Annotated in this window: 47 protein-coding genes and 2 tRNA genes (1 of these 49 cut by a window edge); 33 read left to right on the top strand and 16 right to left on the bottom strand. The window is 57.4% G+C overall.

Features of this window, described 5'->3' with window-relative positions:
• Positions 1 to 2,001: the 3' portion of a Lon protease family protein gene (locus tag RE428_RS15650; RefSeq protein ID WP_004578744.1), read on the top strand. It extends 414 nt beyond the left edge of the window; the window shows 2,001 of its 2,415 coding nt (coding positions 415–2,415); its start codon lies beyond the left edge, outside the window; the stop codon is at positions 1,999 to 2,001.
• Here the strand turns inward: RE428_RS15650 and RE428_RS15645 are convergent, their stop codons facing one another.
• Positions 2,002 to 2,604, bottom strand: a complete 603-nt coding sequence (locus RE428_RS15645) for an alpha-ketoglutarate-dependent dioxygenase AlkB family protein (RefSeq protein WP_004578743.1) — start codon at positions 2,602 to 2,604, stop codon at positions 2,002 to 2,004.
• Between the two features lie 43 nt (positions 2,605 to 2,647).
• Here RE428_RS15645 and RE428_RS15640 point away from each other — a divergent pair, with 43 nt between their 5' ends.
• The 3 genes from RE428_RS15640 (at position 2,648) to RE428_RS15630 (ending at position 5,858) form a co-directional block, all read left to right on the top strand.
• Complete coding sequence (locus RE428_RS15640; protein WP_004578742.1) at positions 2,648 to 3,532, top strand: M23 family metallopeptidase; 885 nt, start codon at positions 2,648 to 2,650, stop codon at positions 3,530 to 3,532.
• A 72-nt stretch (positions 3,533 to 3,604) separates the two neighbouring features.
• Positions 3,605 to 4,231: a response regulator FixJ gene (fixJ, locus tag RE428_RS15635; protein WP_004578741.1), complete on the top strand. Its 627-nt coding sequence runs from the start codon at positions 3,605 to 3,607 to the stop codon at positions 4,229 to 4,231.
• Between the two features lie 64 nt (positions 4,232 to 4,295).
• Complete coding sequence (locus RE428_RS15630; protein WP_004578740.1) at positions 4,296 to 5,858, top strand: ATP-binding response regulator; 1,563 nt, start codon at positions 4,296 to 4,298, stop codon at positions 5,856 to 5,858.
• 158 nt (positions 5,859 to 6,016) lie between these two features.
• Here RE428_RS15630 and RE428_RS15625 read toward each other — a convergent pair whose 3' ends face one another.
• Together RE428_RS15625 and RE428_RS15620 are read right to left on the bottom strand one after the other, a co-directional pair.
• On the bottom strand, positions 6,017 to 7,234 hold the full coding sequence (locus RE428_RS15625; protein WP_338381144.1) for an integrase core domain-containing protein: 1,218 nt from the start codon (positions 7,232 to 7,234) through the stop codon (positions 6,017 to 6,019).
• Positions 7,235 to 7,487: 253 nt separating this feature from the next.
• A complete protein-coding gene (locus RE428_RS15620) occupies positions 7,488 to 8,363 on the bottom strand; it encodes a MaoC/PaaZ C-terminal domain-containing protein (protein ID WP_004578737.1) in 876 nt (291 codons plus the stop codon).
• Positions 8,364 to 8,789: 426 nt separating this feature from the next.
• Here RE428_RS15620 and RE428_RS15615 point away from each other — a divergent pair, with 426 nt between their 5' ends.
• Together RE428_RS15615 and RE428_RS15610 are read left to right on the top strand one after the other, a co-directional pair.
• Positions 8,790 to 9,824: an AraC family transcriptional regulator gene (locus tag RE428_RS15615; RefSeq protein ID WP_004578736.1), complete on the top strand. Its 1,035-nt coding sequence runs from the start codon at positions 8,790 to 8,792 to the stop codon at positions 9,822 to 9,824.
• Between the two features lie 171 nt (positions 9,825 to 9,995).
• Positions 9,996 to 10,072 (top strand) — tRNA-Asp (locus RE428_RS15610).
• Positions 10,073 to 10,426: 354 nt separating this feature from the next.
• Here the strand turns inward: RE428_RS15610 and RE428_RS15605 are convergent.
• The 8 genes from RE428_RS15605 to RE428_RS15570 all read right to left on the bottom strand — a co-directional run bounded on the left by RE428_RS15605 (position 10,427) and on the right by RE428_RS15570 (position 19,672).
• Positions 10,427 to 12,193, bottom strand: coding sequence for an ABC transporter ATP-binding protein (locus RE428_RS15605; RefSeq protein ID WP_004578735.1), 1,767 nt, complete (start codon positions 12,191 to 12,193; stop codon positions 10,427 to 10,429).
• A 30-nt stretch (positions 12,194 to 12,223) separates the two neighbouring features.
• Positions 12,224 to 13,171: an acetamidase/formamidase family protein gene (locus RE428_RS15600; RefSeq protein ID WP_004578734.1), complete on the bottom strand. Its 948-nt coding sequence runs from the start codon at positions 13,169 to 13,171 to the stop codon at positions 12,224 to 12,226.
• Positions 13,171 to 14,790: an ABC transporter substrate-binding protein gene (locus RE428_RS15595; protein WP_004578733.1), complete on the bottom strand. Its 1,620-nt coding sequence runs from the start codon at positions 14,788 to 14,790 to the stop codon at positions 13,171 to 13,173. Before RE428_RS15595 ends, RE428_RS15600 begins: the two co-directional genes overlap by 1 nt.
• Positions 14,791 to 14,813: 23 nt before the next feature.
• On the bottom strand, positions 14,814 to 15,740 hold the full coding sequence (locus RE428_RS15590; RefSeq protein WP_004578732.1) for an ABC transporter permease: 927 nt from the start codon (positions 15,738 to 15,740) through the stop codon (positions 14,814 to 14,816).
• The gene (locus RE428_RS15585; RefSeq protein WP_004578731.1) at positions 15,740 to 16,597 is read right to left on the bottom strand and encodes an ABC transporter permease; all 858 of its coding nucleotides are present in this window, start codon (positions 16,595 to 16,597) and stop codon (positions 15,740 to 15,742) included. Before RE428_RS15585 ends, RE428_RS15590 begins: the two co-directional genes overlap by 1 nt.
• A 2-nt stretch (positions 16,598 to 16,599) precedes the next feature.
• The gene (locus tag RE428_RS15580) at positions 16,600 to 17,181 is read right to left on the bottom strand and encodes an ANTAR domain-containing response regulator (protein ID WP_004578730.1); all 582 of its coding nucleotides are present in this window, start codon (positions 17,179 to 17,181) and stop codon (positions 16,600 to 16,602) included.
• On the bottom strand, positions 17,178 to 18,320 hold the full coding sequence (locus RE428_RS15575) for a transporter substrate-binding protein (protein ID WP_004578729.1): 1,143 nt from the start codon (positions 18,318 to 18,320) through the stop codon (positions 17,178 to 17,180). The genes RE428_RS15580 and RE428_RS15575 overlap by 4 nt, the downstream gene beginning before the upstream one ends.
• Positions 18,321 to 18,631: 311 nt before the next feature.
• On the bottom strand, positions 18,632 to 19,672 hold the full coding sequence (locus RE428_RS15570) for an AraC family transcriptional regulator (protein WP_004578728.1): 1,041 nt from the start codon (positions 19,670 to 19,672) through the stop codon (positions 18,632 to 18,634).
• Between the two features lie 136 nt (positions 19,673 to 19,808).
• Here RE428_RS15570 and RE428_RS15565 point away from each other — a divergent pair, with 136 nt between their 5' ends.
• Both RE428_RS15565 and RE428_RS15560 read left to right on the top strand, forming a co-directional pair.
• On the top strand, positions 19,809 to 21,881 hold the full coding sequence (locus tag RE428_RS15565) for an NADPH-dependent 2,4-dienoyl-CoA reductase (protein ID WP_004578727.1): 2,073 nt from the start codon (positions 19,809 to 19,811) through the stop codon (positions 21,879 to 21,881).
• Positions 21,882 to 22,097: 216 nt separating this feature from the next.
• Positions 22,098 to 23,351 (top strand): hypothetical protein, encoded by a 1,254-nt coding sequence (locus RE428_RS15560; protein ID WP_004578726.1) that lies wholly within the window; start codon positions 22,098 to 22,100, stop codon positions 23,349 to 23,351.
• Positions 23,352 to 23,359: 8 nt separating this feature from the next.
• Here the strand turns inward: RE428_RS15560 and RE428_RS15555 are convergent, their stop codons facing one another.
• Positions 23,360 to 24,214, bottom strand: coding sequence for a DUF1853 family protein (locus RE428_RS15555; RefSeq protein WP_227500168.1), 855 nt, complete (start codon positions 24,212 to 24,214; stop codon positions 23,360 to 23,362).
• A gap of 286 nt (positions 24,215 to 24,500) precedes the next feature.
• Here RE428_RS15555 and RE428_RS15550 point away from each other — a divergent pair, with 286 nt between their 5' ends.
• The 11 genes from RE428_RS15550 to RE428_RS15500 all read left to right on the top strand — a co-directional run bounded on the left by RE428_RS15550 (position 24,501) and on the right by RE428_RS15500 (position 41,303).
• Positions 24,501 to 25,385 carry an NAD(+) kinase gene (locus RE428_RS15550; RefSeq protein ID WP_004578724.1) on the top strand — a complete coding sequence of 295 codons (885 nt, stop codon included), beginning with the start codon at positions 24,501 to 24,503 and terminating at the stop codon, positions 25,383 to 25,385.
• A gap of 26 nt (positions 25,386 to 25,411) precedes the next feature.
• On the top strand, positions 25,412 to 26,416 hold the full coding sequence (locus RE428_RS15545) for a metallophosphoesterase (protein ID WP_004578723.1): 1,005 nt from the start codon (positions 25,412 to 25,414) through the stop codon (positions 26,414 to 26,416).
• Positions 26,417 to 26,420: 4 nt separating this feature from the next.
• Positions 26,421 to 27,278 carry a rhomboid family intramembrane serine protease gene (locus RE428_RS15540; RefSeq protein ID WP_004578722.1) on the top strand — a complete coding sequence of 286 codons (858 nt, stop codon included), beginning with the start codon at positions 26,421 to 26,423 and terminating at the stop codon, positions 27,276 to 27,278.
• 626 nt (positions 27,279 to 27,904) lie between these two features.
• Positions 27,905 to 28,165, top strand: a complete 261-nt coding sequence (locus RE428_RS15535; protein ID WP_004578721.1) for a YeaC family protein — start codon at positions 27,905 to 27,907, stop codon at positions 28,163 to 28,165.
• A 12-nt stretch (positions 28,166 to 28,177) separates the two neighbouring features.
• Positions 28,178 to 29,050: a DUF2797 domain-containing protein gene (locus RE428_RS15530; RefSeq protein WP_004578720.1), complete on the top strand. Its 873-nt coding sequence runs from the start codon at positions 28,178 to 28,180 to the stop codon at positions 29,048 to 29,050.
• A 149-nt stretch (positions 29,051 to 29,199) separates the two neighbouring features.
• Positions 29,200 to 31,839, top strand: a complete 2,640-nt coding sequence (pepN, locus tag RE428_RS15525) for an aminopeptidase N (protein ID WP_004578719.1) — start codon at positions 29,200 to 29,202, stop codon at positions 31,837 to 31,839.
• A gap of 365 nt (positions 31,840 to 32,204) precedes the next feature.
• Entirely contained in the window at positions 32,205 to 33,593 is a 1,389-nt protein-coding gene (locus RE428_RS15520) for a DUF1329 domain-containing protein (RefSeq protein ID WP_004578718.1), read from the top strand.
• 220 nt (positions 33,594 to 33,813) lie between these two features.
• Entirely contained in the window at positions 33,814 to 34,956 is a 1,143-nt protein-coding gene (locus tag RE428_RS15515; RefSeq protein WP_004578717.1) for a WD40/YVTN/BNR-like repeat-containing protein, read from the top strand.
• A 47-nt stretch (positions 34,957 to 35,003) separates the two neighbouring features.
• Positions 35,004 to 37,388 carry an efflux RND transporter permease subunit gene (locus tag RE428_RS15510; protein WP_004578716.1) on the top strand — a complete coding sequence of 795 codons (2,385 nt, stop codon included), beginning with the start codon at positions 35,004 to 35,006 and terminating at the stop codon, positions 37,386 to 37,388.
• Positions 37,389 to 37,570: 182 nt separating this feature from the next.
• Positions 37,571 to 38,554: a TAXI family TRAP transporter solute-binding subunit gene (locus tag RE428_RS15505; protein WP_004578715.1), complete on the top strand. Its 984-nt coding sequence runs from the start codon at positions 37,571 to 37,573 to the stop codon at positions 38,552 to 38,554.
• 139 nt (positions 38,555 to 38,693) lie between these two features.
• A complete protein-coding gene (locus tag RE428_RS15500; RefSeq protein ID WP_004578714.1) occupies positions 38,694 to 41,303 on the top strand; it encodes a TRAP transporter permease in 2,610 nt (869 codons plus the stop codon).
• A gap of 69 nt (positions 41,304 to 41,372) precedes the next feature.
• On the opposite strand, the gene RE428_RS15495 is transcribed toward RE428_RS15500, so the two are convergent.
• The gene (locus RE428_RS15495; protein ID WP_004578713.1) at positions 41,373 to 42,119 is read right to left on the bottom strand and encodes a ParA family protein; all 747 of its coding nucleotides are present in this window, start codon (positions 42,117 to 42,119) and stop codon (positions 41,373 to 41,375) included.
• Between the two features lie 233 nt (positions 42,120 to 42,352).
• On the opposite strand from RE428_RS15495, the gene thrS reads away from it, so the two are divergent.
• The 10 genes from thrS (at position 42,353) to RE428_RS15445 (ending at position 51,045) form a co-directional block, all read left to right on the top strand.
• Positions 42,353 to 44,278, top strand: coding sequence for a threonine--tRNA ligase (thrS, locus tag RE428_RS15490; protein WP_004578712.1), 1,926 nt, complete (start codon positions 42,353 to 42,355; stop codon positions 44,276 to 44,278).
• Complete coding sequence (infC, locus tag RE428_RS15485) at positions 44,275 to 44,817, top strand: translation initiation factor IF-3 (protein WP_081614516.1); 543 nt, start codon at positions 44,275 to 44,277, stop codon at positions 44,815 to 44,817. The genes thrS and infC overlap by 4 nt, the downstream gene beginning before the upstream one ends.
• Before the next feature lie 93 nt (positions 44,818 to 44,910).
• Entirely contained in the window at positions 44,911 to 45,102 is a 192-nt protein-coding gene (rpmI, locus tag RE428_RS15480) for a 50S ribosomal protein L35 (RefSeq protein ID WP_004578710.1), read from the top strand.
• 32 nt (positions 45,103 to 45,134) lie between these two features.
• Positions 45,135 to 45,491 carry a 50S ribosomal protein L20 gene (gene rplT / locus RE428_RS15475; RefSeq protein ID WP_004578709.1) on the top strand — a complete coding sequence of 119 codons (357 nt, stop codon included), beginning with the start codon at positions 45,135 to 45,137 and terminating at the stop codon, positions 45,489 to 45,491.
• Positions 45,492 to 45,711: 220 nt separating this feature from the next.
• Complete coding sequence (pheS, locus tag RE428_RS15470; protein ID WP_004578708.1) at positions 45,712 to 46,710, top strand: phenylalanine--tRNA ligase subunit alpha; 999 nt, start codon at positions 45,712 to 45,714, stop codon at positions 46,708 to 46,710.
• A gap of 57 nt (positions 46,711 to 46,767) precedes the next feature.
• On the top strand, positions 46,768 to 49,140 hold the full coding sequence (gene pheT, locus RE428_RS15465; protein ID WP_004578707.1) for a phenylalanine--tRNA ligase subunit beta: 2,373 nt from the start codon (positions 46,768 to 46,770) through the stop codon (positions 49,138 to 49,140).
• Positions 49,141 to 49,144: 4 nt separating this feature from the next.
• The gene (gene ihfA / locus RE428_RS15460) at positions 49,145 to 49,447 is read left to right on the top strand and encodes an integration host factor subunit alpha (protein ID WP_004578706.1); all 303 of its coding nucleotides are present in this window, start codon (positions 49,145 to 49,147) and stop codon (positions 49,445 to 49,447) included.
• On the top strand, positions 49,428 to 49,790 hold the full coding sequence (locus RE428_RS15455) for a MerR family transcriptional regulator (RefSeq protein ID WP_004578705.1): 363 nt from the start codon (positions 49,428 to 49,430) through the stop codon (positions 49,788 to 49,790). The genes ihfA and RE428_RS15455 overlap by 20 nt, the downstream gene beginning before the upstream one ends.
• 123 nt (positions 49,791 to 49,913) lie before the next feature.
• A tRNA-Pro gene (locus RE428_RS15450) sits at positions 49,914 to 49,990 on the top strand.
• Positions 49,991 to 50,394: 404 nt separating this feature from the next.
• On the top strand, positions 50,395 to 51,045 hold the full coding sequence (locus RE428_RS15445) for an IclR family transcriptional regulator (protein WP_004578704.1): 651 nt from the start codon (positions 50,395 to 50,397) through the stop codon (positions 51,043 to 51,045).
• Positions 51,046 to 51,120: 75 nt separating this feature from the next.
• Here RE428_RS15445 and RE428_RS15440 read toward each other — a convergent pair whose 3' ends face one another.
• Positions 51,121 to 52,155, bottom strand: a complete 1,035-nt coding sequence (locus tag RE428_RS15440; RefSeq protein ID WP_004578703.1) for a YeiH family protein — start codon at positions 52,153 to 52,155, stop codon at positions 51,121 to 51,123.
• Positions 52,156 to 52,511: 356 nt separating this feature from the next.
• Between RE428_RS15440 and RE428_RS15435 the strand changes: the two genes are divergently transcribed.
• Positions 52,512 to 53,168, top strand: coding sequence for a TetR family transcriptional regulator (locus tag RE428_RS15435; protein ID WP_004578702.1), 657 nt, complete (start codon positions 52,512 to 52,514; stop codon positions 53,166 to 53,168).
• Positions 53,169 to 53,317: 149 nt separating this feature from the next.
• Here the strand turns inward: RE428_RS15435 and RE428_RS15430 are convergent, their stop codons facing one another.
• Together RE428_RS15430 and RE428_RS15425 are read right to left on the bottom strand one after the other, a co-directional pair.
• Entirely contained in the window at positions 53,318 to 53,533 is a 216-nt protein-coding gene (locus tag RE428_RS15430; RefSeq protein WP_004578701.1) for a hypervirulence associated TUDOR domain-containing protein, read from the bottom strand.
• 1,116 nt (positions 53,534 to 54,649) lie between these two features.
• A complete protein-coding gene (locus RE428_RS15425; protein ID WP_004578700.1) occupies positions 54,650 to 54,976 on the bottom strand; it encodes a DsrE family protein in 327 nt (108 codons plus the stop codon).
• Between the two features lie 274 nt (positions 54,977 to 55,250).
• Here RE428_RS15425 and RE428_RS15420 point away from each other — a divergent pair, with 274 nt between their 5' ends.
• The 3 genes from RE428_RS15420 to rnk all read left to right on the top strand — a co-directional run bounded on the left by RE428_RS15420 (position 55,251) and on the right by rnk (position 57,662).
• Positions 55,251 to 56,102, top strand: coding sequence for a LysR family transcriptional regulator (locus RE428_RS15420; RefSeq protein WP_004578699.1), 852 nt, complete (start codon positions 55,251 to 55,253; stop codon positions 56,100 to 56,102).
• 106 nt (positions 56,103 to 56,208) lie between these two features.
• Positions 56,209 to 56,928, top strand: a complete 720-nt coding sequence (locus tag RE428_RS15415) for a Crp/Fnr family transcriptional regulator (protein WP_040882150.1) — start codon at positions 56,209 to 56,211, stop codon at positions 56,926 to 56,928.
• Between the two features lie 344 nt (positions 56,929 to 57,272).
• Positions 57,273 to 57,662: a nucleoside diphosphate kinase regulator gene (gene rnk, locus RE428_RS15410; RefSeq protein WP_004578697.1), complete on the top strand. Its 390-nt coding sequence runs from the start codon at positions 57,273 to 57,275 to the stop codon at positions 57,660 to 57,662.
• The last annotated feature ends 9 nt before the right edge of the window (positions 57,663 to 57,671 follow it).

The raw sequence follows: 57,671 nt of genomic DNA, 5'->3' as shown, positions 1-57,671 counted from the left end.
GCGGAGCAGTTGAAGAACGAATACACCCGTAAGCAGGAAGATGCCCTGGAAAAGGTGGCCCGACAGGCCAAGCGCAAGAAGGTCAGCCTGACCGTGTCGACCCCGGGCGGCTATCGGCTCGTGGCGATGAACGGAGAGGAACCTCACACGCAGGAAACCTTTGCCGCCCTCACCGAAGAACAGCGCCAGACCTTCGAGGACGAGATCAACAAGCTGGAGAAAAAGCTGCGGGCGGCGCTTCGCAAGATCGCCGAATTGGAGCAAGAGTACACCGATAAGCAACAGGCCCTGAACGAAGAGACATTGGAAAGCCTGACCGGCCACCAGTTTGACGAATTGGTGGCCAAGTACACGGTTTACCCGGAAGTCGTCGACTACCTGGAAGCTGTGCGCAAGGATCTGGGCGATAACCTGGATATCTTCCTCGAGGACGGCGACGAGCAGGCGGCTATCGCCTATGCGGCGCTGGATCGCAAGATGCCCCGGCGCTACCAGATCAACCTCCTGGTGCATCACAAGGATCAGGACGTGCCGGTGATCGTCGAAGACAACCCGACGTACCACAACCTGTTCGGGTACGTGGAAAACGTTACCTTCAAGGGTTCGGTCTTCACAGACTTCTCCCTGATCCGGCCGGGCAGCCTGCACAAGGCCAACGGCGGTTATTTGCTGATGGACGCGATCAAGGTGCTCGAGCAGCCGTTCGTCTGGGACGGCCTCAAGCGCGCTTTGCGTTCGCGGTCATTGCAGATCAACTCCCTGGAGCGGGAATTGACCCTGTCCGGCACGATTTCGCTGGAGCCGGAGCCGATCCCGCTCAATGTCAAGATCGTGCTGTTCGGCGACAGGGAAACCTGGATGCTGCTGCAGGAATATGATCCCGAATTCTCCGAGTTATTCCGGATCACCGCGGACTTCGAGAACGAAATGCACCGCACGCCAGAGAGCGAACAGCAATACGCCAAGTTCATCGCCAGCGTGGTGGTGGACAAGAACCTGCTGCATTGTGACCGCAAAGCCGTGGCGCGGGTGATCGAATACAGTTCGCGCATCGCCGACCATCAGGAGCGCCTGTCGCTGCACGCGGCTGATATCGCCAATCTGCTGCGGGAGTCGGATTACTGGGCCCGGCAGGCCGGCGCCAGGATGATCCAGGCCACCCATGTGGAGCAGGCCCTGAACAGCGCCCGCTATCGCAGCAGCCGCATCCGCGACCAGTATTTCGATTCCATCCGCGACGGCACCACGTTGGTGTCTACCACTGGCGAACGGGTCGGCCAGGTTAATGCATTGTCGGTCCTGTCGGCCGGCGGTTACGAGTTCGGCATGCCCAACCGGATCACGGCCACTTGCTACTACGGCGATGGCGACGTCATCGACATCGAGCGGGACGTGAAACTGGGCGGCAATATCCATTCGAAGGGCGTCATGATCCTCACCTCCTGGCTCGCTTCCCGGTTTGCCGTTACCGACCCGATGCATCTGTCCGCAAGCCTGACGTTCGAGCAGAACTATGGCGAGGTGGACGGTGACAGCGCCTCCCTGGCCGAGCTTTGTGCGCTGGTCTCAGCCTTGTCCGGTCGAGGGGTGCGACAGGATCTGGCCATTACGGGTTCGGTCAACCAGTTCGGTGAAGTCCAGCCGGTGGGTGGAGTCAATGAGAAGATCGAAGGATTCTTCCAGACCTGCCAGCTCAAGGGGCTGACCGGTACCCAGGGCGTGATCCTGCCCGCGTCGAACGTCCAGAACCTGATGCTCGATTCCGAGATCCTGGCGGCGGTTCGTCAGCGCAAATTTTCGGTCTACGCGGTCGACACCGCGGAAGAAGCGATCGGGCTGCTACTCGGCAAAGCCGCCGGTAAGGCATCGGCCAAGGGACGTTACCCGACGAACACTATCTTCGGTGCGATCCAGAAACGCCTGGAAAAGATGCGGGATCAGGAACGTCAGGAGCCGTCCAGCGACAAGCATCGGCAGGAGCAGCCCGGGCACGCGACCTGATCAGCGAGCAATCCTGCGGAACGTCAGGTTGAAGCGGTGGCCCGTTTGCTTTCGTGTTTTTGGCAGCTGGTGCTGGTAATGAGACTGTAATCCCTTCGGCATGATCAGCACGCTATTGTGGGGAAGGGGAATGGAGCGGTAGAGCCGGCTTTCGCCCGTGCGGCGGAACTGGAACACCCGCTCCGCCCCCAACGATAACGAAGCGATCACTGGCTCCAATCCTAATTCCGGCTCGCTGTCGCTGTGCCAGCCCATGCTGTCCTGCCCATTGCGGTACCAATTGCAGAGAACGCTGTTGAACTGTTCGTTAGCCAGGTTGTTGATCAACGGCAGCACTGGCTGAAGGACTTCTGCCCAGGGCTCGGGCGTCATATCATGGCCTGAGTACCGGTAGTGAGCGTCCGGATCTCCCATCCAACACTGTAGTCGTGGCGAGAATCGCCATTTGCCGTAGAGATGAAGGCGCGCCTGGTACCAGGGCAGGGCCTGAGGTAGCGCTTTCAACAGATTATCCGCCATCGTTTGGGGCAGGGCTTGCCTGATCACCACGGGCTGGAACGGCGGAAGATCAAAAAAGGCTTCGTTTTCAACGGTAAAGCGCATGGAATTTTCCGTTGTAATAGGGACAATCGGAGCAGGAAAGGCTATGGTTACACGATACAGGATTCATTATTGGCTCGCCGGCTTCATGCTTCTTGCCGCCGGTGTGATCGCCGGGGGTGAGGTCGCCGCTGAGCCGGCCACCCTGAAGGGTAAGCTCGTCCCGGGTAGCCTGGTCTACGGCCAGGTCGCACCCGGTAGTCGCCTCTGGCTGAATGACGCGCCGGTTCGCGTCGATCATGGCGGGCGGTTTGCGCTGGGCTTTGGGCGTGATGCCAGATCCACGCACACCTTGCGGGTGGAAGGGCCGGACGGCGTGATGACGCTGCAGACGATCGAGCTTTCGTCCCGGGCCTACAACGTCCAGCGTATTGAAGGTGTGCCGTCGCGTACGGTAACACCGTCCAAGGAGCATCTCGCCCGCATCCGGGCCGAGGCGCAGCAAGTCCGGGAAGCGCGGGCGGTGGTGTCGGACCGGGAGGATTTTGCCGGGCCCTACATCTGGCCCGCTCGCGGTCGCATCACCGGCGTCTACGGAAGCCAGCGAGTCTACAATGGCGAGCCGCGCCGCCCGCACTACGGAGTGGATATCGCGGCCCCGAGAGGCGCACCGGTGGTCGCACCGGCGGCGGGTACGGTGACGCTGGCCGAACCCGACCTGTTCTACTCCGGCGGCACCGTGATCCTCGATCACGGCTACGGCGTAAACTCAACCTTCCTGCATATGGATGCAGTGGAGGTAAAGGTAGGCCAGGCTGTGGTGCAGGGCGAGCGGATCGGCAAGGTGGGAAGCACCGGCCGGTCCACAGGTCCGCACCTGGACTGGCGCATGAACTGGTACGATGAGCGGGTGGACCCGGTGAGCGTCGCGCCGCCGCTGGTAGACGGCCATACGCCGGAGCGGGATCATCTGTCTCAGGCGGGTGATTGAGCCGCAGTGGGTTGAGAGAGCGAACGGTGGCACGCCGAGCCAATAAGAAACGACACGGGACAAGGTGGATCAATGAACGAGACTACAGAAACGGTTTTTGTCGTCGAAGACGACGAAGCAGTACGTGATTCCCTGGAGTTGCTGCTGAAATCCTCGGACAAGGGCGTCAAGACCTATCCAACGGCCAATGCGTTCCTGGAGGACTACAGCGATGACATGGCGGGCTGTATCGTACTCGACATCCGCATGCCCGGGATGGATGGCATGGAACTCCAGCGTCGCCTCAACGAGAAGAACTCGATCCTGCCGATCATCTTCGTGACAGGGCACGGTGACGTGCCCATGGCGGTAGATGCAATGAAGCAGGGTGCGGTGGATTTCATCCAGAAGCCGTATCGCGAGGAGGACCTTCTCAAGAAGATCGAGGAAGCCCTGGAGCAGGACCGCGAGCAGCGCAAGACCCTCGGTCAGAAGCAGGAGATCCTGCGTCGTATCAACATGCTTACCCCGCGTGAGACCGAGATTATGGACCGCATGATTGCTGGGCAGGCGAACAAGGTTATCGCGATCGAACTGGATATCAGTCAGCGTACGGTGGAGATCCACCGTTCCCGTGTCATGCACAAGATGGGGACCCACTCACTGGCACACCTGGTCCGTATGGTGATGTCCGTAAAGGACCGTATCGACGCTTCCTGAAACGCGCGCCACTATGAGCGTCCATTTCAATTAAGGTCGGCCCTCCTGTGCCGGCACGGACTCTATGACTGAATTTGCCAGTGAACGCGACGAGGCAACGGTACTGCTCGTCGATGACAATGCGCAGAACCTGAAAGTACTCTACGAGACACTCAAGGACCGCGGTTATCGACTGCTGATTGCCAATGAGGGTGAAAAAGCCCTGACCCTCGCCGAGCGTCACCAGCCCGAGGTCGTGCTGCTGGACATTATGATGCCGGGCATGGATGGCTACGAAGTATGCCAGAGGCTCAAGGCCAGCCCGGAGACGGCGGACGGTGCCGTCGTATTCCTTTCTGCACTCGATGACGTTGACGCCAAGGTCAAGGGCTTTTCCCTGGGTGGCGCGGATTATATCTCCAAGCCCTTCCAGGCCCAGGAAGTCATTGCCCGTGTCGCCACCCATGCGCGAGTCATCCAGCTCGAACGTCAGCTACAGGCCCGCAATCGTCAATTGGAAAGCGACCAGTCCCGTATCCTCAACGCGATCAGCGAAGGTATCTACGGGCTCGATACCGAGGGTCAAATCATCTTTGCCAACCCCGCCGCGGGCATCATGGCAGGACTGGACCCTGAGGAGCTCGTCGGCCACAACTTCTTCCAGCTGCACTTTGGTACGCCGGATGCCGAGACCGCTGGCTTGCCGGCGCTCGGCACCTGTCGGGAAGGGGTTGCGGAGCACCAGCGTGACGTCGTGATGTATCGGCCTGATGGTTCCAGCTTTCCTGCCGAGTACCGCTCCAGCCCGAAGCTTGAAGGCGGGCAGGTACTGGGTGCCGTCGTGGTGTTCCGCGATATTTCTGCCGAGCTGGAACGTGAGAAGGCCTTGGACGAAGCGCGGGACCTGGTGGAAGTACAGCGTGACCAGCTAGCCCATGCCTCAAGGCTCTCCACCATGGGTGAAATGGCCGCTGGCTTCGCCCATGAGGTGAATCAGCCACTGACGGCGATCTCCAATTATGTGCGGGTGGCTCTGCGCATGGTGGCGGCCAACGAGATCGATCGTGAGCTGGTGCGTAAGACACTTGAAAAAATAGAGGCTCAATCCCATCGCGCCAGCGAAGTGATTCGCCGTATCCGCAGCTTCGTGAAGAAGCCGGCCTCCGGTAAGGAAGTCATCGTCATCTCATCGCTACTGGAGGAGACTCGCCAGTTTGCCGAGGTGGATGCCCGCACGAATCAGGTCGCCGTCGAGCTCGATATCGCCGATGACGTTCCGGATGTGCTGGCCGACCCGATCCAGGTGCAACAGGTGGCGCTCAACCTGATTCGCAACGCGCTCGAAGCGACGCGCGCTGCCAAGGTGACCGATCCCGTTCATGTCTCCGCCCGTGTGGTCGAAGGTGGATTTGTCCGGGTGGACGTGACGGACCGCGGTATAGGTCTGCCAGAGAACGCCGAGGAAAAGCTGTTTCATCCGTTCTTTACCACCAAGCAGGAAGGCATGGGTATTGGCCTGGCGTTGTGTCGGAGCCTAATGCAGGCCCAGGGTGGAGAGATTGGCTTTGAGCGGCCAGAAAATGGCGGCGCTCGCTTATTCTTCACGCTTCCGGTTGCGGCTGAAGCCGGGGAACAGGCGCGGGCATAAGCCGTCGTTGTGCTATCGGGTTTGCCGGGTTCTGTAGGGGCGCCTGGCGGCGCCTCAGAAGCTGAAGAGGGTGTTGTAAAGGTAGCCGTATCTCAAAAGTACCGGCATTGTGCAACCGGAACATAGGTAACACTTTGAACCGGCAACATGGGTTACACCTATTCCCCCGCATGCCACTCGCATGCGGGCTCCAATCGCGCGGTTTTGAGGTTAATATGACCGAGCAGATGGGTGCTGTATCGCACCTCGACCCGGTCATTCTCCACCTCTTGCAGGCCTACGCGATGTCTGGCTAACAGCCCGCTGATGTAGATCAGATGGCCCTGCCACTTGATTTCGCCGTTGTGACGAACGTTGCGAACCGCCTGGTCCACGTTATATTCAATCGGGCGCAGCACGGGCGAGTACCGACGCCTTGAGGGCTGATACACGCTGGCCGGTGTTTGCCTGCCCAGCGCCTCATGGCTGCGTTGTTCGTTAAACTCCTCACGGAATGCCTGCAGCGTGGTCTGTTGCTGCATCAAGCTTGTCCCGCGCATCCGTCCACCCACTGCTCGATTCAGTGAACCGTGCATGCGCTCGTGACGGGCATTCTGTGTGGGCGTTCCCGGCTTGCTACGATGCACCCCAATGCCCAGCTCGACCCACCATTTCGACAGTCGCGTCAGACCTCCTGCTGAGCGACTGGCGAAGGGCGCCCCGTTGTCGGACAAGATCCCCTCCGGCAGACCGTACTCATGGAAAACCCATTCCATAATCGGCTTCGCCTGGACGTAGTCTGTTGCGCTCACGCCATGACAGCCCAAGACATAACGGCTGGCATTGTCGGTTACCGTGAGCGGATAACACCAGCGCCCGCCGGCCGTCCGGTACTGCCCCTTGTAGTCCACACTCCACAGCGCATTATTGCGATCACCCAGTTCAAACGGTTGCGGGTCGGCCGGGTACGGCCGCTTGTAGCGCCGTTTCTTGACCAGACCCGCCGCTTTGAGTATCTCACCGGCCGTGCTGTCTGCCGGCAATGCCATCGCCGGTTCTAGCTCACGCAAGCGGTCCAGAACCTTCTTGGGGCCAAAGCTGGGATGGACTTTCTTGATCGCCACAATCTGTTCAGCCACGTCCTCCGCCACTGCATGTGGGCAATAGTGCGGCGCTCGGGAGCGCTCCTGCAGCCCACCGGCACCTTCCTCCTGGTAGCGCCTGATCCACTTGTAAGCCGTCTTGCGGCTAATGCCGTAGCCGCGGGCCAGATCGCTTACACCGTGCCCGCCCTGCAGCCAGGCCGCGATCAACTGCATCTTCAGATCCATTACACAAGTCTCTTTCCAGGGCATGGGCGCGTCCTCCTTGCCCATACCGTAACTTGTGTAACCCATGTTCCCGGCTTGAGGTGTTACCTATGTTGCCGGTTTGCACACATAGACTCCCTCTCCCCTCGCGGGAGAGGGCCGGGGAGAGGGGGTAGCGCCGTCAGGCGCTCATCGTTGCCAGAGCCGACTTCTAGCGAGGCTTTGCCTCGTCCCCCTCTCTCCAAACCTCTCTCCCGCGAGGAGAGAGAGGCTTAATACCGCAAGCTTTTGCAACACCCTCTTCAGCTTCGGAGCAGCCTGAAAGGCTGCCGTCTTTCCTTCATTTCCAAACAACTTCCCCTGTCAGATGCGGCGCATCTCCTTTCTCATTCAAAAGCTGATAATTCCAGCGGTCCTCGCCTTCCTGCCAGTTCAATTGCGCCTTGCCCGGCAGGAATAGCGGCTTCTTGAATTGTGCGGTGACGGTAACCGGTCCTGACTTCCAGTCGCTTTGCTGTTCCAGCAGCGCAATACAGTGCGCCTTGCTCCACATGCCGTGGGCAATAGCCCGCGGGAAACCAAAGGCCTTGGCCGACAAGGCGTGCATGTGGATCGGGTTAAGATCGCCGGACACCCGGCCGTAGCGTCGTCCCAGTGACTCGGACGTGCTCACCGCCGCCGAGTGGGGTAACCGCACGGGCGCAGCCTTCGAAGACTTGGCCTTGTTTCCTCCTGGGCTCTTCCCCGACTGTCGGAACAGGTTGGTGCTGGTTTCTTCCCAGATCACCCGACCTGCGCTCGATGCTTCGGTCACCAGATCGAACTCGATGCCCTTGTCGTTACTCGTCTGGTTGTCCAGTCGAACACGGATGTCCAGGCATTCTCCAAATGCGACCGGGCGGTGCTGGGTGATTGTGTTGCGCAAATGCACGAGCCCCAGCAAGGGCAAAGGGAAGGCGTCTTCAGTCAGCAGTTTCAGATGAAGGGGGAAGGCCAGGATGTGAGGCCAGGTCATAGGCAGTCGCGATCCCGGGCGGAAGCCGCAAACGGCCGCATAGCGGGTGACACGATCCGGATCGCTGCTGGCTGCAATCAGTTCGGCCGTGAGCGGGGGGATCGTTGGGGACTTTTCACTAGAGCGCCGCGATTTGAGCGCCTTTCCATAGAGCGACCACATTGCCGGTGGCCGATGGTGATAGGAAATAATGTCTCGCATTGTGACTGACCTCATCCTTGTAATGAACGGAGTCTTGAGCTGAGCTTTCCAGCAGCTAATATGAGTCATATTGGGCCATGAGCGAAAGCAGTCATGGGCTTATGTGGATTTCCGGCGGTATGGTTCCGATAGGGCGAACCATCGCTACTGATGCGTCAGGAAATCTGGTACAACTGTACAGGGTCAATCGTTTGGGCCCATTGGTGAAGGTAGCGATACCAGCAAATATAGGGGGTTGGCTGTTCCCCGACAGCGGGAAAGTGTTGCAGACCCGTCGATAGACGGCATTGACCGACCTGTCCCTCGGCGCAGGCGAGCTGGCCAACGCAGTAGCACCACACAAGGAGCCTCCAGTCGGGCACGTGAGCCGTATCATGAAGTGAACGTGTTCAAATACCGGCTTCCAAAAATAATAAGCGGGATCATATGCAGGAACTTCGTGATGCAGGTGTGATGTTGCGCCTGATATATCAGGCGATGAAAAAACAGGGTGTGGATACGGATGAGATTCTCAAGCGCCTCGGCGTCGACGAGGACTACCTGAATTCTGCCCAACTGAGAACGCCGCACAATGCCCAGCTCTTTTTCTGGCAGATCGTCGAGGAGGTTTCCGGCGATCCGGATGTCGGCCTCCATCTTGGCCAAGTGCTCCCCACCTATAAGGGGCAGGTGCTCGAGTACCTTTTTCTCAGTAGTCCCACCTTTGGCGAGGGTCTTCGCCGGGCGCTCAACTACCAGCGCCTGCTGAGCGATGCCGCCAATACCGAATTCTTTATCGAAGGTGACCAGGCCTGCATGGTGCTGGATGCCGCGTCAGACGAAGTTCGGCGCCTCAAACATTTTAACGAGTGTTTCGTCCAGGGTCTGATCATCTTCTTCAAGTCGATTACCGATGGTCGCTTCGCATGTTCGAGGGTGGAATTCGAGCACGAGCGGGAAGCCGGTCAGGCGCATGTATCAGAAGTGCTTGGATGTGAAGTGATCTTCGGTGCCGAGGAAAATCGGATGTACTTCCCGGCGAGCCTGCTGGCGCACGCCTCGCCCCACGCCGAACCTGAACTGCTGGCGCTACATGAGCGCTTCGCCAGTGAGCAGGTGGCGCGCCTTGAGAAGAAGGACATTGTGGGCCAGGTTGAGCGGATCGTGGCCGAGTTACTGGATAGCGGTGAAGTAACCCTGGACTCCGTTGCCGAACGCCTCGATATCAAACCACGCACACTCCGTACCCGCCTGACCGAAGCCGAGACCAGTTTCAACCAGGTGTTGGCGGATTTCCGTTATCGCCTGGCGCGGCAGCTGCTGGCGACCACTGACGAGTCTATCGACGAAATCGTCTACCTGACCGGCTTTTCCGAACCCAGTACGTTCTATCGTGCATTCAAGCGATGGTCCGGCATGACGCCTATCGAGTATCGCAAGGCGGCCCAGGGGCGGGAAGTCCACCTGGACGTAGTCGGTTAGGCGGAGTCCTTTTTGGTATAGCTGGATCCCTGTGGCTGCGGGTGGAGAATTGGGCTTTTCATCCTAGCGACAGGGAATTTTCAGTTTTCCGGAAAAAGCCGTTGACATGCTGATGGGGGTCTTTATAATGCGCCCTCGTTGTCGCTACTGAACGGCGTCAACGCATAGCGCGGAGCGGTAGTTCAGCTGGTTAGAATACCGGCCTGTCACGCCGGGGGTCGCGGGTTCGAGTCCCGTCCGCTCCGCCATTTCCTTCCTCGCTTTTCCCGGTTTTCAGATTTCCCCACAGCTCTGTAATTTACTCGTCACTTATCGGACATAGTCTTCGTTGTAGGCTGGTTGTTAACTCAAACAAACGAACCAGTGATAGCAATGGAGGCCGTCTCATGGTCGATTACGAAGAAGAACTCCTGGATTTCTACATCGAAGAATTCGACGACGACGAAGACGTCGACGATGCGACTGAGATGTAAATAAAGACAGGCTCAAATCATGCTGGTCCGGTTTCTTAGCCGGTCTTGGCATCGTTTTTTCTGCTGCATCCCCTACGCCAGATCAGAATAGTCATCTAATCTCAAAGCTTGGTGCATACCAGGCCTGCCTCACGCTTCCAGCGCCACGAAGTGGCCTTCTTCCGGCTGCGCGTATCGGAGGGGTGGGGCGCTGTGTCCCTTTGGTTTGATCGGATCCGGTGTCTCTAGCTGCTCCAGCAGCGAAGCGAAATCGCGCTTGCTGTCCAAGGCGGGGATCGGTACGGCGGAAAGGAGGCGCTGGGTGTAAGGATGTCGGGGGTTGCCGAGGACCTGCTCGCGGCTTCCCATTTCAAGGATACGACCAGCGAACATAACGGCTACCCGATGACAGAGTCGCTCGACCACGGCCATATCGTGGGAGATGAAAATGTAGCTGAGATCGTGTTCTTGCTGAAGACTCTCCAGCAGCTCCAGAACCTGGGCCTGAACCGAGACGTCCAGTGCCGAAACCGGCTCATCTGAAACGATGATCTTGGGTTTCAGCGCAAGCGCGCGAGCGATACAGATGCGTTGACGCTGCCCTCCTGAAAACTGGTGGGGATAGCGAGTGAGTGCGTCGGCCTCTGGCAGCCCCACCTGCCTAAGAAGTTGGGCTACCATTTCCCGGCGTTGTTCGGTGTTACCGCGGCCATGGATAAGGAGCGGCTCCCCCACCAGTTCCTCAATGTTTTTCCGAGGATTGAGGGCAGCGTAAGGGTCCTGGAAGATCATCTGGATGTCCTGCCGGACCTGCCTCAGGCGCTCGCCTCGGAGTCCGTGGATATCGGTTCCCAGCACCCGAACACGGCCGTCGAAATCCAACATGTTCATCAGTGCCCGCCCGGTGGTGGATTTACCGCAGCCGCTTTCTCCCACGATGCCCAGGGTTTCTCCCTGGTGGAGCTCAAAGCTGATATTGTCGACAGCCACGACTTCACGTGGTGGTTCAAACAGCTTTTTGCGACGAACCGGATAGTGCACCCGCAGGTTTTCCACCTCAAGTACAACCGGCCTGCTACTTTTCGCCTCGATGGGCTGAGCGGTGCCGAGGCGCGGTACAGCAGCCAGCAGCTTGCGGGTATAGGCGGCATTAGGCGCTGTGAATATTTTCTCCACCGGCGCGGTTTCCTCCACAATACCCCGGTTCATGACGACGACATTGTCAGCCATTTCAGCGACCACTCCCATGTCGTGGGTGATCATCAGGACCGCGGTGCCGTATTCCCGTTGGAGTTCACGAATCAGTTCAAGAATCTGTGCCTGGATGGTCACATCCAGTGCGGTAGTGGGTTCATCGGCGATCAATACCTTGGGGCTGCATAGCATGGCCATGGCAATCATGACGCGCTGACGCAGTCCGCCGGAGAGTTCGTGGGGGTACTGGCTCAGGCGCTCGTCGACCTTGGGAATCTTAACGGCGTCCATCATCGCCTTGATGTGCCGCCAGGCTTTGTCACCCCGAGCGATGCGGTGTCGCTTGACGGTCTCCATCATCTGACTGCCGATACGCATGGTGGGGTTCAGGGAGGTCATCGGTTCCTGGAAGATCATGCCGATTTCCCGGCCGCGCAGACGCTGCATCTGCTTGTCCGGCAGGCTCAGCAAATCATTGTCGCCGTAGATGATGGCGCCGCTGGGTGTCCGGGCCAGCTTGGGAAGCAGACCCATAATCGCGAGCGCCGACAGCGATTTTCCGCTGCCGGACTCGCCGGCAATGCACAGGGTTTGCGAGCGCCCCAGGGAAAAGCTGAGATCGTCCACCACTCGCTTTCGGTTCGGCCCCTGGCCGAACTCAATGCTCAGTTTCTCAACGGAAAGCAGCGGCTTATCCCGCTCGGTCGTTACTGGGGCACTCATTGTTTCGCTCGCTGTGATCAGAAATTGCGTTCAACCAAGAACGATCTTCGGGAAGTAGAACGACACCACCCAGTTCGGCATGTCGACGATTTCGCTGATACGCAGGTCACCGCAGACCGAGCACAGCATGTACGCCTGTTCGGCGGGCATCCGGTGCTCCTTGCAGAGCCAGTCGATGGTGCCACTCACGGCGTCCCGCGCTGCCTGCATCAGGTCCGGACCGATGCCGGTGAAGGCCTCATAGCCTGCAGAATCGAGATGCCTCGTGACCGGGCCGGCCGTGGTGAAGCGGGGCATGGCCAGGGGCCTGTCCTTGATCAGGTCGAGCTTGACGACCACCTCCATGGCGCTTTCGATTGCCGTTCCGCAGACTTCGCCATCGCCTTGGGCTGCGTGGGTATCGCCGATGGAGAACAGCGCGCCCTCAACCTCGACCGGGAGATACAGCGTGGCCCCGGCATTGATGTCGCGGATATCGAGATTGCCTCCGACACGCCGTGGTGGAACGACCGAATGCAGACCGGGTTCGGCCAGCGCGAGACCGATGGTTCCGGCAAACGGCTTGAGGGGGACCTTGCCGTACTTGCCAAAGGCGGCTGGACCGAGCCCGTCGCGATCGTATTGCCAGAGCGTCAGCGCGGGGTCCTGGAATTGGTCCGCCAGTAGCCCGAAACCAGGGATATTCGCCGTCCAGCCGAATCCGGAAGGTTTGAAACTATCGATCGTGACTTTCAGGATATCGCCCGGTTGTGCGCCCTCCACATAGATGGGCCCCGTGACCGGATTAATCTTGTCGAATGGCATGGTGCTTACCGCTTCCACCGTCGAGTTGGGTGTGAAGTGGCCATTGCCTGAGTCCTTGCACTCCAGTTCCACCATGCTGCCCGGGGTGACCCGGGCCGCAGGGGCGAAGCTGTTGTCCCAGCCATGATGGTGATGGTGCCCATGGATGGTTTTAACCAGCGTGTTTTCGCACATTATTTCACCCAGATGTAGTCGTAGTTGACGGGAACATGGACCGGATCGACATAGAGAGCGTCATCACCCGCCATGCGACTGGAATGCACTGTGAAACGCTGCTCGTTGAAGATCGGTACCCAGGGTGCATCGGCCATAGCGTCAGTGAAGACTTTGCCCCAGAGTTCAGCGCGTTCTTGCTGCTCGTCTTCGGCAACCATCGCGTCTGCCTTATCGCCCATGGCATCCAAATCCTCGTTGCAGTACCAGGCCCAGTTCCAGCCTCCGGGAACCGCGCCTTCACACCCGAGTATAGGGCCCCAGAAGTTGGCCGGATCCGGGAAGTCGGCGATCCAGGCCATGCCGCCAGACCAGATCATGGGAGCCTGGTCTTTGACGCCACCGGCTGCGATCACGTTGGCCTGGGCCAGTGACTTGATGTTCGCCTTGATGCCGATATTGCTGAGATCTTGTTGCATGGCCTGGGCGATGCGAGGCTGGGGTTCAGTGTTCATCACGAAAAGTTCGGTTTCGAAACCGTCCGGATAACCGGCTTCGGCCAGCAGTGCCTTGGCCTTTTCAGGGTCGTAGGGGAAGCCTTCGTAGCTATCGTCATAGCCGGGCATCGCCGGCGGTAGCGGCTGATTGGCCGGTGTGGCGCGGCCGTTGATGATGCGCACGACCCGGTCCTTGTTGATGGCCATGTTAATGGCCTTGCGGACCTTGAGGTTATCCAGCGGCGGCATGGTGACGTTCAGGGTCAGATAGCCGGTGTGTAACTGGTCACCCGTGACCATCAGGTCCTTGTAGCGGGGATCGTTCTTGAACTGGAGGAACTTGGCCGGAGGGATGCCATCGCCAGCGATATCGACCTCGTCACGCTCAAGTCGCTGCAGTGCCACCATAGGCTCCTGCCCAACTTCAAACGTAATGGTGTCGATACGCGGGACACCGGCTTTGTAATAGTCTTCATTCCTCTCAAAAACGAGGTGTTGGCCCAGGGTCCAATCCTTGAGTTCGTAGGCACCGGTGCCGACCGGGTGCTTGCCGAAGTCCTGGCCGTATTCGTCGACGGCTTCCTTGGGAACGATAGAGGCGAAGTTGAGGCCCATCACATGCAGGAAGGTCGCATTCGGGGCCGTCAGTTCAATCGACACGGTGTAGTCGTCGATGACGCTCACGCCTTCAAGATCGGTCGTATCGCCCGCAGCCACCGCGTCATAGCCAAGGATGGGGGAGAAAAATCCGGCTCCTGGGCTTTGGGTCTTCGGGTTGGCGGTCCGTTCCAGCGAGTATTTTACGTCGCTGGCCTTCATCTCGCGTCCATTGTGGAATTTAACGCCCTTCTTGAGCTTGAAGGTATAGGTCTTGCCGTCCTCGGAGAGGCTGTAGCTGTCGGCGAGATCGAGGACGAGCTCCGTGGTGCCGGGCTTGTAGTCCATAAGACCGTCGAACAGGCTCTTGATCATTGACCAATTCTGCCAGTCATAGCCGATGGCGGGATCAAGGGTCGCCACATCATTCTGGTAAGTCACGATGATATCGCCGCCTTGCTTGGGTTCGGCGGCGCTCACTGGCCCTGCGATCAGGATGGACGCGATAGCGCTAGCGAGAACTGGCCGGTTTATTCTTGCTTTCATGGGTCTTGCTCCTTTCACTCCAGTTAGGATTTGTCGAGCTCAATGCGCGGATCGACCAGTGGAACCAGCAGATCTGCAATCAGGTTGGCGAGAACGATGGCGACCGCGGAAACCATGGTGACGCCGACGATGACGGGTATATCCACCCGCTGGATCGCCTGCCAGGCGAGTTGGCCCAGTCCCGGCCAGCCGAACACCGACTCCACGACGACCAGGCCGCCGATGAAGATGCCGATATCGATCCCGATCATCGGGATTACCGGAATGATGGTGTTCGGCAGGACGTGGCGAAGGATAACGCGGGCACGGGTCAGGCCCTTGGAACGGGCAGTGCGGATGAAATCCTGATGAAGGACTTCGATCATCGAAGAGCGCACCATGCGTGAATACCAGCCGCTCCCCAGCAAACCGAGCGTAATGGCCGGTAGCAGGACGTGATGTACCGTGCCGTAGCCGCCCAGGGGGAACCAACCCAGGTTGACGGCGAACAGGTAGAGAAAAAGCATCGAAGCGATGAAGTGGGGGGAAGACACACCGACAAACGATAATGCCATCAGGAAGCGGTCGAGGGCGCTGTTACGCTTCAGGGCGGCGAGGATCCCCAGGGAAACACCGATCAGAAGCTCGAAGCCGATACCCCAAAGCATGAGCTCGGTCGTGGCGCCCAGCCTCGATGTGATCAGGGCCGAGACTTCCGTACGCTGGATATAGGAGCGCCCGAGATCCCCCTGCACCAGGTTGACCAGGTAGTTGAAGTACTGCTGATAGAAGGGCAGGTCCAGTCCGAGTTGGGCCCGGATATTGGCAACGGTTTCTGCGGTTGCGCTACGACCGGCCAACTGACGCGCCGGGTCGGCCGGGATCATATAGAGCAGCAGATAGGTGATAAAGGATACGCCGAGCAGGATAAGTACGGCGTAACCAAGACGTCGGAGTGTATACATGGCCATCAGTCGCGTCCCTTCAGAGATGGATCGAGCTCGTCCCGCAGGGCATCACCGACCAGGTTGAAGCTAAGTGAGAGAATCACGATGGCCAGGCCCGGAAACAGCACCAGCCAGACAGCAGACGTGAAATAGGTCTGGCTCTCGAAAATGATGTTGCCCCAGCTCGGGGTGGGGGGCTGGACCCCGACACCGAGGAACGACAGGGTTGCTTCCAGCAGCACGGTGGTGGATATGCCGAGGGTGGCCCAGACCATGATGGTGGGAAGCAGGTGTGGTAGCAGATGCGAAAACAGGATGCGCAACGTGCTGGCGCCCAGGGTTCGCTCCACGGCGATGAACTCCCGGGATGCAATGGCGATGGTTTCCGAATAGATAACCCGGGAAACCTGCACCCAGTTCACCATCGCAATCACCAGGGCGACGATCCAAATACTGGGTTGCAGTATTGCCGCCAGTGCGATGGCTAGTAGAAGTGCCGGGAAGGCCATCATCAGATCCGTCAGCCGCATCAGCACGGTGCCTGTCCAACCGCGTACAAAGCCGGCGATTACACCGACCAGGGTGCCGATCAGCACTGCGATTCCGTTCGCTACGATGCCAATGATCAGCGAGGTCTGGGCGCCATAGATCAGTCGCGACAGCAGATCCCGTCCGAGAAGGTCCGTGCCTAGAAGAAATTTATCGTTGGGGGGGAGCGGTGCGCCCTCCATCGTCAGGCCTTCGAAAAACTGCTCGTTGGGATCGTAGGGCGCCACCCAGGGGGCCAGGACGGCAAGCGACACCACGGTCACGATCACGACCAGCGACACGGCGACTGATTTATGGCGACAAAGCCGCTTGAGAAGTGTTGGAAACCCCATGACTACTTCCTGATCCTCAACGGTGGTGTATGTGTCTCGATGTCTCGGCAAATGGCCTCGATGCTGAGGTTGAGGGACATGGACAGGGCGCGGATCCGTTCGAAAGCCTCTTGCTCGTCGATCCCGCAATCGATCATAAGGCGGGCTACGGCCTTGCTAATGGCGGGCCGAGCAAGGTTTGCCTGCATGAGTTCACCGTTTTCCCTTTCAAGTCGGTTCAACTGTTCCCGCAGACCCTGGGCCATCATGAGCGTGGTGTAGACAGAGCTCTGAGTGATGGGCTTGTTGAGCATTGCTGTGGCACCCATTCGGATGGCGCACTGGATCTGAGAAAGGGTTTCATGGTGCGACAGGGCGACGATGTGGATTCCCCTGTCTCGCGCTTCGGCGAGTGCCATCGGGCTTTCGAACTGGTCCAGCTCGATGACGACACCCAAGGCTTCGGAAGGCAGGCTGCCGGCGTCCCGGCAGAGGGTGCTGACCCCGATGCCGAGTCGGTTCAGGCATTTGCGGAGCATGTTTTCTGTACGCTCATCGCAGTCGATGATCACGAGCGTGCGGGCGCTGGCCGTTGTGGTTTTCATTTCACGATCCTCAGGTTGCCGCGCTGCAAGGGCTTTGCCCCCAGCTCATTGAACGCAGCGATATCCGTCTGAACCAGGTAGGGATCCGCAGTCAGGCTGCGGGGCTCGCTGTGCAGGAGAGTGAAACCGTCGCGCCCGGCTTCGGCGATGTAGCTGGGCAAAGCGACATGGTTGTTTCGGGCAGACAACACGAGCTCTCCAAGGACGGTGGGGCTGCGCTGTTCATAGAGGGTTTCGCAAATAGCTGACGGCAGGTCCGTTCCGGTTCGGCGGTATGCCTGCGCAAACATATGTATGGCGGCGTAGGCACAGGCGTAATAGTGCGAGTACGCCTGCTCGCCATGGCGCATGTGCTGCTGGTGCACAAACGATGGCTTGACCGACTCGAAGAACGCCCCGCAGGACAGGAGGCGGATGTGATCCGCGCCCCGGATACAAGGCAGTTCGGACTCGGTGAAATTGCAGCTGAGCACCGGTAATGTTCGGCCGCGTTCACCACAGGCGTCGCTCAGTTGGCGAAGGAAATGATAAGACGATTCGCCGACCAGGTTGTTCAGTACGAAAGCCGTGTCGTCACTGACAATCTGCTCGATAAGCCCCGCGAAGTCAGTGCATCCGAACCGATAGTACTTCTCGCCAAGTACCTGTCCGTTGCTGACTTCCACGAGTTCGCGCGCGATACGATTGCTTTCCCAACCCCAGACATAGTTCGATCCCACCAGATGGGCATGGGCCCCGAACTGGGCGATCGCGTACCGCAGCAGGGGAATCAGGTTCTGGTTAGGGCATCCGCCCATGTAGATCACGTTTTCGCTGCACTCGAACCCCTCGTAGGGGCACGGGTACCAGAGTAGGCACCCCATACGTTCCAGGTCGGGGATAATTTCCTTGCGACTGGCGGAGGTGGTGGTGCCGAAAATATGTTGCGCGCCTGCTGAAATGAGCTGATTGATGCCATCGGCATAGGCTTCGAGCTCGCCACCAGGATTGTAGCTGTGGGTCACCAGATGGAAGTCGAACGCAGGGTCAGCGTTGATCTCTTCCACCGCATGAGTGACACCGCTCCAGGTGCTCAGGCCCATCCGTTTGTAGGTGCCTTCGGTAGACGCGAGAAGGCCAATGTGAACGTCATGCTGCATTTTCTTCAGTCCATAAAAAAAGCCCGAACGCCCGTGAGTCATGGGCGTTCAGGCTTCTACACCTTGGCGTCTTGTTTGACGCGCGCTGTGCGAAGACTTACGGCATCGCGCCAGCTTCGTTGATATCTCTTGATCGTTATCCAGGAGTAATGAAATAAGCGTGCCAAGAAACGGCCGCCGCTGGCATTCGCTTTCTAAATGAAAGGCTTATCGTTGTCGTCGTGGCCCTGGCTAACCACGAGTTAGCTCGGGATGGCGCGCGTGGTGCGCCAATACGGTGCATAAAAGTCTGGGCGGTGCCCGTTATGGGTCTAGCCTCTCGTCTTTGTCGTCCTGTGTTCCCCGGGACTCATTCCAAACCAACGGCGGTAAGCCTTATGGAAAGCCGGTGGTCCTGAAAAACCCAGGAGCCAGGCAATCTCCGCGAAATTGAGCTGGGTCTCCAGGACATAGTCCGTCGCCAGGTCCCGGCGGGTTTCATCGAGAAGATCCTTGAAGCGCGAACCCTGGGCATTCAACTGTCGTTGCAGGGTCCAGGGTGCCATGCCCAATTCTGCGGCGACGTCCTCGAGGGCGGGAGATTGGCCATCGAGCATGGGGGTCAGCTTTTCGCGGACCTGGTCGATAACGGTCCAGCCGCCGCGAATGCGCTTGAGTTGGGTGTCGCATTGCTGGGTCAGCGCCCGATGCATGGCTGGTTGGTGCTGATTTGAGGCGGTTGCCGCGATAGAGGGGCGCAGTTGGATACTGTTCTCCTTTGCGCCAAAGCTGACTGGGCATCCGAACCAGGCTTCGAAGGCACTTTGCTGTCCCTGGTCGGGGTACTCGATATTCACCTGTTCCAGTACATTGGTCTCTCCGGTCACACGGCGCAGGAATTGCGTCCACCCCGCCATAACGGAATCCACCACGAAGTAGTTGTAGATGTTGTAGGGGCGAATCGAATAGAAGCACGCTCGGTGCCGGTCTGCCTCGTAGTGGGGATGTCCGCGGCTGTTCCGGCTGTTCAGCAGGGAATAGGTGGTGATGGTCGCCAGGCCCTCGCCTGCGGTCGGGGCGCTCATGGCGGCCAGGCCCGAGAGGCCGGCGTCTATCGCGCGGGTCTGCTCGCCCATGACGAGACCAAGGTTGGGATTGCCTGTGAGGCCTATGGCGGCCCGGCCCAGGCGCATGAAGCGCGGGATGCTGATGCGGGCGTCGGGCGCGCTCAACAGGTTTTCGGTGATTCCAAACTGTTCGAACAACGGCTTAATGCGCTTCCCTTGCTGCTCCACCGCACGAGCCATGACTGAAAGATAGAGCACGCTGATATTGCCCAGCGCCTGGCGCCGACGGTTACTGGTTTCTGTCATAAAGAAGTAAGTGTTACACAAGGATAATCAAATGTTATTTGAGGATATTGTCGGCCGCAATGCTCCCGTTTAATTTAGGCCTCGTTACCCAGTCGGCCTGAAGAGCCGTCGGCAAAGATTGATGAGGAGACCCCGAATGAGCGCTATCGAAAAGGCCGCTGGCCACCAGCGTTATCCCAATTTGCTGGAGCCATTGGATCTCGGCTTCACCACCCTGCGCAACAGGACGCTCATGGGGTCCATGCACACTGGCCTGGAGGAGATGCCCAATGGCTTCGAGCGCATGGCCGCTTTCTTTGCTGAGCGGGCTCGTGGCGGCGTTGGCCTTATGGTGACCGGCGGTATCGCACCCAATCCCGAGGGCGGGGTGCGCCAGCATGCGGCCAAGATGGATACTGAAGAAGAGGCCGAGCAGCACCGGATTGTGACCGAAAGAGTCCACGAGGCTGGCGGAAAGATCTGCATGCAGATCCTCCATGCTGGCCGTTACGCCTACCATCCCGAACTGGTGGCGCCTTCAGCGATCCAGGCGCCGATCAACCCGTTCACCCCAAAGGAGTTGGACGAGGCGGGCATTGAGAAGCAGATCGAAGCTTACGCCCAGTGCGCGGTCCTGGCGCAGAAGGCGGGTTATGATGGGGTCGAGATCATGGGCTCCGAAGGCTACTTCATCAACCAGTTCATTGTGGCCCACACCAACCATCGCACCGACCAGTGGGGCGGTAGCTACGAGAACCGGATCCGTCTGCCAATCGAAATCGTTCGCCGGGTCCGCGAGCGGGTCGGTGCGAACTTTATCATTATCTATCGCCTGTCGATGCTGGACCTGATCGAAGACGGCAGCACCTGGGAAGAAGTGGTCCAGCTCGCCAAGGAAATCGAGAAAGCCGGTGCCACGATTATCAACACGGGTATCGGCTGGCACGAGGCCCGGGTGCCGACCATTGCCACGTCTGTGCCTCGCGGCGCTTTTACCAAAGTAACCGCGCGCCTCAAGGGCGAAGTCAGTATCCCGTTGGTCACCACCAACCGTATCAACATGCCGGGTGTGGCCGAGGAGATTCTCGCCGGGGGCGATGCCGACATGGTATCCATGGCTCGTCCGTTCCTCGCCGATGCCGATCTGGTGCGCAAGGCGGAAGAGGGCCGTGCTGAGGAAATCAATACGTGCATCGGTTGTAACCAGGCCTGCCTCGATCACACCTTCGGTGGCAAACTGACGACCTGTCTGGTGAACCCGCGCGCCTGCTATGAAACCGAACTGAACTATGTGAAGACAGCCGCGCCGAAGCAGATTGCGGTCGTGGGGGCGGGTCCCGCAGGTCTGGCCTTCGCGACGGTCGCGGCCGAGCGTGGCCACAAGGTGACGCTGTTCGATGCCGCCGGCGAAATCGGGGGGCAGTTCAACGTGGCGAAGCGTATCCCGGGCAAGGAAGAGTTCTACGAAACCCTGCGCTATTTCCGCGTGATGCTCGATAAGCACGGCGTTGAAGTCAAACTCAACACCCGCGTGAGTGTCGACGATCTGGTCAAGGACGGCTTCGATGACGTTGTCCTCGCGACAGGCATCGCGCCGCGAACGCCGGAAATCGAAGGCATCGATCATCCCATGGTGATGGGCTATCTGGATGCACTGTTACAACGCCGGGAAGTAGGTCGGCGTGTGGCTGTGATCGGGGCGGGTGGTATAGGCTTCGACGTCTCGGAATTCCTGGTTCATGAGGGAGAGTCCCCGGCGCTCGATACCGATCACTTTATGAAGGAATGGGGTGTTGATCTGACGGCGGAGCATCGGGGTGGTATCCAGGGCGTCAAACCCCAAGTACCCACACCGGCACGTGAGGTTTTCCTGCTGCAGCGCAAGGCGTCCAAAGTGGGCAAGAACCTGGGCAAGACCACCGGATGGATTCATCGTTCGTCGCTGAAGATGCGCAATGTGCAGATGATCCCGGGGGTGACCTACCGCAAGATCGATGACCGGGGCCTGCATATCACCGTCACCCAGAAAGGCGCGGAGCAGGGTGAAGATCATTTGCTTGAAGTCGATAATATCGTCGTCTGCGCCGGCCAGGAGCCTCTGCGGGAGTTGCAGCAGGGGCTGCTGGACGCCGGTCAGCGTGTACACCTTATCGGTGGGTCGGATGTTGCGGCGGAACTCGATGCCAAGCGGGCGATCAACCAGGGTAGTCGATTGGCGGCAGAAATCTGATATTGCGCTAACCGGAATTGCGATATTAAAAAATGAACCGGCAATCGTTTCTTCGGAGGCGCTTGTCGGTTTTTTGTGTCTGCGGTTTCAAAACTTTGCAGTTTAGTGCTTATCCTACGCATCCTGGCGGCTACAATAGTCGTTAACTTTCAGACCATTTCCGCTCATTTCTGACGTAGCACGGCATTTTTTGAGCAGTTTTTCCGGAGGCTAGGCATGGCAAAAACCGCTGCGGCGGATGAGGGCTATTCGGCCGTCTTCCTGATGGAAGGCGCCCAAGTCGCGCGACAGATGCGCGGCGCCGAATTCGGAGCCTTCCTCGACGGCTATGTCGGGCTTTCAGATCTTGCGGACACCGATGTCCGCGCAGTTTACTTGAACCTGGCGCCGGATCTGGGCATTCGTGGACTGGTGTTCTTTCGTATCTATTTCGATGAGGAAGGTCGGGCAGATAGCCACTGGAACCTGCCGGTAGAGCGTTTGTCGGAAATCGGCGCGAAGGGACCCGACCTGGGGGCCGGGCCAATCCACCTGGTTTGCCGCAGTCAGTGCCCGGAACCGGCCATCGCCGGAGAGCTCTGGGATCCGGACATGGCGCCGGGCAACAACCACTTCCAGTCGATTCGTCGTGCGGTCGAATCGAACCAACTCAAGTTCCAGAAGAAAAAGGTCGAAACACCGGATGAGGACATCCCGGTGCTACGGGCCGCGGTGCGCCGATCGTCAGACGAGATGGAGGATGCCCAGGAAGCCGCCAAGCAGCGGATCCGTCTGGCGCGAATGATTCGTGAACAGCGGCTGCGCATCAAGACCCTGCAGAGCGTGCATCGGGATGCGATGTCGGATGTGCAGCGTGTCCATCGGCATGAAATCCAGACCCTGCGCAATGAACTGCAGACGCAGGAAGAGAAGCTGGAGCGCCAGCGGCTGAGCAACGAGCAATTGAAAGTTCGCCTGGCCGAGCGCAACGAACAGTACCTCGATCTGCAGCAGAAGCTGGGCGATGTCGACAGCGACAGTGAAGCCAAACAGGAAGCCAGCAACGCCGAGGTGGTACTGCTACGGGAGCAGTTGGAGCGGAAGCATCGTGAGCTGGAAGCCCGCAACGACAAGATCCTGATGCTTGAGCAGGAGCGCTACGAGCTTGCCAATCAGGAACCGTTGGAAAACTCCATCATGGCTGAACTCAAGGCGCAGAATGTCTTCCTGGTGGCCTATCACCCCGGCATTGGCCACATCACGCTACCTTATGACGATATCACGCGCTACTTCCAGAACCCAGTGGCATACGCCGCCGAGAAGTGCGACATGAACGAGCCAGCCTACCGCCAATGGCTCGCCCACCATGAAAATCCCCGCTGTCAGGCGGAGGTGAATGGCGAGCCCTGCGGCGAGCCACTGATCCGTATCAGCCAGCCGGCTGAATTCAGGCCAGGCATCGACGACCGCTGCGACGCCCATCGGGAATGAAACCGACGTCAACCGCTGCGGGATAACTCCGGCCAGTGTGCCGGCACGACAAAGACGCGCCGTATCTCTTCCCAGCCTTCTCCTGAAGGGTGGGGTGCCATTTGCGCAAATAGCCGTGGTGGCCCTCCCCACTGGACCGCGGTGAGTGCAGCCGCGGCCTGACCTGGGTCTGGCGCCGTGGGGCTCTGGTAGCGGCCCAGCCAGTGTGGCTTCTGCAGGAAAATCCAATCGCTGACGTGCTCCTCTGCAAGGCTTGCCGCTCGACACCACTCGCCGCAGCAATGGCTGTCCGGGGTGTTCGCCGGCGCCGAAAGTTCACCGTCTTGTGGATAGAAGAGATAGCCGGGCATGAATAGCCTGGGGTAGGGCTGTTCGATACCCTTGCTTTCCAGCAGTTGGCGGGCTTCGGGACATTCTGTCAGTCGGCACTGGTGAGTCAGCAAGCGTTTGATCTTGAGGTCCAGGCGGTCTTGGGCATTAGGGCCATACCAGAGCGTTGATGGGTTATCATCGCCCGCTACCCCAAGATAGAATTTTACGGCAATTTCGTGATGTTCTACCCGATCCTCATCGCGGTTGTAGACCACGAAATCCAGCTCGCCCAGGGTTCGCCCTTCGCGCCGCACCTGTACATTTTCCAACAGGATGGGCCACTTCAGGATGTCGCTAAGCAGAAAATGGTAGAGTCGTTCGAAATAGATGCCCAGGCGGGGCCGGGGATTGTCCGCAATATGCGCCAGCAAGGGTGCCGGATGGTGATCGAGGTAGGCGAGACGCTTGTCCAGGTCTTGTGGAAGATAAGGTTGCAGGTCCAGCCGTAGCGCCGAATGGGTCAACGACCCGGCTGAACAGAGCCACGCCAGGTGCCTGACAGCGGGCGTTTGCCAGATTCTGTGCGGATTCGATGCAACGTGGTTGATAGAGGTTTGCTCCTTGGGTTTGTTGCCTTCGCTCGGGGTAGAGGTTAGGAGCCTTAGATACTATCGCAAAGCTCTAGTACTATGGGCGGTTTGGCGGGGAGCGGTCTGGCACGATCGCGCGACAACGACTGGGTCCGGCCATCTTAATGTTAACTCGGCTTGCAACGCGAAAGCGCGGATGACAAAACGGGTGTCCGGAAAGCGTCACAGGTCTGGCACAGGATATCGAATGGAGCAATTCAGGAATATCGGGGTCATTGGTCGGATGAATAGCGTCAAGGTGGTCGAGACCTTGCGTCATCTGCGGACCTATCTGGTTAACGAGAATTACCAGGTCATCCTGGAATCGGAGACCGCTACCATGTTGCCCGGTCACGGTCTTCAGGTCGCCAGCAAGAAGCTGCTCGGCGAAATCTGCGACCTGGTCATTGTCGTCGGGGGTGATGGGAGCCTGTTGGGCGCTGCCCGAGAGCTGGCCAAATCCAAGATTCCCCTTCTTGGCGTAAACCGTGGGCGCCTCGGCTTCCTCACGGACATATCGCCTGACGACCTGGAAGAGCGTGTCGGTCGGGTCCTGCAGGGCGAGTACATCGAAGAGCATCGATTCCTGCTGGATGCCCACGTTACGCGCAACGAGAATCCGGTGAGCTTCGGCACCGCGCTGAACGACGTGGTGCTCCATCCCGGCAAATCCACCCGCATGATCGGCTTCGATCTCTATATCGACGGGCACTTTGTCTACAGTCAGCGGTCTGATGGTTTGATTGTTTCAACGCCCACAGGATCGACCGCCTATTCGTTATCAGCGGGCGGACCGATCATGCATCCCAAGCTGGACGCTGTGGTATTGGTACCCATGTTCCCGCATACCCTGAGTAGCCGCCCCATCGTGGTAGATGGTAAGAGTGAGATCAAACTGGTCATCGGCGAAGACAACGAGACCTATCCCCAGGTCAGTTGTGACGGCCAGATGGACATAGCCTGCGCACCGGGCGATGTCATCCGCATCACCAAGAAGCCTTTCAAGATTCGCCTGATACATCCGACGGATCACAATTTCTATGCGACCTGCCGTGAGAAACTCGGTTGGGCCAGCAACATCGCAGCGAGTTGATTATGGCTGGAAGGGCGTTAGGGTCTGTGAAGCGGTCAGCCAGCCGGGGCTATGACATTATCGGTGATATCCATGGGTGTGCCCACACCCTGGCAGCCCTGCTGGAGCAGATGGGTTACCAGAAAATCAACGGGATCTACCAGCATAAGCGGCGGCAGGCGGTGTTTATCGGCGATATCATCGATCGCGGCCCGCGTATCCGTGAGTCTCTGCACATGGTAAGGGACATGGTGGAACATGGCTCCGCCCAGATCACCATGGGGAATCACGAGTACAACGCCTTAGGCTATTGCACGCGGGCGCGGCCGGGCAGTAACCGCAAGTTCCTGCGTGAACACAACCCCCGGCATGACCGGCTGATCCGTGAAACCCTGGAGCAGTTCGAGCACCATCCCCACGAGTGGAACGAATTTCTCGAATGGTTTTACACCTTGCCGTTATTCCTGGAGATCGAACATTTCCGTGTGGTCCATGCCTGCTGGGATCACCGCCTTATCGAGCAATTCAAGAAGGTCCAGGGTGGCAACCTGATCGACGAGGATTTCCTCCAGGCCTCCGCGGCGCTGGATTCATTTGCCGGGCGGGTTATGGACCGGCTTCTGCGGGGCACTGACTTGCGGCTTCCAGAAGGTCTGTCGATCAAGGGGCGGGATGGTTTTACCCGCCATTTCTTCCGCACCAAGTTCTGGGCCGAGAATCCTCAGACATACGCGGACGTGGTGTTCCAGCCGGACCCCTTGCCCGAGGACATTGCCAACCATCCGCTGTCCGAAGCAGAGAAGAAGAAAATTCTGTCATACCCCCTGTCGGAACCGCCGGTATTCGTCGGTCATTACTGGCGCGACGGTCGCCCGGCACCGCTCAAGCCCAACGTGGCCTGTATCGACTACAGCGCCGTAAAGTATGGACGCCTGGTGGCTTACCGTATGGACGACGAGCGGCAACTATCCGCTGACAAGTTTGTCTGGGTCAATGTGCCTAGACCGGAGCTGCCCAGTAATTCCCAAACCGAAGATAGCTTGACGAGGTAAACCTTTGTACCGTGTCAAACAGCTTCCGGCCGAGACCAACCTGGCCGATTTCAGTCTGTGGCTGCGTCAGAAAGGCGTGGAGCACCGTATTACTGAAGAGGGCGGCCAGCAGGTGCTCTGGCTCGCCAACAGCGAATACACCGAGCCGGTGCTGGCGGCCCTGGAGCAATTCATGACCCGGCCGGAAGTGCGTGAGGCGGTGCACCAGACCAACCACTCGCCGGTATTCGTCAACGGGCGTTGGCAGCCGTCGCCCCGGCATGCTCCCATGGTGCTTGCCATCATCGTCGTGGCAGCGCTGGTAGCTTGGTTTACGGGCCTTGGCCGCCAGTCCGCCGCTGCCTTCTTCATGTTCGTGGACCCGACCCAGTACGGCTTCCAGTCGGTGACGGAACGTCTCGATGCCTGGACCACAACCCTCGCCCAGGGCGAAGTCTGGCGACTGTTGACGCCGGACCTGCTGCATTTTAGCTGGTCACATATCCTCTTTAACTCTGTGATGCTGTGGTTTCTGGGCAGTCAGGTGGAATGGTTCGACGGGCGACGACGGCTCGCAGTGATCATTGTTTTCGTCAGCTTAATTTCGAACACGCTGCAATATATCGTGTCCGGGCCGTTATTCGGTGGCTTGTCTGGCGTTGTCTACGGCATTCTCGGGTATTGTTGGCTAAGCCAGTTGCGCGAGCCCAGGTTCCAGTTTCCGCCGGCATTGATGGTGGTGTCGCTGATCTGGATACTCATTGGGTTTACCCCCATACCCGAGATGATTGGTATCGGTTCAATGGCCAATGAGGCTCACTTGGGTGGGCTGCTCTCCGGGCTCTTCCTTGCCGTGCTGCCGCCGCCGCACCGAAAATCCTGATCGACATCCGGCGGGTGTGTTCTCACGGTATCGGGCAAAAAAGTTCATCGCATTTTAGCGGGAATCCGCGTAACGAAAGCATTCCGGGCATGGGCAGCCCTGTGGGCTGCTCCGAAGCTGAAGCGTCGGCTACATTTTCCAGCTAACTCGAGCATGTAGCAGATGCTTCAGCTTCTGAGGCGCCGAAGGTGCCCATGGCCTTACGACCCGTGTGGAGAACGCCCGGCTCCCCGTCACACTAATCCGCGATGAACCAAAAAAAAGCCCCGCAGAGGCGGGGCATTAAGTGAGCCTTTAAAGCTCCTGATGAGAGAGACCAAATGAAACGACCGTTCTCACTTGGCACGGTTTGAATGATAATAATTATCATTACCGGATGTCAAAGGTTTCTTTTGCAGAATTTCAATTTTTTGTGACCGGCCTCTAACTCGCCTTCGAATCATCGTCCGATAGGTCGCCTATCCGGTCCCGATGCAGAGGCCTGCATAAAGTCATCGGTGTGATAGCTTATTCCCAACGGCTGGAGCGCCCGGCACAATGGCCGGCTGTGATAAGCTGGACAAAGGGTGTCGTACTGAAATTGTAGTACTGAACCCGCATCGGCCCGAACGAATCTGAGGTGCAGAATGACCTACGAAGAACTGATCGAACGACTGGACCCTACGGTCTACAAAAGCCTGCGGCGGGCAGTCGAGCTGGGAAAATGGCCGGACGGGCGCCCAATTTCCGGCGAGCAGCGGTCTATCTGCATGGAAGCGGTTATCTATTACGAGAACCGCCATGATCTTCCGGAGGCGGAGCGGGTCGGCTATATCGATCGCGAGCGCAAGAAGGACCGCGCAGAAAGCGCTGGCGATGATGCGTCGCCCCTCCGTATCCTTAACTGATCCGGAGGATCGATGACGACTCCGGTAATCGACGTTCAGGGCCCGCTCCGCAAGATGCCAGCGGAGCCGGGGAAACCGGTGAGCTACCAGATGACGGTGGGTGACACCCGGGTCCCGCTCAATGACCTGATCGGTCGCGAACTGCAGTTGGATTTCGGCGGCGAGATCCGTTGCATCCATTGTGATCGCTTGACGAAAAAGAGCTTCAGTCAGGGTTATTGCTATCCCTGCTTCCGGAAGCTGGCAGCCTGTGACAGCTGTATCGTCAGCCCGGAAAAATGTCACTATTACGAAGGGACCTGCCGGGAGCCCGAATGGGGGGAGACCCATTGCATGGTCCCCCATGTCGTCTACCTGGCCAACTCATCCGGTTTGAAAGTGGGGATTACCCGCAAGACCCAGGTGCCGACCCGCTGGATCGATCAGGGCGCAATAGCCGCCATTCCGATGCTGGAGGTAGCGACCCGTCGCCTGGCCGGTCTGGTGGAGGTGGTCTGTAAAGCCCACGTGGCCGATCGTACGAACTGGCGCGCCATGCTCAAGGGCGATGTCGAGGCGCTCGACCTTGAGGCTGAGCGCGAACGCCTGTTGGAAACGGTCCGCTCGGAACTCGACGAACTGCGAGTGGAGCACGGCGAGGGTGCGATTCGTGCCGTCGGGGATAGTGGGTTAGACCTGGCCTATCCCGTGGAGGTCTGGCCGAGCAAGATCCGCACCCATAACCTGGACAAGACCCCCCAAGTGGCGGGCCGCCTGGAAGGCGTAAAAGGGCAGTACCTGATCCTGGATAGCGGTGTGATCAATATCCGTAAATTCACCGCGTACAATGTCCGTCTACAGGTATTCGAAGAGCGTCCGCAGACGTCGGATCTCTTTTCAAGCTGAACCCCGTTCGAATGGATTCAGAGCGGCAAACTGAACCAGGGGCAGGGCGCTTGCGCCGAATCGAGGTTTCGCCCTGACCCGCGCCAGCACGACGAAGTGTTCACGATCGGTCGACTTCTGCGTGCTGATAACTTTCGGAGTGACTTGCCATGCGAACCAACCAGCCACAGACGATCTACCTGAAGGACTACAAGGTGCCGCCTTTCCTGGTGGACCATGTCGACCTGCGTTTTGAGCTTTTCGAGGAAGGAGCGCGGGTCTACAACTCCATGGAGATCCGCCGTAACCCCGAGGCCGAACCCGGGCAGCCGCTCGAGCTCGATGGGGAAGGGCTGGAGCTTGAGGGCCTGACGCTCAATGGTCTGCCGCTGGCTGACTCCGATTACGAGGTGACTTCGGGCGGTTTGCGAATCGAGAAGGTCTCTGACAGTTTCACGCTGGGCGTGGTGACGTGGATCCTGCCGCAGGAAAACACCCGGCTTGAGGGGCTCTACAAGTCTTCGGGTATGTTCTGTACCCAATGTGAGGCTGAAGGCTTCCGCTGGATTACCTATTTTCCGGACCGCCCGGATGTCATGGCCCGATTCCGTACCCAGGTGGAAGCGGACAAGGCGCGTTATCCGGTGCTGCTATCGAACGGTAACGATGTCGAAAGCGGCGACCTGGAAGGCGGCCGGCATTTCGTCGTTTGGGAGGATCCGTTCCCCAAGCCTTGCTACCTGTTTGCGCTGGTGGCTGGCGATCTCGTTGAAAAGCGGGATACATTCACCACCCAATCCGGACGCGACATCGACCTGCGCATGTACGTCGAACCGCGTAACGCGGAGAAGTGCGATCACGCCATTGATTCGCTCAAACGCTCCATGCGTTGGGATGAGCAGGTCTACGGCCGCGAGTATGATCTGGACATCTTCATGATCGTGGCCGTGGATGACTTCAACATGGGTGCCATGGAAAACAAGGGGCTGAACATCTTCAACTCCTCCTGCGTGCTGGCAAGCCCCGATACCGCGACCGATGCCGCCTTCCAGCGCATCGAAGCCATCGTCGCCCACGAATACTTCCATAATTGGTCGGGCAACCGCGTGACCTGCCGCGACTGGTTCCAGCTCAGCCTGAAGGAAGGCTTCACCGTATTCCGCGACTCCCAGTTCTCTGCCGATATGGGCTCCCCCACGGTCAAGCGGATAGAGGACGCTACGCTGCTACGCACGGCGCAGTTTGCCGAGGATTCCGGGCCTATGGCGCATCCGGTGCGTCCGGATTCCTATATCGAAATTTCCAACTTCTATACGCTGACGGTGTATGAGAAGGGTGCCGAAGTCGTGCGCATGTTGCATACCCTGTTGGGGGCAGAGAACTTCCGTGCCGGTAGTGACCTCTACTTCAATCGCCATGACGGCCAGGCGGTGACCACCGACGACTTCGTCAAGGCCATGGAAGACGCCAGCGGCAAGGATCTCACCCAGTTCCGCCGCTGGTACGGTCAGGCCGGTACGCCTATCGTCGAGGTGTCAGATGAGTACGATGCCGATGCGAAAACCTACACTCTCAACGTGCGCCAGTATATTCCACCTACGCCTGGCCAGACGGAAAAGTTGCCCCAGCACATCCCGTTCTCGCTGGGTCTGATTGGCGAGCATGGTGAAGACCTGCCGCTGAAACTGGAGTCCGGCGAGACGGATGCGCCCACCGAGCGGGTGCTGGAGCTGACCGAAGCCGAGCATTCCTTTGTATTCCACGATGTATCCGAGCAACCGGTGCCTTCTCTGCTGCGTGGCTTCTCGGCGCCGGTGAAGGTACGTTACCCCTGGACTCGCGATCAACTGCTGTTCCTGATGGGGCACGACAGCGATGGTTTCAATCGATGGGACGCAGGCCAGCGCCTTGCTGTGGATGTTATCCAGTCGCTGATCAACCAGCCTCAGGAACTGACGGTCGATCCGCGCCTGGTAACTGCATTCCGTCAGCTCCTCTCCGACTCCAACCTGGATCAGGCGTTGGTGGCCAAGATGCTGCAGTTGCCCAGCGAAGCGTATCTGATCGAGCTTTCCGAGGCGGCGGACGTGCAGGGTATACACAAGGCGCGCACCCGTGTGCTGAACCAGTTGGCCCTGCAACTGCGCGACGAGCTGCTCGCCTGTTATCGCCGTAACCGCGAGGAAGGCCCCTACGAGCCGACACCGGAAGCGATCGCGCGACGGTCAGTCCGTAATACGGCACTGAGCTGGCTGATGCATATCAACGATGAAGAAGCCCGTCTGCTTGCCCTGCAGCAGTTCGGCCAGGCCGGTAACATGACCGACCAGTCGGGCGCATTGCGGGCGCTGGTCAACTCCGACTTCGAGGAAGACCGGACCAAGGCGCTGGGCGATTTCTACGACCAGTTCAGCCAGGATCCGCAAGTGGTGGAGCAGTGGTTTTCCATCCAGGCGGGCAGCCCGCGGACCGGGACCTTGCCGGCGGTCGAGACGTTGCTTGAACATGACGCGTTCGATTGGAAGAACCCGAACAAGATCCGGTCTGTAATCGGAGCCTTCGCCAATCAGAACCTGGCGAACTTCCATGCCACAGACGGTTCGGGCTACCGCTTCCTGGCCAGGCACATCCTGGCGCTGGACAGCACCAATCCGCAGATCGCGGCACGTCTGGTGGCGCCGCTGACCCGCTGGCGCAACTACGGTGATGTCTATCGCGAAGGCATGAAGGCGGCGCTGGAGCAGATCCACGCCAAGCCCGACCTGTCCAAGGATGTTTACGAAGTGGTCCATAAATCCCTCGTGGACTGAGGCTTTTCCCTTCCCAGCCGGAAGCGTGGTATTGACGCTTCCGGTTTCCATATTCCGCTCTACGTCCCGCTATTACCGGCTCTCAAGGTTGCATAACGCTACAAAATCGCACTTTCGGTTGATGGATTTTGACGTCAGTTAGGCTAACCTTCGAGCTCTGATAGTCCTGTAAAAAGCCCGTGGGCATGCCGGATCGTATTGGATTTAGCAGTCCCGTAAGGCTTGGGCTTGCCGGCCGCGGCGAGTAGGCGGTGACGGCCAGTATCCTGAATATCCAGGCTGCTGCGGAGCGCATGGTCGCGGCTCCGAAAAAATTACAAGAAACGAAAGCCTCCCGGCTTTCAGGCACATGAAAGGTCCGAACAATGATCCATAACAAGAAATGGCTGTTGGGCAGTGTTGTTGCTCTTTCGATGATCACCGGACAGGCTGGCGCCGCAGTATCTGCATCCGAGGCTGCACGTCTTGGGCAAGATCTCACGCCGTTTGGTTCGCAGAAGGCGGGTAATGCCTCCGGTACGATCCCGGCATGGACCGGCGGTATCTCCGAACCCGTTCCGGGTTACGGTGAAAACGGTGATTTCCATCCTAATCCGTTCCCCGAAGACGACGTCCTCTTTACCATCAACGCCAAGAACGTCGAGCAATACAAGGCGCATCTCAGCGATGGTGTCATCGCCATGATCGAGACCTACCCGACGACGTTCAACGTGCCGGTGTACCGCACCCGACGGACCCACGCGGTGCCGGATTGGCTGGCCAGGAACACCAAGGACAACGCCACCAGCGCCACCATTGTCGGCGAGGGCGCAGGAATTGACGGCGCATACGGCGGCTACCCGTTCCCGATATTGCACGGCGACAACGAGCAGAAAGCTTACCAGGTGATCTGGAATCATCTGACGCGCTGGCGTGGTATCAACGTCACCCGTCGCTCCAGCGAGGTGGCGGTTCAGCAGAATGGTGACTACACGCTGGTAACATCCCAGCAGGAAGCTTTCTTCAATTATTACAATCCTGAGGGTGATGAGTCCGATCTGGAGAACATCATCTTCTACTATCTGTCTTTCACACAATCTCCGCCACGCCTGGCTGGCGGCGCCATCCTGGTTCACGAAACCCTCAACCAGATCAAGAATCCACGTTATGGCTGGGGCTACAACGCCGGCCAGCGTCGTGTACGCCGCGCGCCGAACCTGGGTTATGACTCGCCGATTGCTGCCGCCGATAACCTGCGCACCGCCGACGATACCGATATCTTCAACGGCGCACTGGATCGCTACAACTGGAACTACGAGGGCATGCGGGAAGTCTACGTGCCCTACAACAACTACGAGATCGCCCAGAAGGGCCTGCCGTACGAAGAGATCCTCGGCGTATCCCACATCAATCCGGATCTGACCCGCTGGGAGCTGCATCGGGTGCATGTGGTTACCGCGACGCTGAAGCAGGGCGAGCGTCACATCTATGCCAAGCGCCGCTTCTATGTGGACGAAGACAGCTGGAACACCCTGCTGTTGGACCAGTATGACGGTCGCGATCAGCTCTGGCGTGTCAGCATGGGTCTGGTCAAGAACTTCTATGAGTTGCCCGGCGTGTGGACGGCTCTGGAAGTGTTCAACGATCTTCAGGCCCGTCGTTATCACGTGCAGGGGCTGGATACCGAGGAACCCAACACGCGGGTCTTCACCGACGACGTTCCCAATAAGCGCTATTTTTCACCCGCATCGCTCCGTCGGCGGAGTGTTCGCTAGGCCAACTTTTGGGCTCGGCGATCATGATCGCCTGGCAAAGCAGTCTGGCGGGCGCTGGTCTAAGCTTCGTTTAGACCCAGGGCGGGGTAAGGTTGCCCGCCTTTGCCCGTCTGACCGGCCTCGGGGTAGGGCGCTTCCGGGCGTCTTGCCTTTTGGGAGTGCGGGTAAGTTCCGGGCACCAACCACAGACACTAAACAACTCAAAATAAAGGCAATCTGAATGGCTACACCTTTGACGCGCAAGACATTAGCAGCGCTGCTGGGGCTGTCGCTGGCGGCGGCGAGTCCCTGGGCGGCGGCAGTCAGTGATGTTCTTGACACGCCCGCACGGCAGACGTCACTGGCCGACGAAAACCTGCTGACCGCGAGTGATCGCGCGGGCGACCGTCTGGTCGCGGTAGGCGAGCGGGGCCACATCATCTACTCGGATGACCAGGGTACGACCTGGACGCAGGGCAACGTGCCGGTATCCACGACGCTGACCAGCGTGCATTTCCCCACGCCGCAGGAAGGTTGGGCCGTGGGCCACGGCGCCACCATCCTTCATTCCTCCGATGGTGGCGAAACCTGGGAGAAGCAGTTCGACGGCCGGCAGGCCGCTGACCTGGTTATCGCCACCATGGAAGAGCAGATTGCCGAAATGGAGACGCGCATCGAGGAGGCGCCGGAAGCTGAGAAGGCCGATCTGGAGTGGACCCTCGACGGCATGATCTTCGCGCTCGAAGATGCCGAGGCCGATAAGGAAACAGGTCCCTGGAAGCCTTTGCTCGACGTGTGGTTTGCCAACGAGAACACCGGGTTTGCGGTGGGTTCCTACGGTTTTATCTTCCGCACTGACGATGGCGGCGAGACCTGGACCGACTTGTCTGCCGAGGTGCCCAACCCGGACCGCTACCACCTCAACGGTATTGCCGAGGTGACCGGTGGCGCGCTGGCGGTCGTGGGCGAAGCCGGCACCATCCTTGTCTCCACGGACCGTGGGGAGACCTGGGAACAGGTCGACAGCCCCTACACCGGTTCATTCTTTGGTGTGATGGGCACGGGCGACGTCAATGAAATTCTTGCATTCGGTCTGCGTGGGCATGTGTTCCTCTCCACGGACCTGGGGCGTAACTGGACCACTGTGCCGAACGATTCGTCCAACACCCTCAACGGCGGTGCCGTCGCCGACGACGGACGACTCACGCTGGTGGGCAATGGCGGTACCGTGCTGGTCAGTACCAACAATGCCGAAAGCTTCCGTACCTACTACCGGTCTGACCGCGAGGGCGTAATGTCCGTCATCCCGGTCTCCGACGAGAAGCTCGTGCTGTTTGGCGAAGGTGGCGTCGAACAGACCGATATCAACGGCAAAAGTCCCTGAGCATCCAGCCTCAGCAGCACGACAAGAATTCTGAAGAGGGTCATTGAATGTCCAACCCCAAGCACGACAAAGGCGAACACTACTTTACGTCGCCGAATGCCGAGCCGTTCCTGGAACGCCTGATTTTCAACAACCGCGCGATTATTCTTATCGCGTTCCTGTTGCTGACGGTTTTCCTCGGCTACAACGCTGTGAAGATCCAGCCGGATGCCAGTTTCGAGCGCATGATTCCGCTGGAGCACCCCTACATCGTCAACATGATGGAACACCGGGACGACCTGGAAAACCTGGGTAACTTTGTCCGGATCGCGGTAGAGGTGAAAGAAGGCGACATCTTCACCAAGGAGTACATGGAAACGCTCAAGGCGATCACCGATGAGGTGTTCTTCCTCCCGGGTGTCGACCGATCCGGTCTGAAATCAGTCTGGACGCCGAACGTCCGCTGGGTGGAGGTTACCGAACAGGGCTTCCAGGGCGGTACGGTCATCCCAGACGACTATGATGGTTCCCGCGAGAGCCTGGAGCAACTGCGCCAAAACATCCTGCGTTCCAACGAGGTCGGCCGTCTCATCTCCGATAACTTCAAGTCCACGATCGTCTACGCCCCGCTTTACGAAACCAATCCGGAAACCGGCGAGGCTTTGGACTATGCGGCCTTCTCGCAGCAGTTGGAAGAGAAGATCCGCCAGAAGTACGAAGAGCAAAACCCGAACATCGACATCCATATCGTTGGTTTCGCCAAGAAGGTGGGTGACCTGATCGAAGGTATCGGGTCTATCGCCTGGTTCGCTGGCATCACCATCGTGCTGACTACGCTATTGCTGTTCTGGTACTCCCGTTGCATAGCAGGGACCCTAGTGCCGGTGTTCTCGTCTATCGTCGCGGTGTTCTGGCAATTGGGTATCCTGCGTCTGCTGGGTTATGGGCTGGATCCCTACTCGGTACTGGTGCCGTTCCTGGTGTTCGCAATCGGTATCAGCCACGGCGTCCAGGTGGTTAACGCTATGGCGATCGAGGCGGCGAAGGGTTTCGATCCGCTGACGTCCGCCCGTCTCGCTTTCCGCGCGCTATACATTCCCGGCATGTTGGCCCTGGTTTCCGATGCCTTCGGTTTCCTGACGCTACTGTTCATCGAGGTCGACGTTATCCGTGACCTGGCTGTTGCCGCCGGTATTGGTGTGGCAGTGATCATCGTCACCAACCTGGTCCTGCATCCGTTGATCATGTCCTACATTGGCATCACGAAGGGCGGCATCAACCATGTCCAGCGACATGGCGAGAAGGAAGACCGCAAGTGGCGGGTCATGTCCTACTTCTCCCATCCGGGTGTTGCTCCGATTTCGTTGCTGATTGCCATCCTGGGCCTCGGCCTGGGGCTCTACTACAAGCAGGACCTGAAGGTCGGCGACCTTGACCAGGGTGCGCCGGAACTGCGTGCGGATTCTCGCTACAACCTGGATAACAAGTACATCATCGAGAATTACTCCACCAGTGCCGACATCCTGGTGGTGATGGTGGAAACGCAGAGGGAGCAGTGCACCCAGTACGAAGTGCTAACGGCCATGGATCGCCTGCAATGGGAGCTGCAGAACACCCCCGGCGTGCAGTCTTCGGTTTCCCTGGCGGACGTGTCCAAGGTGGTTACCAAGGCGTTGAACGAGGGTAACTGGAAGTGGTACGAGATTTCCCGTAACCAGACCATCATCAATGCGTCGATCCGCGAGGCTCCCAGCGGTCTGATCAACACCGATTGCAGCCTGACGCCGGTGCTCGTATTCCTTGAGGATCACAAGGCGGAAACCCTGCGCACGGCTGTTGACGTGGTAGAGCAGTTCGCCCAGGAACATAGCAATGAGGTCCACAACTTCAAGCTGGCCGCTGGTAATGCCGGTGTCGAGGCTGCCACCAACGAGGTCATTTCCAAGGCGAAGAACCTCATGCTGGCCTTCGTCTACGGTGTGGTCAGTTTGTTGTGCTTCCTGACCTTCCGCTCAATCCGTGCGGTACTGTGTATCGTTATCCCGCTGGGCCTGACCTCGGTGCTGTGCGAGGCGATCATGGCGGTGTCGGGTATCGGTATCAAGGTGGCTACGCTGCCGGTCATCGCGTTGGGCGTTGGCATTGGTGTGGACTATGGCATCTACATCTACTCCAAGCTGGAAAAGTATCTGCTCGAGGGCAAGACGTTACAGGACGCCTACTTCGAGACGCTGCGCTCCACAGGTAAAGCCGTTATCTTCACTGGCATTACTTTGGGGCTGGGTGTAGTGACCTGGATCTTCTCGCCTATCAAGTTCCAGGCTGACATGGGCTTCCTGCTGTTCTTCATGTTCCTCTGGAACATGATCGGCTCCATCTGGCTCCTGCCGGCCCTGGCGCGGTTCCTGTTGCGCCCGGATCGTATGGTTGCGAAGGCCCGGGCCGCCCGCTAAGCTGCTCGGCAGTACAAAAAGCCCGCTTTGCGGGCTTTTTTGTTTCCACATCATGTAGTTAGCTATGTTTAAAACCTTTATTTTTTGTAACGATTGGTCTATGTTCTAAAATGGAAAAAACGGGGCTGGCTGTGCGCGGCCGGTCTGGAACGAGTGACTGATAAAAGAAGGGAACGAATACAATGGCACTTCGACTCAAGCTATCCACTTTCGCGCTGGCCACCGCCGTTGGTCTCGGTGCGGCGTCTGCCTCGGTTTCTGCGGCAGAGCAGCAATTCGTCACTATCGGTACCGGTGGTGTGACTGGCGTGTACTATCCGGCGGGTGGAGCGATCTGTCGACTGGTGAACAAGGATCGCAAGGAGCACGGCATCCGCTGTTCGGTGGAAAGTACCGGTGGGTCCATCTACAACCTGAACGCAATTAGTCAGGGTGAGCTTGATCTGGCCGTCGCACAGTCCGATTGGCAGTACCACGCCTACAACGGCACCAGTGAGTTCGAGGATGACGGTCCCAACAAGAAGCTGCGCGCCGTATTCTCCCTGCATCCTGAGCCGTTTACCGTTGTTGCCCGTAAGGATTCCAATATCAAGGATTTCAAGGATCTGAAAGGGAAGCGTGTGAGCGTAGGCAACCCAGGTTCCGGTCAGCGCGCCACAGCCGAAGTGCTGATGGAGGAAATGGGCTGGGACATGAGCGCATACTCGCTGGCTGCCGAGCTGAAGGCCGCCGAACAATCCCAGGCGCTGTGCGACAACAAGATCGACGCCTTCTTCTACACCGTTGGCCACCCATCAGGCGCGATCAAGGAAGCCACCACCTCCTGTGATAGCGTTCTGGTGAACGTTGACAACGACGCTACCCAAAAACTGGTGGAAGAGAATCCGTACTATCGCGTCGCTACGATTCCGGGCGGTATGTACCGGGGTAATCCGGAAGACACCACGACCTTCGGCGTGGCCGCAACCTTCGTAACGTCAGCTGATGTCCCGGAAGACGTGGTCTATCAGGTGGTTAAGGCCGTATTCGAAAACTTCGACAGCTTCAAGCGTCTGCACCCGGCGTTTGAAAACCTGGAGAAGGAAGAAATGGTCTCTGACGCTCTGAGTGCGCCGCTGCACCCGGGTGCAGTCAAGTACTACAAAGAAGCAGGCCTGATGGAGTAAGACCGATGGGGCGGGGGCTCGCCCCCGCCTTCGGTTCATACTATCGGTTGGATCACGGCTGTCCCGGTTTCCTGTTGGGTTTCGAGCAGGGTGCTTGGGGCAGCCGTTTTGGTAAATCCCTCCTGCAAGGTCGTTTTTAATGGCGAATCAAGATACAAAGTCATCCAAGGGCAGTGCCCTGCAACTGTCCGATACCGAGGCGGTGATGCAGACTGAAACCGGTGGTCGTGCAGCCACCGGTGTGCCTGGCGCAATCCTATTCCTCGTGCCCGTAGCCTGGGCCCTGTTTCAGCTATGGATTGCCTCTCCACTTCCCTTCATCTTCGAAGTGGGGATCTTTAATTCGACGGAAACCCGTTCCATCCATCTGGCGTTCGCCATCTTTCTCGCCTTCTCTGCGTTCCCCATGATCAAGGGGCGGGCGACAACCTATGTTCCCTTCTACGACTGGATACTGGCCCTGGTAGCGGCGTTCTGCGCGGCTTATATTTTCCTGTTCTACGAAGAGCTGGCCTCCCGGCCCGGCGCGCCGACCACAATGGACATGGTGGTGGCCCTCGGTGGCCTGGTGCTGCTGCTGGAAGCAACCCGTCGCGCGTTGGGTCTTCCGCTGACCATTGTGGCTGCGGTTTTCATCGTGTATTCCCTGGCTGGCCCCTATATGCCCAACGTCATTGCCCATAAAGGGGCGAGCCTGGAAAAATTGGCTGCTCACCAATGGCTGGGCACGGAGGGCGTCTTTGGCGTCGCCCTGGGCGTATCAACCAGCTTCGTATTCCTGTTCGTGCTGTTCGGCGCCTTGCTGGAAAAGGCGGGTGCTGGTAACTATTTCATCAAGGTATCCTACGCGCTGCTGGGTCACATGCGTGGCGGCCCGGCCAAGGCAGCTGTCGTTTCAAGTGGCTTGAGCGGCGTGATTTCCGGTTCGTCCATTGCCAACGTGGTGACCACCGGCACCTTTACCATACCGCTGATGAAGCGTGTGGGCTTCCCGGCCAGCAAGGCCGGTGCGGTCGAAGTGGCTGCGTCCACCAACGGCCAACTGACACCGCCCATCATGGGCGCGGCGGCTTTCCTGATGGTTGAGTACGTCGGTATTTCCTACTTGGAAGTCATCAAGCACGCCATCCTGCCGGCGCTGATTTCCTATGTGGCGCTGATCTATATCGTGCACCTCGAAGCCTGCAAACTGAAAATGCATGGTATTGAGCGTACGGATCGTCCAAGTCTCGCCCAGCGCATGCTCAATTGGGTGGTGTTATTGATCGGCCTTTGTGTGCTGACGTTCGTGGTCTACTACGGGGTTGGCTGGCTTAAGGTGATATTCGGTGACTTCGCGTCCTGGGTGCTCGCTGTGCTGCTGGCCGTTATCTATGTGGCGATGGTTGCCTATTCTGCGCGCTTCCCTTCGCTGGAAGAGGACGATACGAACAAGCCTATGGAAGAACTGCCGCCGGTAGGTCCGACGGTGAAAACCGGTCTCTACTTCCTGCTGCCGGTGGTCGTCCTGGTCTGGTGTCTGACCGTAGAGCGTCTGTCGCCGCAGTTGTCGGCCTTCTGGGCAACGCTGTTCATGATCTTTATCGTGGTGACCCAGCGCCCGCTCCAGCATGTTTTCCGCAAGCACTCGGGCCACTTGATGGCGCCGTTCAAGCAGGGCTTCAGCGAGCTGGTCCATTCCCTTGCTACCGGCGGTCGCAACATGGTGGGCATTGGTGTCGCCACCGCAACCGCAGGTATTGTCGTGGGTACCGTGACCCTGACGGGGATCGGCCTGGTTATGACTGAGTTCGTCGAGTTTATTTCCGGCGGCAACCTGCTACTCATGTTGATATTCACAGCGTTGATCAGTCTGTTGCTGGGTATGGGGCTGCCAACGACAGCCAACTACATTGTCGTTTCGACCCTGATGGCGCCGGTCATCGTCACCCTCGGGGCGCAGAACGGCCTGATTGTGCCGCTGATTGCGGTGCACCTGTTCGTGTTCTACTTCGGTATCCTGGCGGACGATACGCCACCGGTGGGCCTCGCGGCCTATGCGGCCGCGGCTATTTCCGGAGCGGATCCGATCAGGACCGGTATCCAGGGCTTCACCTACGATATCCGTACCGCCATCCTGCCGTTCATGTTCATTTTCAACACCCAGTTGTTGCTGATTGGATTAACCGGCTGGTTCGATCTCCTGGTCACCGTCGCTAGCGCGGTAACGGCGATGCTGACGTTCTCGGCGGCGACCCAGGGCTATTGGTTTACCAAGACCAAAATCTGGGAAACGGTTTTGCTCCTGCTGATCACCTTCACCCTGTTCCGGCCGGGCTTCTGGTGGGACATGATCTACCCACCGACCGAGTTGCGCCCGGGGGCGGAGATCATGGAATACGTGGATGATGTGTCAGCGGGGCAGAATATCGTGCTCAAGGCATCAGGTATGACTCTCGAAGGTACGGAGGAATCCACATTTATCAACCTGGAACTGCCGGAGGGTGAATCACCTGAGGCCCGGTTGATGGAGGCCGGTCTGGAGTTGCGTCCAGAAGGTGAAAAGATGGTGGTGGATTTCGTCACCTTCGGTAGCCCGGCCGAAAATGCGGGACTTTCCTTCGACTGGACGATCGATGCAGTGCAGGTTGAACTGGATCGTCCGCCCAAGGAGTTGATGTTTATACCGACGCTGATCCTGTTGGGCGTGATGGCCTATGGCCAACTCCGCCGCAGGAATAGGGAAGAGGCCGCCTCCGCCACCGCGTGAGGACGGCTAGAAGACAAACGCCCCGGTCCGGGGCGTTTGTTTTATAGCTTACAGAAGTTCATACGGCCACTAGATGCGGGTTACCTTGCGAACCTCGTTCCATAGCAGTCGATAGGCGATTGCCGCGGGTCCTCGGGCTCTTATGCGATCGACAGGGCACCGGTTCTCGCCCATCTTCTCCACATCACTGGCGTAAGGGATGAAGGCGTGCATCCGGCCTTTCAGTGGGCCCTTTTTGGTGGCCAGGATCTCCTGGTGGACCTTCTTGCGTCGGTCCACCATCGACAGGAACGGATGCATCTTCTTGTGCCCCATCTTTTTTTCATTCGCAAACTCGACGAGCTGTTCCCAACTGTTCAGTGACAGCCAACTGGGAATGATCGGAACGAAAACCTGATCAGCCGTTTCCAGGATTTGTTCGGCCAGGCGCGAGAGGGAAGGCGGGCAGTCGAGCACAATCAGTCCGTAGTCCTCGGACAGCGGTTTGAGCCAGTCCCGCAGAGCATGTTTGTCGCCATCCTTCTCCAATCGAAGGTCGAGATTGCGGAAACTGGGATGAGCGGGTATCAAGTCCAGGCGGTCATAGGCGGTCGGCTGGATCATCTGGCCCACCGGTGTCTTGCCCTTGACCAGTCGGGCGGCTTTCTCCCCCACGATGTCGGGTGCCTCACCCAGGTACCAGCTGGCCGCGCCCTGCGCATCCAGGTCCCAGAGCAGGGTGGGAACCCCGCTTTCGGCAGCGAGGTAGGCGATATTAACCGCCGCTGCGGTCTTGCCCACGCCGCCCTTGAGATTGTGAAACGCGATAACCCGCACGGCCTGTCTCCCTGCTTTGATTGGCTGCCCATCCTGGTGAGCTTTCTTTCCCAGCCGCCTATGGACGCGATAGCTCTGAACGAAGCTTATTGTGCAGTGTTTCACCGGTTTTTGCATGGCAGATCCGCAGCTTGGCTGTTAGAATTCGGCCCCTGAAAAGATCGCAATCGTAATGCGGTCGCCCGAAACCATGTGGTCTCTCGTAAGGATCACCGCTGAAATGGAGCTGTGCCATGCCCGTTATTACGCTTCCCGACGGAAGTCATCGTAGTTTTTCCCAGCCTGTTACCGTTCATGACGTCGCTGCCGATATCGGCGCTGGTCTGGCCAAGGCCGCGCTCGCCGGTCGTATCGACGGTAAGCTGGTGGATACCAGTTATGAAATTAGCGATGACACCGAACTGGCTATCGTCACCGACCGTGACGAAGACGGTGTCGATATTATCCGTCACTCCACCGCTCACTTGCTTGCCATGGCGGTGAAGGACCTGTTCCCGACGGCTCAGGTCACTATCGGGCCGGTTATCGACAACGGCTTCTACTACGATTTCAAGTTCGATCGCCCGTTTACCAACGAAGACCTGGCGCGTATCGAAAAGCGCATGGAAGAGTTGGCCAAGCAGGACTTCAAGGTGTCCCGCTCGATCCTGTCTCGCGACGAAGCCGTCAAGCTGTTCGAGGAGATGGGTGAAGAGTACAAGGTCCGTATTATTCAGGATATTCCGGGTGAGGAAGATCTTTCCTTCTATCGTCAGGGCGATTTCATCGACCTGTGCCGTGGCCCGCACGTGCCGAACACCAGTAAGCTCAAGGCGTTCAAGCTGACCAAGGTGGCGGGTGCCTACTGGCGCGGTGACACCGGCAATGAGCAGTTGCAGCGTATCTACGGTACGGCCTGGGGTAACAAGAAGGACCTCAAGGCGTATCTGCACCGTCTCGAAGAGGCAGAAAAGCGCGATCACCGCAAGATCGGCAAGAAGCTCGACCTGTTCCACATGCAGGAAGAGGCGCCCGGCATGGTGTTCTGGCACCCGGATGGCTGGACCGTGTATCAGCAGATCGAGCAGTACATGCGTGACAAGCTGCGCAGCCATGGCTATCAGGAAATCAAGACGCCGCAGGTGGTCTCCCGTACCCTGTGGGAGCAGTCCGGCCATTGGGATAAGTTCGGTGACGACATGTTCACCACCGAGTCCGAGAAACACGATTTCGCCATCAAGCCGATGAACTGTCCGTGCCATATCCAGGTGTTCAACCAGGGGCTCAAGAGCTATAAGGACCTGCCGTTGCGTCTGGCGGAGTTCGGATCCTGCCATCGCAACGAGGCATCCGGTGCGCTACATGGCCTGATGCGGGTGCGTGGCTTCACCCAGGACGATGCGCATATCTTCTGTGAGGAAGAGGACATCCAGGCGGAAGTCTCGAAGTTCATGGACCTTCTGCATGAGGTTTATACCGATTTCGGCTTCACCGAGATCCTGTATAAACTCTCTACCCGCCCGGAAAAACGCGTGGGCTCCGACGAAATCTGGGACAAGGCGGAAGCCGCCCTGGAAGAGGCGCTCAATCGCGAGGGTGTTGAGTGGGAGTTGCTGCCGGGTGAGGGCGCTTTCTATGGCCCGAAGATCGAGTACTCGCTGAAAGATTGTATCGGTCGGGTCTGGCAGTGCGGCACTGTGCAGGTGGATTTCTCCATGCCGGGCCGCTTGGGTGCACAATTCGTGGCGGATAATTCCGAGCGTCGCACTCCGGTCATGCTGCACCGCGCGGTATTGGGTTCCTTCGAACGCTTTATCGGCATCCTGATCGAGGAATACGAAGGCGCGTTCCCGACCTGGTTGGCGCCGACCCAGGTGGCGATCATGAATATCACCGACAATCAGCGTGAATATTGCGAAGAAATCGCCAAAGCCCTTGAAAATTCCGGCTATCGGGCGCATGCCGACTTGAGAAACGAGAAGATCGGCTTTAAAATTCGCGAGCACACGCTTAACAAAGTACCTTTCCTTGCCGTAGTCGGTGATAAAGAGGTCGAATCCGGTGCGGTTGCCGTACGTAATCGCAAGGGTGATGATCTGGGTACTATGTCGCTGGACGACTTCAAGGCCCTGTTGGCCAATGAAGTGTCCCGCAAAGGTAGAAACCAAACGGAGAACTGATTATTAAACAGCGAACGAATCGGGGACGGGCTCCAAAAGCGCCCATCAATGAGAATATAGAAGCCACAGAAGTACGTCTGATTGCAGCGGACGGTGAGCAGGTGGGTATCGTATCCATCGAAGATGCGCTCAAAGCTGCGGAAGAGGCTTCTCTGGATCTGGTTCAGGTGACGAATTCCGATCCGGTCGTCTGTAAGATAATGGACTACGGCAAGAAGGTCTTCGAAGAGAAGAAGGCCAAGGCTGCTGCGAAGAAAAAGCAGAAGCAGGTCCAGGTGAAAGAAGTGAAGTTCCGGCCTGGCACGGAAGAAGGGGATTATCAGGTCAAGCTACGCAACCTGATACGTTTCCTTGAGAACGGGGATCGGGGCAAGATCACAATCCGCTTCCGCGGTCGTGAGATGGCACACCAGGAAATTGGTATGAAGCTCATGAATCGTGTTGAGGCGGATATCGAAGAACTTGCCCAGGTAGAGCAACGGCCGAAAATGGAAGGCCGGCAAATGACGATGGTTGTTGCCCCCCGCAAGAAAAAATGATTCCACCGAATTCGCCTGTCCCCCGTCACAGTGCGGGGGATTTGTCGTTCAGGGATCATTATTTATTTAAAACGAAAATGCGGAGTTTTAGAAATGCCCAAGATGAAAACCAAGAGCGGAGCCACGAAGCGGTTCAAGCGTACCGCGAAAGGCTTCAAGCATAAGCAGTCCTTCACGAGTCACATCCTGACCAAGAAGAGCCCGAAGCGTAAGCGTCAACTGCGCGGCACCAAGCTGATCGCCAAGTCTGACGTTGCATCCATCAAGCGCATGATCGCGCTTTAATTTCAGGTTCTTAAGTCAAGAAGGATTGAGTTATGGCTCGTGTAAAGCGTGGTGTCGTCGCACGTCGTCGTCACAAGAAGATCATGAAGCAGGCCAAGGGTTACTACGGTGCCCGGAGCCGCGTCTATCGTGTTGCCAAACAGGCGGTTATCAAGGCTGGTCAGTACGCATATCGTGACCGTCGTAACCGCAAGCGTCAGTTCCGTGCACTTTGGATCGCGCGTATCAACGCCGGTGCTCGTGCCAACGGCCTGTCGTACAGCCGTCTGATTGCTGGTCTGAAGAAGGCCAACGTTGAGATCGATCGTAAGGTCCTTGCCGACCTGGCGATGAACGAGCAACAAGCGTTCAGTGCCGTCGTTGAAAAAGCCAAGTCTGCGTTGGCGTAAGCTCTTTCATCGATTGCATATCGTATTGGATGCCCCCGGGGCATGCCGAAGGGGAAGAGCACATGCTCTTCCCCTTTTTTGTTCGCGGGTCTGTAGAATGAGGCGCGCGGAGCGCACCTGACAATGGAGAGCGCCTGATAAAAGCTCGGTACCGGGGCCGGTCTTTTATCAGGGGTTCTTTCCCCTAAAAGACAAACAGCTATTTTGTGGAGCAGGGTCAATGGAAAACCTGGAACAACTTGTACAGGACGGCCTGAAAGCGGTGGAGCAGGCGCCAAACCTGCAGGCGCTGGATCAGGTCCGTGTTGATTATCTGGGTAAGAAGGGCGTCCTCACCCAGCAGTTGAAAGCACTGGGTCAGCTGTCCGCCGAAGAGCGGCCCGCCGCTGGTCAGAAGATCAACCAGGCCAAAGCGCAGGTCCAGGACGCCATCAATGCCCGCCGTGCGGAGCTGGAGTCCGCCGCCCTGGATGCCAAGCTGGCGGCCGAATCCATCGATGTAACTCTACCCGGCCGTGGTCAGGCGCAAGGCGGCCTGCACCCCGTGACCCGCACAATCCAGCGAATGGAGCAATTTTTCGGCCGTGCCGGATATACCGTCGAGGAAGGTCCGGAAATCGAAGATGACTACCACAACTTCGAGGCCCTCAACATCCCAGGGCACCACCCGGCCCGTGCTATGCACGATACCTTCTATTTCAATCCGGGCACCTTGCTGCGCACTCATACCTCCCCGGTCCAGATCCGCACCATGGAACACGGTCAGCCGCCGTTCCGCATGATCTGTCCCGGCCGGGTCTACCGCTGCGATTCCGACATGACCCATACGCCGATGTTCCACCAGGTTGAAGGTCTCGTGGTGGATAAGAACGTCAGCTTTGCGGACCTGAAGAGTACGGTTGAAGAGTTCCTGCGCGTTTTCTTCGAAAAAGATTTGGCGGTTCGTTTTCGGCCGTCCTATTTTCCGTTCACCGAACCGTCGGCTGAAGTGGATATCGAGTGGGGCCGCAACGAGGACGGCAGCATCAAGTGGCTTGAGGTCATGGGTTGCGGCATGGTGCACCCCAAAGTCTTTGAGTACTGCAACATCGATCCTGAAACCTATCGCGGGTTTGCCTTCGGCATGGGCGTCGAGCGACTGGCCATGCTGCGTTACGGCGTAAATGACCTGCGGATGTTTTTCGAGAACGACCTGCGTTTCCTGCGGCAATTCCGCTAATCAGAGGTCGCATTTCCAAGTTTTCAGGATACATCGAATCAGAACAAGGCAGAGAGCATGAAATTCAGCGAACAGTGGCTCCGCGAGTGGGTCAACCCGGACATCGATACCCAGGCGCTTGTAGACCAGATCACCATGGCCGGTCTGGAAGTGGATGAATTCGAGAGAGTCGCCGGCTCGTTCAGTGATGTGATCGTGGGTGAGGTTCTCTCCGTCGAACAGCATCCGGACGCCGACAAACTGCGGGTTTGCCAGGTCGCCGGTGGCGAAGAGACCGTGCAGGTCGTTTGCGGTGCACCTAATGTGCGCGCAGGCCTGAAAGTGCCGTTTGCCGTCGTAGGGGCTGTGCTGCCCGGGAACTTCAAGATCAAGAAGGCCAAGCTGCGGGGACAACCATCCAATGGCATGCTCTGTTCCGAGTCTGAGCTGCAATTGTCAGAGAGCCATGAAGGTCTCATGGAGCTGCCGGAGAGCGCGCCAGTAGGTAAGAGCCTGCGCGAATATCTCGGCCTGGATGATGTGACGATCGATGTCGATCTCACGCCCAACCGTAGCGACTGTCTTTCCATCCGTGGCCTGGCCCGAGAGGTTGGGGTGCTTAATCGGTTGGTTGTCGAGGGCCCGGACATTCGTCCTGTCGAGCCTATTCATTCAGAGCTGATTGACGTCCGTATCGATGCTCCCGAAGGCTGTCCGCGCTACTTGGGCCGAATCATTCGCAATGTTGACCTGAGCGCTGAGACTCCGCTTTGGATGCGTGAGCGCCTGCGTCGATCCGGTGTCCGCAGCATCGACCCCGCAGTAGATGTCACCAACTATGTCATGCTGGAGCTGGGCCAGCCCATGCATGCCTTCGACCGGTCTGAAATCGTCGGCGGTATCGTGGTGCGTTGGGCCAAGGCAGGGGAAAAGTTGGTCCTGCTTGATGGTCAGGAGGTGGAACTGACCCCCGAAACCCTGATTATTGCTGACCATGACAAGCCTATCGCTATTGCCGGTGTGATGGGCGGCGAGCACTCAGGGGTCGTGGAGAATACCCGGGACCTGGTACTGGAAGCGGCCTTCTTCGACCCGATTTCCATCGCGGGCAAGGCGCGTCACTACGGCTTGCATACGGACGCTTCCCACCGTTTCGAGCGTGGCGTCGACCCGAAACTCACGCGGGATGCTATGGAGCGCGCGACCGCGTTGCTATTGGAGATCGTTGGCGGTGAGGCGGGTGAGATTGTCGAGGTCCACAGCGAGGCACACCTGCCGCAAGAGCCGGTAATCGAGTTGCGTGAGCAGCGCGTGGCCGATGTGCTGGGACTGGCGATCGACCGCACGGAAATCGAGGAGATCCTCACCCGCCTGGGTCTACATATCGACAAGTTGACCCGCGGTGGGTGGAAGGTGCATGTGCCGAGCTTCCGCCCCGATATCACTATCGAAGTGGACCTGATCGAGGAAATCGGCCGCATCTATGGCTACAACAACTTGCCGGTGACCGAGCCGGTGGGCAGTCTGGGGCTTAGGGAAGAGAAGGAGGCGGTCAGGCCGTTGTCTGGTATCCGCTCATTTCTGGTGGCCCGGGGCTATCAGGAGGCAGTGACTTACAGCTTCGTCGACGAAAAGGTGCAGTCTCTGATAGATGTTCACAACGAGGGCATCGAACTGGCCAATCCGATCTCCAGCGACATGGCCGTGATGCGCACCTCCCTCTGGCCGGGCCTGTTAAAGACTGTCGCCTATAACCAGAATCGCCAGCAATCGCGTATCCGTCTGTTCGAAACGGGGCTGCGCTTTATCCGCTCCGGCGATGAAATCGACCAGGTTCCGATGCTGTCTGGGGTGGTCACCGGGCCGGAGAGCCCGGAAAGTTGGGTTAACGGCCGTCGCAATGTCGACTTCTACGATGTGAAGGGCGATCTCGAGGCACTGTTCGACCTGTTGGGTATCGAGGTGGAATTCCACGCTGCTGAGCACGCCGCGCTACACCCTGGGCAGTGTGCTGAACTGCGTTTGGCGGGCCTTCGCGTGGGGTGGGTCGGTGCGCTGCACCCTCAGGTACAGAAAAAACTGGACCTGGATGGCGCGATCTATATGTTTGAGCTATTCTTGAATTCGATCGTTGCCGGATATGTGCCTAATTTCAAAGAATTTTCAAAATTCCCTGAGGTTCGCCGGGATTTGGCTATTATTATCGGGAACGAGGTGACGTACGCAGAAGTGCAGCGTATCGCGCGCCAGCAGGCAGGTGAATACCTTACCGGCGTGCGGGTTTTCGACGTGTTTGAGGGCGAAGCCATCGGGGAAGGTCGTAAGAGCCTTGCACTGAGTCTCTTCTGGCAGCATCCTGAGCGGACGCTGAATGACGACGAGATTCAGGCGTGGTTTAATGCGGTTATAGACGCTCTGAAGGCCGAGCTTGATGCAACACTGAGGAGTTAACGGAATGACGGCTTTGACGAAAGCGGAGATGGCGGAACGCCTCTATGAAGAGCTGGGGCTCAACAAACGCGAAGCCAAGGAAATGGTGGAAGCGTTCTTTGGCGAGATCAGAGACGCACTGAGCCACAACGAGCAGGTTAAGTTGTCGGGATTCGGTAACTTTGATCTGCGGGACAAGAAAGAGCGTCCCGGCCGCAACCCGAAAACCGGTGAAGAGATTCCAATCAGCGCGCGTCGAGTGGTTACTTTCCGACCTGGACAAAAACTGAAGCAGAAAGTAGAGGCGTATGCTGGAACCCAGTCATAACAACGAACTGCCTCCGATTCCGGGCAAACGCTACTTCACGATTGGTGAGGTAGCCGACCTCTGTAGCGTCAAGGCTCATGTGCTGCGCTACTGGGAACAGGAATTCCCACAACTGTCGCCGGTAAAACGCAGGGGTAACCGCCGTTACTACCAGCGTGCCGACGTTCTGACCATTCGCCAGATCCGCAGCCTGCTCTATGATCAGGGCTACACCATCGGTGGAGCCAAGCAGAAGCTGAGTAGCCACGAAATCAAGGACGACACGTCCCAGTACAAGCAGTTGATCCGCCAAATGATCGCGGAACTCGAAGAGGTTCTGGACGTCCTGAACAGCCCGGCCTGAGTTCCTCAGCGCCGGGACTGAATCCCGCATTTTTATCGCGATTTCCTGTTTATTTTTGGCAGGAGCTAGTGTAGACTTCGCTCCCGCTAAGCTATTGAACTCACTGTTCAAAGCCTACCGTGTCGGGGCGTAGCGCAGCCTGGTAGCGCACCTGTATGGGGTGCAGGTGGTCGCAGGTTCAAATCCTGCCGTCCCGACCATTTTTCAAGCACTTAGGGCATGCCTCACGGCGTGCCCTTTGTCGTTTCAGGCTGGGTACCGAATGGGTACATAACCTCTCGGTGTTACCGACCTCTCTCGTCTCCGCTGGGAACGACTCTACCACACCTTTCTTTTTGACCTAATGCTCATACTCCGTTTTTGGACCTCCATGCCGAGCCAAGACTAGGTTTGCGGCAAGTGTACAATGTTTCTGTAGGTTGAATTGCACCGACCCGGAGCTCATCACCACGCTCCACCAGCAGGGTGCTCGTCGGTTGATATCCAGGCATGTCGTTTGGACGGATTAAGCTGTTGTCTCCTTGAATTTGTCGCTGCATCAATGCCGCTTCCGTAGCGTCTTGCTTTTAAATCACCCACAACAAAGTAAGTCGACCAATAATCAATGGGTTACCTGAACAAGATTGGAACCAACACCTATGCGCTGGGCACTCAGGTGGTCTCTCGCGGGTTCAGCTATCTCGCCAGCCGCGAGATTGTCGAGGTCGCGGCGCCTTTCATAACCCGGCTAAGAGACAGCACTTCGTTATCCAGCCACGTGGGGGCCCGTGACGATGCGGAGGTGCTCTATGTCTTCCGCGCGCTGGCGTTGCAGAGGGTTTCGGTCAATGTGCCCGTGGGCACCCGATTTCCTCTCCATACCACCGCTATGGGGCGCGCCCTTTTGATGGGGATGTCACCTGCTGACCTCCAGCATCTCTTCCAGGGCAGAAGACTGGATGGCTATCCCCGTCCTGCACCCCAGACCATGCCGGAGTTGATCTCCCTCTGTGAAAAAGAGCGTGCCCAGGGATGGACTCGCCATTACTCTGATCATTCGACAGCCCTGGCCATGCCTATTCGAAACTTTACCGGGCAGGTCGTTGCCGCCATCAATATTTCTGGCCCTGATCCCGTAATGAACGCAGAGGGCGTCATGGAGGCCCTGCTTTCCGAGCTTAAGCAAACGGCTGACGAAATCATGCGTCAGGTTGGTGGAGCTACTAGTGCTTCTACTGGACAACGATCGTTTACGGCCCACTCCTCCATCGATTAGAGCCCTTGGGCGACAACTGATGTTCACGTATTGGCTTGTAGCTTTAAGTGAGGCGGTCCGGAATTGTCGATGGCCTTACTTGGAAGAACTCGTCAGATGAAGTGATGTTGACAAATTGTCTGCCATTAGAGGGGTGACAATTGCGCCGCCAAATATCAACGTAGCAAATAGAATCAACGCAAGAATAAAGGGCTTAAACCCAAGCGAACGTAACTTTGCAAGTCTTGTCTCATAACCTAGAGCCGCCATGGCCATCGTCAGCGCAAAGCTCCCTAGGAAGCGCAAGCCCTCGCGAACTGAATTCGGCAGGTAAATAAAGCTATTCAGCAGGATGACGCCGACAAAACCGAAGGCGAACCACGGTACGATAAGCGTTGGTTTCTCCTTGTGGCCGTCATTTATACGCTGACGTCTGATCCACCAGTGGCCAACGATCAAAAGGAAAGGTACCAAAAGCATGACTCGCATTAGCTTCACAACAACAGCAGTAGTCAGCGCATCTCTTCCGATGGCCTCACCCGTAGCAACCACTTGGGCGACCTCATGGACTGTGGCGCCGATATAGACGCCGAATAGCTTCTCATCCCAACCAAACAGAGAAAAAATGATTGGATAGACGAACATCGCCAAACTACCGAATAGGACGACGGTTGTTACTGCTATCGCCGTAGCAGCGGGCTTTGCACGTATGGTGGACTCAGTAGCCAGAATTGCAGCGGCCCCACAAATGGCGCTACCGGCACTTGTAAGGAGTGCGGTCTCAGGATCTAGCCGTAGCCATCGTGTTCCAAGTGTATAACCGATCGTCAAGATGGCAGTGACGATGAGTATGTCTACCCCAAAAGCCCCAACGCCTAGTGAAGAGACCTGCTGAACCGTCACTGAGAATCCGAAAAGTATGATCCCGGACCTCAGCATCCAGTGAGTGCAGAATTTGAGTCCCCGCTCAAATAGCGCATGCTGTCTGCCTGGCCTCAGATTCCCTATGACGAACCCGAGTAGAAGAGCAACAATCAGTGGGCTAACTTGCCATTCCTGAAGCGTTGGTTGGTTAGACAGTGCCATTCCAGTAATGGTAATTGCTGCGCAAAATGCGATGCCAATCCACATAAAATTCTCATATTCGAAAATAGAATATGTTTATTCTCATCGCGTTATTTATATCTGTAAAATGGGTAAATATGGATATACAAATCGAATACATCGATTTACATGGCGTGTCGAAGGGCTACGTACCTATTGGTGGGTTTTGAGTTAGTGTCTGTAGGGTAGGTAGTCGTATTCGATACTGGTTCGAAAGGGTTGATGCTTCACGGTGTGTACGATCTCTGCGGACCTCATGCTCAAGTGAGCCATACCATCAGCTGAAAAAGTTGCAAGGGGTGACGAGTGCGGTTCAGCAAGATCGCTAGCCGCGTAGTCTCTTTGGACGTATGGAAAACGTAAGTTAAAGGATAGCTTTAAGCTTGTCCCCCCATTACGGCAGAGTCGTTACTACCGGTGCCATGGCCAGAAACAGCAAAGATAGATCATTACGAACGCGAGATGTAATCGTAGATGCAGCCATCGAGGTTTTCGACCAAGTGGGCGTTTCGCAATCGTCACTGAACCAGATTGCCGCAAAAGCAGGTGTCACGAGAGGGGCCATTTATGTTCATTTCAAGAACAAGCTCGATTTGTTTGAGTTTCTTTGTGAGCAGGTCATTTTGCCCTACGAATATGTCGCCAGCGAGCGGAGTTCGGGATCTTCGCTTGAAGGTGTCGCGCTTGTAAAAGAGCGCTGGCGGGTCTTTTTGCAATTGGTGACGGAAAATGAACGGATTCGAAAAATCCTAAGCATCATCTACCTCAGATGCGAGTGGGTTTCGGAAAACACGCGAATTCTGGAAAGAATTTTGGATGCACGTAACCAAGCGCAACGTACGATTGCGGAAGCGCTTGAAAGCGAGAAAAGTTTAGGAAGATTTCGGGTTGAGCCGGGCTCTGAAATCGTTGCAACGCTGCTTCACACGGCTATGACTGGGCTCTTACATGCTTGGCTGATTTCCCCTCAGCAGTTTGCTCTGCTAGAAACAGGGACTCATCAGTTGGACATGATGTTAGACGGACTCGTCGGGGCGTAGGCTCAAATTTCGATGACCTGAACGCCTTTGTGACTCCTGTTAGTTCGCAGATGCCGTACGCCGGGGGAGCCTCACAGTCAACGAGGAATCATCTAGGCTGTTTTGTAGTGGCATAGTTTTGTCAGAGCTATCAATATCCCGCTGGACACTTAATCGTCTACCTTGCTCAATGCCGAATCCTTATGCATGGCGATGTGGTCTGTTTTATCGCTCTTTATCTCATACTGTGGTTCTTCCTTGCTCGCCCTCCGTCTATGCCCTTTGTACTCCGTGTCGCTGGTGTGGACCCGTATGATATGGCCGCTCACATAGCCAGCCTCCGAGTTCCAGGTGACATGGTCACCGACATTGAATCGTTGAGCCATCGGAACATCCTCCCTTTCTATTCTATTCATCCTGTTGGTTACTCAGGGTGCCTCGAAGAATCTGTAATTTCTAGGGATGGTGTGAGATACATCAATTAAAAGCGCTTGCCAATATGTCACTTAAACACCAGTCTAGCTTTCTATTTAGAGGCCGGTCTAATTAATTGATGGGTTCATAGGTGGCGCTTGACAAAAAAATATAACTTGCAATGATAGTCTACATCCTGAAAAAAGTGGTGGCGAAATTGCATGCATTTATTGGGGTATAAAGAAGAAAATACCAAAGCTACTGTTTATCGGGAGACTGCAAGATGAGTAAGGAAAAAGGAAAAAAGAAACCGCAAAAAACGCTGAAAGAAAAGCGGCGAGAAAAGAAGGATAAAAAAGACCGTTAAATAAAAAAGGGGAAGAGTGCGGTCTTCCCCAAATCGCACAACCCCTATTTATAGGTTATTGTTATCAACGCAGAGCACGACAGTACCGCTTTCCTCCCCACCAAGACTCAAGTTAATGTAGTTTTCCGCCCGGCAGCCCAGTAGCGCTATACCAAGCGCAGAGCCTATCGGCAGATCATGGTGGCGGCATGCTGATGTTCCCGCTGTTTCGACCAAACGGAATTTGTACACCTGGGAGTCGGCACAATCCATAACCGTAACCATGCTTCCAGTGAGTGCGACATTGCCATGATGCCTTAACGGCATCGTAGATAATTTTCGGGATTTTTCCCTGAGTGTATTCAGGCTTTCTTTAGACATAAAAAAGCCAATTCCAATATTCACTGCAGCACCCTCGAACGGACACAAGCGAAAGAGATAAAATAATTAAAGGGAGTGATTGATTGCAGTAAGGCGGGCGTCGCTATGCGCGCCCGCTTATTAATGGAAGGAGATAAAAAGAAACCCGCAAGCGAACAATGTGATGGCCCTCAAAAAATTCATCTTCCAACCATAGCAAGTAAAAATAAAAAGGCAAGTGGTTACTTTGTTCAAGTCGGGCAGGTCACGTATTACTCTGCGCAGCCATGGAGGTCGGCAATGTTTGTTCGCTCGCTTACGTAGATGGTTGACGAATTTTGAGTGAAAGCTTGGCTTGATGCAGAGCAGGGACATCCTTTTCCTAATTCCAGATTACCTTCTGTCCTTCTGTGAGCGCGTCAATCGCGACCTCGACGTTGCTAATCCAGATTGGGAATTTGAGATCGTCTGCGCTGATGTTTCGCAGCTTCAGTGAAAAGCCATCAGCCAGCACCAGCACGCCTAGGTCAAGCAGGGTGTCCAATCCTGTTCTACGAGCGCCGATCTGTGCCGGTGTGACGCCATTTTGTATCAGCAGCAGGGTGACGTTGTGGCCAGCGCGGTGTAGTTGGGAAGCCAGTGCATATTGGAGCTCAGTTTGGCCCTCGGTGAAGGGGTTCTGGCTCTGGACAAAGAGATAGTCGGACATGCTCGTCTCCTGCACTAAAAGGCTTAAACCGAGAAGGACGCTGCGGAGCGGCTGAAATCGCGTGGCCGTTGTTCCACCGGCGCCCGGCTGAAACGGGAATCGCGACGGCTTTCGCGCTTGCGTAATGGCCTGAGCTACTCAGTTCTGGCTTATCTACGTTCAGTATGGGATGGTATATATATTTGAGATAATGAATTGTCGAAGTGTTTAATATCGATAACGTTGATTTTAACGCTGGTGACGCCCGCTTAAGGCACAAAGGAGGCCAGAGCGATTGGATATTGAGTTAGCGCGCACGTTCCTGGAGATCGTGCGGACGGGTAGCTTCATGGCAGCGGCGGAGCGTTTGCATATCACGCAAACGACGGTGACGGCGCGCATCCAGAATCTGGAAAGTCAGCTCGGCTGCCGTTTGTTTATCCGTAATCGCAGTGGCGCTACGCTCACTAACCATGGTGAGCGCTTTGCAGGTCGGGCTAGTCAGCTAGTGCAGACTTGGGATGCTGCGCGCCGTGAGCTTCCCTTGCCAGAAGACACCGGTGACACGCTTGTTCTCGGGGCTGAAACGAGCCTGTGGAATCCCATGCTGCTCGATTGGCTTTCGCTCCTGAACGCGGGTGCATCGAACATTGCCGTACGCGTGGACGTCAGCGAGCCGAGGACGTTACATGAAGCACTGGAGCAAGGCGTCATGGACCTGGCGCTCGTTCATCAACCGAACTATTGGCCAGGGATGCAGGTTGAGCAGCTGATGGATGAAAAGCTGATTCTCGTGCGGACTCCGGGCGAACAGGGCGAGTATGTCTATGTGGACTGGGGAGCGCATTTTCGTCGCCAGCACGATGCGGCGTATCCGGAGAGGGCGGGGCGTCGGCTGAGTTTCAATTTGGGACCGCTGGCGATTCAGTATCTCTTGCGCAATGGTGGCAGCGGTTATTTCAGAACGCGGGTGGCTCGACGCTATCTTCAGCAGGGTCTGCTTGAGCGTGTCGAGGATTCGCCAGAGTTTAGTTACCCCGCTTATCTGGTTTATGCCCGTACGCTTGATGCCCCCATGGTTCTCAAAGCTGTCGAGTTGCTGCGACGTATCGTCAGCAATGTATCGCCGCCGGATGTATGGAATTGACGAAGAAATGTTTTTTGATCGATATCGCTCAATTATTTCTTTGGAAGGTTCATAGGACCAGTCATATGGTGATTGGACGCCTACTCACTGACCCTTGGAGGACCGCATGAGTCAGGACCGACGTTCCGAACTGTCATCACCCCCTTGTTTACAGGGAGAACGTGAGGCCGAGCACGCCGCGTTTGTGCCGCCCCAGCTCTCTCTGATGAACGGGTTGGCACGAGTGCTGGGTATTGCGATACGGGAGGGGGGCGATGCCTTGAATTATGAATTCCTTGCCCGGCTGGCGAGGATGTTTGAGCCGCAACACGTCGATGCAGGGACCGTGTTGGTTGAGGAAGGACAGCCTTGGTCGACCGTATTTTTTGTCCAGTACGGCATCCTCAAACTGTTCCGGCAGGCGCCCGGTGGCCGCATCGCTACCCATCAATTTTTCACCGAGGGCGCGGTGGTCTGGCCACTGTTCGTTGGCAGTCGTTCAAGCCGTAATACACTTTACCTGGACGCTGCCACCTCCGGGCAGGTCTGGGCAGCGGATTTCCGATCATTTCGTTGTGCACTGAAAACCGAGGGGCTGTGGAACCGGTTTGCACTTGCGCTGACTGAGGAGCTGGCGGAACTGGCCATCCAACGTGAGTATCGTCGTCAAACCATGAGTGCGTCAGAGCGTTACCGGCTACTGATCGACGAGCACGATGATCTTTTTCGCCGGCTCCCGGGTCATCAATTGGCCGCCTGGATGGGCGTGGACCGGGCCACTTTTTCGCGAATCAAGTCGGCTCATGCGCGACAGGCCAATGTCGAGAACGGGACGGGTGTTAGTTGATCAAGGTGTGCTCTGTTATAGCCGCTCGGGCACCAAACAAAGTACTCCCGTTCGACGTCGAACCAATCGTGCTCGAACATTGACGCTTGCCTATTGACTCTTTCGTCGGGAGGTTAAAGACTCTAGTACTCCCAAACCAGAAAAGACAGCTGTTATTCGCATGCACCCAAGTAATGTTCATCAGCCCTTGAAATCGAGCCGCGTTGCCCGTGCATGCGCATGCGTTGCTCAGGGTACGCCCGTCTTCCATTCCCTCCGCTGGGCCCGAGTTTAGTTTTTCCGGGTTCAGCGACCCGGCCTCTTCGAATTTGTAAATAAGCCTTTGACACCCTGGAGTAAGTAGAATGACCGGTATGCCTGCCATTGTCGTGGCGATGGAAGACTACGATCGCTTGAGTGCGCTTCTTGATGCGTCGGATAGCGACGACGAGACCGTCGAGAGCCTGGAAGAAGAACTGAGCCGTGCTAATCTCGTTAAGCGTGCGGAACTCCCACAAAATGTCGTCACCATGAATTCCCGGGTTCGGTTCAGGAACGAGACCACCGGCGACGAACACGAGATGATCCTGGTCTATCCCAACGAGTTAAAGGGGGGCGAAGGACGTATATCCGTATTGGCGCCTGCGGGCGCTGCCCTACTGGGACTTACGGTTGGTGATGTGATCGACTGGCCCATGCACGGGCGCAAGCCATTGCAGATCAAGATACTCGACGTTAATCGTTCTCCGGCGTAGTCGGCAGCC

This window comes from Marinobacter nanhaiticus D15-8W, assembly GCF_036511935.1.
Lineage (GTDB): Bacteria > Pseudomonadota > Gammaproteobacteria > Pseudomonadales > Oleiphilaceae > Marinobacter_A > Marinobacter_A nanhaiticus.
The sequence above is the reverse complement of the archived record's forward strand: the minus strand, read 5'-3'. Positions and strand labels throughout refer to the sequence as shown.

Excerpts from the sequence above, each read along its gene's own strand:
- RE428_RS15510 (WP_004578716.1), top strand. The coding sequence starts at position 35,004 with ATGTCCAACCCCAAGCACGACAAAGGCGAACACTACTTTACGTCGCCG.
- RE428_RS15570 (WP_004578728.1), bottom strand. The coding sequence starts at position 19,672 with ATGACAGAAACCAGTAACCGTCGGCGCCAGGCGCTGGGCAATATCAGC.
- RE428_RS15615 (WP_004578736.1), top strand. The coding sequence starts at position 8,790 with ATGCAGGAACTTCGTGATGCAGGTGTGATGTTGCGCCTGATATATCAG.
- RE428_RS15595 (WP_004578733.1), bottom strand. The coding sequence starts at position 14,790 with ATGAAAGCAAGAATAAACCGGCCAGTTCTCGCTAGCGCTATCGCGTCC.
- RE428_RS15605 (WP_004578735.1), bottom strand. The coding sequence starts at position 12,193 with ATGAGTGCCCCAGTAACGACCGAGCGGGATAAGCCGCTGCTTTCCGTT.
- pheT (WP_004578707.1), top strand. The coding sequence starts at position 46,768 with ATGAAATTCAGCGAACAGTGGCTCCGCGAGTGGGTCAACCCGGACATC.
- RE428_RS15620 (WP_004578737.1), bottom strand. The coding sequence starts at position 8,363 with ATGCGAGACATTATTTCCTATCACCATCGGCCACCGGCAATGTGGTCG.
- RE428_RS15425 (WP_004578700.1), bottom strand. The coding sequence starts at position 54,976 with ATGTCCGACTATCTCTTTGTCCAGAGCCAGAACCCCTTCACCGAGGGC.
- RE428_RS15535 (WP_004578721.1), top strand. The coding sequence starts at position 27,905 with ATGACCTACGAAGAACTGATCGAACGACTGGACCCTACGGTCTACAAA.
- RE428_RS15590 (WP_004578732.1), bottom strand. The coding sequence starts at position 15,740 with ATGGCCATGTATACACTCCGACGTCTTGGTTACGCCGTACTTATCCTG.
- RE428_RS15585 (WP_004578731.1), bottom strand. The coding sequence starts at position 16,597 with ATGGGGTTTCCAACACTTCTCAAGCGGCTTTGTCGCCATAAATCAGTC.
- RE428_RS15445 (WP_004578704.1), top strand. The coding sequence starts at position 50,395 with ATGGGTTACCTGAACAAGATTGGAACCAACACCTATGCGCTGGGCACT.
- RE428_RS15575 (WP_004578729.1), bottom strand. The coding sequence starts at position 18,320 with ATGCAGCATGACGTTCACATTGGCCTTCTCGCGTCTACCGAAGGCACC.
- RE428_RS15520 (WP_004578718.1), top strand. The coding sequence starts at position 32,205 with ATGATCCATAACAAGAAATGGCTGTTGGGCAGTGTTGTTGCTCTTTCG.
- pepN (WP_004578719.1), top strand. The coding sequence starts at position 29,200 with ATGCGAACCAACCAGCCACAGACGATCTACCTGAAGGACTACAAGGTG.
- RE428_RS15505 (WP_004578715.1), top strand. The coding sequence starts at position 37,571 with ATGGCACTTCGACTCAAGCTATCCACTTTCGCGCTGGCCACCGCCGTT.
- pheS (WP_004578708.1), top strand. The coding sequence starts at position 45,712 with ATGGAAAACCTGGAACAACTTGTACAGGACGGCCTGAAAGCGGTGGAG.
- RE428_RS15440 (WP_004578703.1), bottom strand. The coding sequence starts at position 52,155 with ATGTGGATTGGCATCGCATTTTGCGCAGCAATTACCATTACTGGAATG.
- RE428_RS15630 (WP_004578740.1), top strand. The coding sequence starts at position 4,296 with ATGACTGAATTTGCCAGTGAACGCGACGAGGCAACGGTACTGCTCGTC.
- rnk (WP_004578697.1), top strand. The coding sequence starts at position 57,273 with ATGACCGGTATGCCTGCCATTGTCGTGGCGATGGAAGACTACGATCGC.
- RE428_RS15565 (WP_004578727.1), top strand. The coding sequence starts at position 19,809 with ATGAGCGCTATCGAAAAGGCCGCTGGCCACCAGCGTTATCCCAATTTG.
- RE428_RS15640 (WP_004578742.1), top strand. The coding sequence starts at position 2,648 with ATGGTTACACGATACAGGATTCATTATTGGCTCGCCGGCTTCATGCTT.
- RE428_RS15415 (WP_040882150.1), top strand. The coding sequence starts at position 56,209 with ATGAGTCAGGACCGACGTTCCGAACTGTCATCACCCCCTTGTTTACAG.
- RE428_RS15500 (WP_004578714.1), top strand. The coding sequence starts at position 38,694 with ATGGCGAATCAAGATACAAAGTCATCCAAGGGCAGTGCCCTGCAACTG.
- rpmI (WP_004578710.1), top strand. The coding sequence starts at position 44,911 with ATGCCCAAGATGAAAACCAAGAGCGGAGCCACGAAGCGGTTCAAGCGT.
- RE428_RS15455 (WP_004578705.1), top strand. The coding sequence starts at position 49,428 with ATGCTGGAACCCAGTCATAACAACGAACTGCCTCCGATTCCGGGCAAA.
- RE428_RS15560 (WP_004578726.1), top strand. The coding sequence starts at position 22,098 with ATGGCAAAAACCGCTGCGGCGGATGAGGGCTATTCGGCCGTCTTCCTG.
- thrS (WP_004578712.1), top strand. The coding sequence starts at position 42,353 with ATGCCCGTTATTACGCTTCCCGACGGAAGTCATCGTAGTTTTTCCCAG.
- RE428_RS15625 (WP_338381144.1), bottom strand. The coding sequence starts at position 7,234 with ATGGGTTACACAAGTTACGGTATGGGCAAGGAGGACGCGCCCATGCCC.
- RE428_RS15515 (WP_004578717.1), top strand. The coding sequence starts at position 33,814 with ATGGCTACACCTTTGACGCGCAAGACATTAGCAGCGCTGCTGGGGCTG.
- RE428_RS15530 (WP_004578720.1), top strand. The coding sequence starts at position 28,178 with ATGACGACTCCGGTAATCGACGTTCAGGGCCCGCTCCGCAAGATGCCA.
- RE428_RS15550 (WP_004578724.1), top strand. The coding sequence starts at position 24,501 with ATGGAGCAATTCAGGAATATCGGGGTCATTGGTCGGATGAATAGCGTC.
- ihfA (WP_004578706.1), top strand. The coding sequence starts at position 49,145 with ATGACGGCTTTGACGAAAGCGGAGATGGCGGAACGCCTCTATGAAGAG.
- rplT (WP_004578709.1), top strand. The coding sequence starts at position 45,135 with ATGGCTCGTGTAAAGCGTGGTGTCGTCGCACGTCGTCGTCACAAGAAG.
- fixJ (WP_004578741.1), top strand. The coding sequence starts at position 3,605 with ATGAACGAGACTACAGAAACGGTTTTTGTCGTCGAAGACGACGAAGCA.
- RE428_RS15580 (WP_004578730.1), bottom strand. The coding sequence starts at position 17,181 with ATGAAAACCACAACGGCCAGCGCCCGCACGCTCGTGATCATCGACTGC.
- RE428_RS15645 (WP_004578743.1), bottom strand. The coding sequence starts at position 2,604 with ATGCGCTTTACCGTTGAAAACGAAGCCTTTTTTGATCTTCCGCCGTTC.
- RE428_RS15430 (WP_004578701.1), bottom strand. The coding sequence starts at position 53,533 with ATGGCTCAACGATTCAATGTCGGTGACCATGTCACCTGGAACTCGGAG.
- RE428_RS15600 (WP_004578734.1), bottom strand. The coding sequence starts at position 13,171 with ATGTGCGAAAACACGCTGGTTAAAACCATCCATGGGCACCATCACCAT.